General features: G+C 72.3%; 57 protein-coding genes (2 of these 57 only partly in view). 22 read left to right on the forward strand and 35 right to left on the reverse strand.

The annotated features are described in order from the left end of the window. The 4 genes from cysS to BSL84_RS15190 form a co-directional block, all read right to left on the reverse strand. Positions 1–1133: the 5' portion of a cysteine--tRNA ligase gene (gene cysS, locus BSL84_RS15175; protein WP_030028699.1), read on the reverse strand. 268 nt of this gene lie to the left of the window's left edge; only the first 1133 of its 1401 coding nucleotides appear in the window; its start codon is at positions 1131–1133; its stop codon lies beyond the left edge, outside the window. Positions 1134–1226: 93 nt separating this feature from the next. Further along, entirely contained in the window at positions 1227–1733 is a 507-nt protein-coding gene (gene ispF, locus BSL84_RS15180) for a 2-C-methyl-D-erythritol 2,4-cyclodiphosphate synthase (RefSeq protein WP_045323063.1), read from the reverse strand. After that, positions 1723–2469 carry a 2-C-methyl-D-erythritol 4-phosphate cytidylyltransferase gene (gene ispD, locus BSL84_RS15185; protein WP_075970541.1) on the reverse strand — a complete coding sequence of 249 codons (747 nt, stop codon included), beginning with the start codon at positions 2467–2469 and terminating at the stop codon, positions 1723–1725. Before ispD ends, ispF begins: the two co-directional genes overlap by 11 nt. Before the next feature lie 298 nt (positions 2470–2767). Then, complete coding sequence (locus BSL84_RS15190) at positions 2768–3250, reverse strand: CarD family transcriptional regulator (RefSeq protein WP_003953493.1); 483 nt, start codon at positions 3248–3250, stop codon at positions 2768–2770. Between the two features lie 628 nt (positions 3251–3878). Here BSL84_RS15190 and BSL84_RS15200 point away from each other — a divergent pair. After that, the gene (locus tag BSL84_RS15200; protein WP_045323062.1) at positions 3879–4565 is read left to right on the forward strand and encodes a hypothetical protein; all 687 of its coding nucleotides are present in this window, start codon (positions 3879–3881) and stop codon (positions 4563–4565) included. A gap of 162 nt (positions 4566–4727) precedes the next feature. On the opposite strand, the gene BSL84_RS15205 is transcribed toward BSL84_RS15200, so the two are convergent. Next, positions 4728–5408, reverse strand: a complete 681-nt coding sequence (locus tag BSL84_RS15205) for a response regulator transcription factor (RefSeq protein ID WP_030031421.1) — start codon at positions 5406–5408, stop codon at positions 4728–4730. A 42-nt stretch (positions 5409–5450) separates the two neighbouring features. Then, positions 5451–6653 (reverse strand): sensor histidine kinase, encoded by a 1203-nt coding sequence (locus tag BSL84_RS15210; RefSeq protein ID WP_045323061.1) that lies wholly within the window; start codon positions 6651–6653, stop codon positions 5451–5453. Positions 6654–6868: 215 nt separating this feature from the next. On the opposite strand from BSL84_RS15210, the gene phoU reads away from it, so the two are divergent. Together phoU and BSL84_RS36515 are read left to right on the forward strand one after the other, a co-directional pair. Beyond that, positions 6869–7546 carry a phosphate signaling complex protein PhoU gene (gene phoU / locus BSL84_RS15215; protein ID WP_030031419.1) on the forward strand — a complete coding sequence of 226 codons (678 nt, stop codon included), beginning with the start codon at positions 6869–6871 and terminating at the stop codon, positions 7544–7546. 231 nt (positions 7547–7777) lie between these two features. Further along, complete coding sequence (locus tag BSL84_RS36515) at positions 7778–7927, forward strand: hypothetical protein (protein WP_167350612.1); 150 nt, start codon at positions 7778–7780, stop codon at positions 7925–7927. A gap of 92 nt (positions 7928–8019) precedes the next feature. Here the strand turns inward: BSL84_RS36515 and BSL84_RS15220 are convergent, their stop codons facing one another. Next, positions 8020–8580 (reverse strand): TetR/AcrR family transcriptional regulator, encoded by a 561-nt coding sequence (locus tag BSL84_RS15220; RefSeq protein WP_030031091.1) that lies wholly within the window; start codon positions 8578–8580, stop codon positions 8020–8022. 92 nt (positions 8581–8672) lie between these two features. Between BSL84_RS15220 and BSL84_RS15225 the strand changes: the two genes are divergently transcribed. After that, positions 8673–9266, forward strand: a complete 594-nt coding sequence (locus tag BSL84_RS15225; RefSeq protein WP_075970542.1) for a DUF2867 domain-containing protein — start codon at positions 8673–8675, stop codon at positions 9264–9266. A gap of 99 nt (positions 9267–9365) precedes the next feature. On the opposite strand, the gene BSL84_RS15230 is transcribed toward BSL84_RS15225, so the two are convergent. Continuing rightward, positions 9366–10124, reverse strand: coding sequence for a phosphoglyceromutase (locus BSL84_RS15230; RefSeq protein ID WP_030031089.1), 759 nt, complete (start codon positions 10122–10124; stop codon positions 9366–9368). A 130-nt stretch (positions 10125–10254) separates the two neighbouring features. On the opposite strand from BSL84_RS15230, the gene BSL84_RS15235 reads away from it, so the two are divergent. Next, positions 10255–11640 carry an MDR family MFS transporter gene (locus BSL84_RS15235; RefSeq protein ID WP_079273205.1) on the forward strand — a complete coding sequence of 462 codons (1386 nt, stop codon included), beginning with the start codon at positions 10255–10257 and terminating at the stop codon, positions 11638–11640. Between the two features lie 30 nt (positions 11641–11670). Here the strand turns inward: BSL84_RS15235 and BSL84_RS15240 are convergent, their stop codons facing one another. Beyond that, positions 11671–12195 carry a YbjN domain-containing protein gene (locus BSL84_RS15240; protein WP_045323060.1) on the reverse strand — a complete coding sequence of 175 codons (525 nt, stop codon included), beginning with the start codon at positions 12193–12195 and terminating at the stop codon, positions 11671–11673. Next, complete coding sequence (mshA, locus tag BSL84_RS15245) at positions 12188–13573, reverse strand: D-inositol-3-phosphate glycosyltransferase (protein WP_030030772.1); 1386 nt, start codon at positions 13571–13573, stop codon at positions 12188–12190. The genes BSL84_RS15240 and mshA overlap by 8 nt, the downstream gene beginning before the upstream one ends. Before the next feature lie 250 nt (positions 13574–13823). Between mshA and BSL84_RS15250 the strand changes: the two genes are divergently transcribed. The 3 genes from BSL84_RS15250 to BSL84_RS15260 all read left to right on the forward strand — a co-directional run bounded on the left by BSL84_RS15250 (position 13824) and on the right by BSL84_RS15260 (position 18013). Then, positions 13824–14645: a class I SAM-dependent methyltransferase gene (locus BSL84_RS15250; RefSeq protein ID WP_199838725.1), complete on the forward strand. Its 822-nt coding sequence runs from the start codon at positions 13824–13826 to the stop codon at positions 14643–14645. A gap of 208 nt (positions 14646–14853) precedes the next feature. Continuing rightward, entirely contained in the window at positions 14854–15975 is a 1122-nt protein-coding gene (locus BSL84_RS15255; RefSeq protein WP_075970544.1) for a C40 family peptidase, read from the forward strand. 580 nt (positions 15976–16555) lie between these two features. Continuing rightward, positions 16556–18013: a fused response regulator/phosphatase gene (locus tag BSL84_RS15260; RefSeq protein ID WP_199838726.1), complete on the forward strand. Its 1458-nt coding sequence runs from the start codon at positions 16556–16558 to the stop codon at positions 18011–18013. Positions 18014–18038: 25 nt separating this feature from the next. Here the strand turns inward: BSL84_RS15260 and BSL84_RS15265 are convergent, their stop codons facing one another. The 6 genes from BSL84_RS15265 to BSL84_RS15290 all read right to left on the reverse strand — a co-directional run bounded on the left by BSL84_RS15265 (position 18039) and on the right by BSL84_RS15290 (position 22325). Beyond that, entirely contained in the window at positions 18039–18377 is a 339-nt protein-coding gene (locus BSL84_RS15265; protein WP_030037423.1) for a DUF2516 family protein, read from the reverse strand. 173 nt (positions 18378–18550) lie between these two features. Further along, positions 18551–19102, reverse strand: coding sequence for a hypothetical protein (locus tag BSL84_RS15270; RefSeq protein ID WP_075972105.1), 552 nt, complete (start codon positions 19100–19102; stop codon positions 18551–18553). Positions 19103–19125: 23 nt separating this feature from the next. Beyond that, positions 19126–19545, reverse strand: a complete 420-nt coding sequence (locus BSL84_RS15275) for a helix-turn-helix domain-containing protein (RefSeq protein ID WP_045324130.1) — start codon at positions 19543–19545, stop codon at positions 19126–19128. Positions 19546–19637: 92 nt separating this feature from the next. Continuing rightward, positions 19638–20399, reverse strand: a complete 762-nt coding sequence (locus tag BSL84_RS15280; protein ID WP_234308587.1) for a putative protein N(5)-glutamine methyltransferase — start codon at positions 20397–20399, stop codon at positions 19638–19640. 34 nt (positions 20400–20433) lie between these two features. Further along, the gene (locus BSL84_RS15285; protein WP_045324128.1) at positions 20434–21678 is read right to left on the reverse strand and encodes a GNAT family N-acetyltransferase; all 1245 of its coding nucleotides are present in this window, start codon (positions 21676–21678) and stop codon (positions 20434–20436) included. Between the two features lie 47 nt (positions 21679–21725). Continuing rightward, complete coding sequence (locus BSL84_RS15290) at positions 21726–22325, reverse strand: hypothetical protein (RefSeq protein ID WP_030031666.1); 600 nt, start codon at positions 22323–22325, stop codon at positions 21726–21728. A 136-nt stretch (positions 22326–22461) separates the two neighbouring features. Between BSL84_RS15290 and dtd the strand changes: the two genes are divergently transcribed. Beyond that, positions 22462–22887, forward strand: coding sequence for a D-aminoacyl-tRNA deacylase (dtd, locus tag BSL84_RS15295; protein ID WP_030031665.1), 426 nt, complete (start codon positions 22462–22464; stop codon positions 22885–22887). Positions 22888–23117: 230 nt separating this feature from the next. Here dtd and BSL84_RS15300 read toward each other — a convergent pair whose 3' ends face one another. The 13 genes from BSL84_RS15300 to BSL84_RS15355 form a co-directional block, all read right to left on the reverse strand. Further along, positions 23118–24086 carry a YgfZ/GcvT domain-containing protein gene (locus BSL84_RS15300; RefSeq protein ID WP_075970546.1) on the reverse strand — a complete coding sequence of 323 codons (969 nt, stop codon included), beginning with the start codon at positions 24084–24086 and terminating at the stop codon, positions 23118–23120. Positions 24087–24107: 21 nt separating this feature from the next. After that, positions 24108–24572, reverse strand: coding sequence for a Fur family transcriptional regulator (locus tag BSL84_RS15305; RefSeq protein ID WP_420711231.1), 465 nt, complete (start codon positions 24570–24572; stop codon positions 24108–24110). A 79-nt stretch (positions 24573–24651) separates the two neighbouring features. Then, a complete protein-coding gene (locus tag BSL84_RS15310) occupies positions 24652–25224 on the reverse strand; it encodes an FABP family protein (RefSeq protein ID WP_030032160.1) in 573 nt (190 codons plus the stop codon). A gap of 303 nt (positions 25225–25527) precedes the next feature. Continuing rightward, positions 25528–26592 carry a hypothetical protein gene (locus tag BSL84_RS15315; RefSeq protein WP_079273206.1) on the reverse strand — a complete coding sequence of 355 codons (1065 nt, stop codon included), beginning with the start codon at positions 26590–26592 and terminating at the stop codon, positions 25528–25530. Then, positions 26589–27470, reverse strand: a complete 882-nt coding sequence (locus BSL84_RS15320) for a hypothetical protein (RefSeq protein WP_107069738.1) — start codon at positions 27468–27470, stop codon at positions 26589–26591. The genes BSL84_RS15315 and BSL84_RS15320 overlap by 4 nt, the downstream gene beginning before the upstream one ends. Then, entirely contained in the window at positions 27467–28138 is a 672-nt protein-coding gene (locus BSL84_RS15325) for a hypothetical protein (protein WP_234308585.1), read from the reverse strand. The genes BSL84_RS15320 and BSL84_RS15325 overlap by 4 nt, the downstream gene beginning before the upstream one ends. A gap of 256 nt (positions 28139–28394) precedes the next feature. Beyond that, the gene (locus BSL84_RS15330; RefSeq protein WP_030030421.1) at positions 28395–28658 is read right to left on the reverse strand and encodes a DUF3099 domain-containing protein; all 264 of its coding nucleotides are present in this window, start codon (positions 28656–28658) and stop codon (positions 28395–28397) included. A 118-nt stretch (positions 28659–28776) separates the two neighbouring features. Further along, entirely contained in the window at positions 28777–29067 is a 291-nt protein-coding gene (locus BSL84_RS15335) for a DUF1416 domain-containing protein (RefSeq protein ID WP_030030422.1), read from the reverse strand. A 66-nt stretch (positions 29068–29133) separates the two neighbouring features. After that, entirely contained in the window at positions 29134–29979 is an 846-nt protein-coding gene (locus BSL84_RS15340; RefSeq protein ID WP_030030424.1) for a sulfurtransferase, read from the reverse strand. A gap of 178 nt (positions 29980–30157) precedes the next feature. After that, the gene (locus BSL84_RS37770) at positions 30158–30247 is read right to left on the reverse strand and encodes an Ms5788A family Cys-rich leader peptide (RefSeq protein ID WP_350875872.1); all 90 of its coding nucleotides are present in this window, start codon (positions 30245–30247) and stop codon (positions 30158–30160) included. A 156-nt stretch (positions 30248–30403) separates the two neighbouring features. Continuing rightward, positions 30404–31120: a DUF2993 domain-containing protein gene (locus BSL84_RS15345; RefSeq protein WP_030030425.1), complete on the reverse strand. Its 717-nt coding sequence runs from the start codon at positions 31118–31120 to the stop codon at positions 30404–30406. 64 nt (positions 31121–31184) lie between these two features. Further along, positions 31185–32882: a hypothetical protein gene (locus BSL84_RS15350; RefSeq protein ID WP_324616530.1), complete on the reverse strand. Its 1698-nt coding sequence runs from the start codon at positions 32880–32882 to the stop codon at positions 31185–31187. Positions 32883–32892: 10 nt separating this feature from the next. After that, positions 32893–33147, reverse strand: coding sequence for a MoaD/ThiS family protein (locus BSL84_RS15355; protein ID WP_030030863.1), 255 nt, complete (start codon positions 33145–33147; stop codon positions 32893–32895). A 471-nt stretch (positions 33148–33618) separates the two neighbouring features. Here BSL84_RS15355 and BSL84_RS15360 point away from each other — a divergent pair, with 471 nt between their 5' ends. Beyond that, the gene (locus tag BSL84_RS15360) at positions 33619–34401 is read left to right on the forward strand and encodes a response regulator transcription factor (RefSeq protein WP_030030864.1); all 783 of its coding nucleotides are present in this window, start codon (positions 33619–33621) and stop codon (positions 34399–34401) included. 69 nt (positions 34402–34470) lie between these two features. After that, positions 34471–35493: a LacI family DNA-binding transcriptional regulator gene (locus BSL84_RS15365; RefSeq protein WP_030030865.1), complete on the forward strand. Its 1023-nt coding sequence runs from the start codon at positions 34471–34473 to the stop codon at positions 35491–35493. 21 nt (positions 35494–35514) lie between these two features. On the opposite strand, the gene BSL84_RS15370 is transcribed toward BSL84_RS15365, so the two are convergent. Continuing rightward, on the reverse strand, positions 35515–35916 hold the full coding sequence (locus BSL84_RS15370; RefSeq protein WP_030030866.1) for a hypothetical protein: 402 nt from the start codon (positions 35914–35916) through the stop codon (positions 35515–35517). Positions 35917–36090: 174 nt separating this feature from the next. Between BSL84_RS15370 and BSL84_RS15375 the strand changes: the two genes are divergently transcribed. From BSL84_RS15375 to BSL84_RS15385, 3 genes are all read left to right on the forward strand, one after another. Next, positions 36091–37329 carry a S1C family serine protease gene (locus BSL84_RS15375; RefSeq protein ID WP_045323290.1) on the forward strand — a complete coding sequence of 413 codons (1239 nt, stop codon included), beginning with the start codon at positions 36091–36093 and terminating at the stop codon, positions 37327–37329. Between the two features lie 85 nt (positions 37330–37414). Continuing rightward, positions 37415–38146, forward strand: a complete 732-nt coding sequence (locus BSL84_RS15380) for a response regulator transcription factor (RefSeq protein WP_030031470.1) — start codon at positions 37415–37417, stop codon at positions 38144–38146. Next, complete coding sequence (locus BSL84_RS15385) at positions 38143–39621, forward strand: sensor histidine kinase (protein ID WP_045323291.1); 1479 nt, start codon at positions 38143–38145, stop codon at positions 39619–39621. Before BSL84_RS15380 ends, BSL84_RS15385 begins: the two co-directional genes overlap by 4 nt. Here BSL84_RS15385 and BSL84_RS15390 read toward each other — a convergent pair. Together BSL84_RS15390 and BSL84_RS15395 are read right to left on the reverse strand one after the other, a co-directional pair. Beyond that, the gene (locus BSL84_RS15390; protein WP_234363466.1) at positions 39601–40563 is read right to left on the reverse strand and encodes a phosphatidylinositol-specific phospholipase C; all 963 of its coding nucleotides are present in this window, start codon (positions 40561–40563) and stop codon (positions 39601–39603) included. The genes BSL84_RS15385 and BSL84_RS15390 overlap by 21 nt on opposite strands. A gap of 75 nt (positions 40564–40638) precedes the next feature. After that, the gene (locus BSL84_RS15395) at positions 40639–41208 is read right to left on the reverse strand and encodes a TetR/AcrR family transcriptional regulator (protein WP_075970547.1); all 570 of its coding nucleotides are present in this window, start codon (positions 41206–41208) and stop codon (positions 40639–40641) included. An 87-nt stretch (positions 41209–41295) separates the two neighbouring features. Between BSL84_RS15395 and BSL84_RS15400 the strand changes: the two genes are divergently transcribed. Then, entirely contained in the window at positions 41296–42114 is an 819-nt protein-coding gene (locus BSL84_RS15400; RefSeq protein WP_234363467.1) for an alpha/beta fold hydrolase, read from the forward strand. A 108-nt stretch (positions 42115–42222) separates the two neighbouring features. Here BSL84_RS15400 and BSL84_RS15405 read toward each other — a convergent pair whose 3' ends face one another. Further along, positions 42223–44040, reverse strand: a complete 1818-nt coding sequence (locus BSL84_RS15405; RefSeq protein WP_030028687.1) for a bifunctional metallophosphatase/5'-nucleotidase — start codon at positions 44038–44040, stop codon at positions 42223–42225. 169 nt (positions 44041–44209) lie between these two features. Between BSL84_RS15405 and mshD the strand changes: the two genes are divergently transcribed. The 7 genes from mshD (at position 44210) to pstB (ending at position 53163) form a co-directional block, all read left to right on the forward strand. Then, complete coding sequence (gene mshD / locus BSL84_RS15410; RefSeq protein WP_030028688.1) at positions 44210–45136, forward strand: mycothiol synthase; 927 nt, start codon at positions 44210–44212, stop codon at positions 45134–45136. 308 nt (positions 45137–45444) lie between these two features. After that, positions 45445–47775, forward strand: a complete 2331-nt coding sequence (locus tag BSL84_RS15415) for an RNA degradosome polyphosphate kinase (protein WP_234363468.1) — start codon at positions 45445–45447, stop codon at positions 47773–47775. Further along, a complete protein-coding gene (locus BSL84_RS15420; protein ID WP_420718782.1) occupies positions 47756–48757 on the forward strand; it encodes a CHAD domain-containing protein in 1002 nt (333 codons plus the stop codon). The genes BSL84_RS15415 and BSL84_RS15420 overlap by 20 nt, the downstream gene beginning before the upstream one ends. Positions 48758–49010: 253 nt before the next feature. Next, positions 49011–50144, forward strand: coding sequence for a phosphate ABC transporter substrate-binding protein PstS (pstS, locus tag BSL84_RS15425; protein WP_075970550.1), 1134 nt, complete (start codon positions 49011–49013; stop codon positions 50142–50144). A 142-nt stretch (positions 50145–50286) separates the two neighbouring features. Then, positions 50287–51276, forward strand: a complete 990-nt coding sequence (gene pstC / locus BSL84_RS15430; RefSeq protein WP_075970551.1) for a phosphate ABC transporter permease subunit PstC — start codon at positions 50287–50289, stop codon at positions 51274–51276. Further along, a complete protein-coding gene (gene pstA / locus BSL84_RS15435; RefSeq protein ID WP_030028393.1) occupies positions 51276–52358 on the forward strand; it encodes a phosphate ABC transporter permease PstA in 1083 nt (360 codons plus the stop codon). The genes pstC and pstA overlap by 1 nt, the downstream gene beginning before the upstream one ends. Before the next feature lie 28 nt (positions 52359–52386). Next, positions 52387–53163, forward strand: a complete 777-nt coding sequence (gene pstB / locus BSL84_RS15440; RefSeq protein WP_030028389.1) for a phosphate ABC transporter ATP-binding protein PstB — start codon at positions 52387–52389, stop codon at positions 53161–53163. 121 nt (positions 53164–53284) lie between these two features. Here the strand turns inward: pstB and BSL84_RS15445 are convergent, their stop codons facing one another. Both BSL84_RS15445 and BSL84_RS15450 read right to left on the reverse strand, forming a co-directional pair. Next, positions 53285–54283, reverse strand: a complete 999-nt coding sequence (locus tag BSL84_RS15445; protein WP_030028388.1) for an inorganic phosphate transporter — start codon at positions 54281–54283, stop codon at positions 53285–53287. A gap of 5 nt (positions 54284–54288) precedes the next feature. After that, a protein-coding gene (locus tag BSL84_RS15450) for a DUF47 domain-containing protein (protein ID WP_028797706.1) crosses the window boundary here: on the reverse strand, positions 54289–54707 show its 3' portion. The gene runs 202 nt beyond the window's last position; 419 of the gene's 621 nt are visible here — the last part of the coding sequence; its start codon lies beyond the right edge, outside the window; the stop codon is at positions 54289–54291.

A 54707-nucleotide genomic window follows, 5' to 3' on the forward strand; every position in this document is an offset into this window, starting at 1 on the left:
GCCGCGTCCTTGTCGTCGGCGGCGAGCGCGCTGTTGCCCTGACGGACGGTGGTGTGGACGATGGCGAGCGCCTGCGGGACGCCGAGGTCGTCGTCCATGGCCTCGGCGAAGGCGGGCGGGACCTCCTCCGCCGCCTCGACCGGGCCGCCGGCCTTCTCCACGACGCGCTGGATGAAGCCCTCGATGCGGGCGAAGGCCGACTCGGCCTCGCGCAGCGCCTCCTCGCTGTACTCGATCATCGACCGGTAGTGCGGGGTGCCGAGGTAGTAGCGCAGGACGATCGGGCGCCACTGCTTGACCATCTCGGAGACGAGCACCGAGTTCCCGAGGGACTTGGACATCTTCTCGCCGGACATGGTGACCCAGGCGTTGTGGACCCAGTAGTTCGCGAACTCGTCGCCGAAGGCCTTGGCCTGGGCGATCTCGTTCTCGTGGTGCGGGAAGATCAGGTCGAGGCCGCCGCCGTGGATGTCGAAGGCCTCGCCGAGGTACTTGTGCGCCATGGCTGAGCATTCGAGGTGCCAGCCGGGACGGCCGCGGCCCCACGGGGTCTCCCAGGAGGGCTCGCCCGGCTTGACGGACTTCCACATGGCGAAGTCGCGCGGGTCGCGCTTGCCCGTCTCGCCCTCGCCGGAGGGCTGGAGCAGGTTGTCGAGCTCCTGGTTGGACAGGCTCAGGTAGCCGGGGAAGGAGCGCACGTCGAAGTAGACGTTGCCGTCGGCCTCGTAGGCGTGGCCGCGCTCGATCAGCCCGCGCATCATCTCGATCATCTCGGGGACATGGCCCGTGGCGCGCGGCTCGTAGGTGGGCCGCAGGCAGCCGAGGGCGTCGTACCCGCTGTTGAAGGCCTGCTCGTTGTCGTAGCCGATGGACCACCAGGGGCGGCCCTGCTCGGCCGACTTCGCGATGATCTTGTCGTCGATGTCGGTGACGTTGCGGATGAAGGTGACGTCGTAGCCGCGGTACTCGAACCAGCGGCGCATCATGTCGAAGTTGAGGCCCGACCGGATGTGCCCGATGTGCGGGGCCGCCTGCACGGTGGCACCACAGAGGTAGATCGAGACGCAGCCCGGGACGAGCGGGGTGAAGTCGCGGATCTGCCGGGCGTTGGTGTCGTACAGGCGAATAGTCACGGCATCCAGGGTAGTGCGCCTGTAGCAGTGCCCCGCGACCTTTGGGGCCGCGGGGCCGCTTTGTTGCCGAAGATGTGCCGTCCCCGCGGGCGTTCAGGCCCGGTTCGTCCGGTACACGAGGGCGGTGGCGATGGCCGCGAGCCCTTCGGCCCGGCCGGTGAGGCCCAGTCCGTCGGTGGTGGTGCCCGACACGGAGACGGGGGCGCCCGCGGCGGCCGCGAGCGCCTTCTGCGCCTCTTCGCGCCGCTTGCCGATCTTCGGGCGTACGCCGATCACCTGGATGGCGATGTTGCCGATCTCGAAGCCCTCCGCGCGCACGATCCGGGCGGCCTCCGCCAGCAGGGTGGTGCCGGCGGCGCCGGACCACTCGGGGCGGGAGGTGCCGAAGTGCGCGCCCAGGTCGCCGACTCCGGCGGCCGAGAAGAGGGCGTCGCAGGCGGCGTGGGCGGCGACGTCGCCGTCGGAGTGCCCGGCGAGGCCGTCCTCCCCCTCCCACAGCAGGCCGGCGCACCACAGCTCGCGGCCGGTCTCGAAGGCGTGCACGTCGGTGCCGATCCCGACGAGCGGGATCAGCGGTGCGGCGGCGGGGTCAGAACCCATCGGTGGCCCTCCTGCGGGCGAGTACGGCCTCTGCGAGGACCAGGTCGAGCGGTCGGGTGACCTTGAAGGCCTCTTCGTGTCCGGGGATCACCACGACGGGGACGCCGAGGCGTTCCACCATGCCGGCGTCGTCGGTGGCGCCCTCGCCGTCCACGGCGATCGCGGCGTGCGCCCGCAGGAGCGTGGCGAGGTCGAAGCCCTGCGGGGTCTGCACGGCGCGCAGCCGGGCCCGCGCGGGCGTGGCGACGACCGGCTCGGGCTCGCCGGGCTTCCCGGGCTCGACCTCCTTCACGGTGTCGGCCAGCGGGAGCGCGGGCACCACGGCGCGCGCGCCGTCGCGCACGGCCTCGACGACGGCGTCCACGGTGTCCACGGGGACGAGCGGGCGGGCCGCGTCGTGGATCAGTACGGAGGTGACGTCCTGCGGCAGCGCCTCCAGGCCGGCCCGTACGGACTCCTGGCGGGTCTCGCCTCCGGGGACGACGCGGACCTCGGTCCGCTCGGGCAGCGCGTGCTCGCCCAGCAGCAGGCGCACCTCGGCCGTTTCGGCGGCGGGGGCGACGACCACCACGACGGACACCGCGCGGGAGCGGGCCATCGCGCGGACGGCGTGGACGAGCATCGGGGTGCCGCCGAGGGCCCTCAGCGCCTTCGGGGCGCCGGGACCGAGGCGTACGCCGCGGCCGGCGGCCGGGATCACCGCGGCCGTGCGGCGGGGGCGCGTTTCGTCAGACATCAGTAGCTCCGAGCCAGGTTTCCGAGCCAGGTTTGTGACTTCGGCCGACATGGGTATGGCCTGAAGGGTGCCGGGTGCGACGCCCCTCGCCCCTTCCGTGACGACCGGTCGAGCAGGCTGCCCGGACCCGGCGCGCCAGTGGGAAGTACGAGTACGGCCGGGGATGCAGAAGTACGAGTACGGCTGAGGGGTGGGGATACAGACATGCCGCAGCGCCCGGCAACAGGTCTCTCCTGGGGGAGAAGCCTTGTCATCGGGCACCGCGGCAAGCTGTGCACACCGTGCACGGGGCCTCGCGTCAGGACGCGAGCACCTCGTCGAGGAGGGCCTCGGCCTTGTCCTCGTTCGTGTTCTCAGCGAGCGCGAGCTCGCTGACCAGGATCTGGCGCGCCTTCGCGAGCATGCGCTTCTCGCCCGCGGAGAGCCCGCGCTCGCGCTCACGACGCCACAGGTCACGCACCACTTCGGCGACCTTGATGACATCGCCAGAAGCGAGCTTCTCCAGATTTGCCTTGTAGCGCCGGGACCAGTTCGTCGGCTCTTCTGCATACGGTGCACGAAGCACCTCGAAGACCCGGTCCAGCCCGTCCTGGCCGACTACGTCGCGAACGCCGACGAACTCCGCATTGTCCGCAGGCACACGAACCGTCAGGTCGCCCTGGGCGACCTTGAGCACCAAGTAGGTCTTGTCCACGCCTTTGATCTGGCGAGTCTCAATGGCCTCGATCAGCGCGGCCCCGTGATGGGGATAGACCACGGTGTCGCCAACCTTGAACGTCATGTGACAGGTACCCCTTCCGTGGCTATCCAGGGTAACACGAGAACTGACCGTTATGAATGGCGTTTTCGCAGGTCAGGGCACATCTCGGGGCTTGACAACAGCAACAGGAACGTGCTGCGGAAGGGTTCCGGAAGGGGGTATTCGCAGGTCGGGGGCGCTGCGCGGACCAGGCGAAAGCGCCGCGCCGCGCCCCTCGCGCACCCCCACCAGTGTGACGTACGTCCCGTTTTGCCGGGTTGGGCGTCGGGAAACCGAACTGCTCCGTTCGGCTGGCGGGGACGCGTGCGGCAGCGGGTTCCGGCCCAATCCGGAATTGATCACCGAGGGGTGTTCGAGGGAATCCCGGAATTGATCAACGGGCGGCGGCCGCACGATATGCGAGCCCCACATGATCGGCGAGGTGAACGGCAAGGGTGAACCGCGGCCGGAATGCAAGATCGTGGACCGCCCCCAGGGCGGCCGCCCCCCTGCGGAGGGTCGGGTGCGGGGGCGGGGCGGCGGCTCGGTAACCTAAGCGCGCTGACACACCCTTAGAGCGGCTTTACCTCGGCCGTTCCGGGGGTACCTCCCAGCGGTTGCCGGGAGAGCCCACCCTCCGTTTCCGTTCGTCCAAGGAGTTGCCGCCGCCGTGAGCCGCAGCCTTCGACGCGGCGCCCTCGCCGCCACCGCCGTCGTGTTCTCGATCGCCTCGCTGGCCGCATGCGGTGCGGGCAACGACGCGCAGACTCTCCAGATCAAGCCGGACAACGCCGCCGCAACCAAGGGCGACATCGAGATCCAGAACGCTCTGGTGATCACCCAGGGCGAGAAGGACAAGAAGGGCCCGGCCGTCGTCTCGGCGACCGTCTTCAACAACGGAACCAAGGCACAGACGCTTGACGGCATCACCCTTGCGGATGGCAAGGGCAAGGTCGCGCTGAAGCCGGCCGCGGGCGGCGACAAGATCACCGTGCCGGCCGGCGGCTCCGTGGTGCTCGGCGGCGCGGGCAACGCCTCCGCCGTGATCGAGAACGGCTCCGAGGCCGCCAAGAACGGCGACGTGCAGAAGGTCGTCTTCCAGCTGAGCAGCACCGGCGGCGTGGAGCTGCAGGCCTTCGTGGTCCCGGCCACCGGGATGTACGCGGGCTTCGGCCCGTCCGCCGCTCCCTCCGCCACCCCGGCGGCCACCGCGTCCGGCAGCCCGGCCGCCAGCCCGGCCGCCGGCGCCACCCCCTCCGGCAGCGCCTCGGGCGCGGCCTCCGGCGCCGCGTCGAAGTCGCCCTCGGGGGCGGCCGCTTCCCCGTCGGGCTCCGCCTCGCACGCCGCGGGCCACTGATCCGGGTCACGGCGTAGCTCCGTACGCCCACGGTCCGCACGCATACGCGAAGGGCCCCCGTCCGCACCAGCGGGCGGGGGCCCTTCGCGTCGCCGCGGCGCAGACCCCGCCCCGGACGCCTCCGGACTCCTAACGGTCCGCGGGAGCCCCGGGGGGGCCCGCTCACGGCTCGAACTTGTAGCCGAGGCCGCGGACGGTGACCAGGTAGCGCGGCGCGCCCGGGTCCGGCTCGATCTTCGCGCGCAGGCGCTTGACGTGGACGTCGAGGGTCTTGGTGTCGCCGACGTAGTCAGCGCCCCAGACCCGGTCGATCAGCTGCATACGGGTCAGCACGCGGCCCGCGTTGCGCAGCAGCATCTCCAGCAGGTCGAACTCCTTCAGCGGGAGGTCCACCTTGTCGCCGGCCACGGTGACCACGTGCCGGTCGACGTCCATCCGTACCGGGCCGGCCTCCAGGGCCGCCGGGGTCACCTCCTCGGGCTCTCCGCGACGGCGCAGGACCGCGCGGATGCGTGCGACCAGCTCGCGCGAGGAGAAGGGCTTGGTGACGTAGTCGTCCGCTCCTATCTCCAGCCCGACGACCTTGTCGATCTCGCTGTCCTTGGCGGTCACCATGATCACGGGGACGTTGGAGCGGCCGCGCAGCTGCCGGCAGACCTCGGTGCCGGGCAGACCGGGCAGCATCAGGTCGAGGAGGACGAGGTCGGCGCCGTTGCGCTCGAACTCGTCGAGACCGTCGGGGCCGGTCGCCGCGATGGCGACCTCGAACCCCTCCTTGCGGAGCATGTAGGACAGGGCGTCGCTGAAGGATTCCTCATCCTCGACGACGAGCACTCGGGTCACGGAAGGGACCTCCGGGGCAGGGATGGCTGGAGCTGTGGTGGTTCAGGCTGGGGTCGGGTGGGCGCTGGGGGCCGCAGGGGCGGGGGCGGAGGCGGCGGCCTCGGGCAGCCGCAGGGTGAAGGTGGAGCCCTGGCCCTCCGAGCTCCACACCGACACCTCGCCGCCGTGCGAGGCGGCCACGTGCTTGACGATCGCGAGGCCGAGGCCGGTTCCACCGGTGGCGCGGGAGCGGGCCGGGTCCACACGGTAGAAGCGTTCGAATATCCGCTCGCGGTCCTTCTCCGGGATGCCGATGCCCTGGTCGGTCACGGCGATCTCGATCAGGTCCCCGCCGGGAGCCGTCACCCTACGTGCGGCGATTCCGACGCGGGTGCGGGCGGGGCTGTAGTTGACGGCGTTCTCGACGAGGTTGCCGAGGGCGGCCGCGAGCTGTCCGCGGTTGCCCCATACGCGCAGGTCGGAGGTGCCGCCGACGGCCATGGTGATCTGCTTGGAGGTCGCCGCCTGGCGGCAGCGGTCGACGGCCTCGGCGACCAGCGTGTCCACGCGGACGGGCTCGGCGTCCTCCAGCGGGTCGTCGTTCTGCACCCGGGAGAGGTCGATGAGCTCCTGCACGAGGTTGATCAGCCGGGTGGACTCGATCTGCATGCGGCCGGCGAAGCGGCTGACCGCCTCGGGGTCGTCCGCGGCGTCCATGACGGCCTCGGACAGCAGGGAGATCGCCCCGACCGGGGTCTTCAGCTCGTGGGAGACGTTGGCGACGAAGTCGCGGCGTACCGCCTCGATGCGGCGGGCCTCGGTGAGGTCCTCGACCAGGAGGAGGACCAGCCGGGAGCCGAGCGGGGCGACGCGCGCGGAGACGGCGAGGGCCTCGCCCCGGCCGGTTCCGCGACGGGGCAGGTCCAGCTCGACCTGCCGTATCTCCCCGTCGCGGCGGGTCTCGCGGGCCATGTGGAGCATGGGTTCGACGGCCAGCTTGCCGCCGCGTACGAGCCCTAGGGCATAGGCGGCGGACGAGGCCTTGACGACGGCGTCGCCCTCGTCGAGGACCACGGCGGAGGAGCGGAGGACGGACAGCACGGTGTCCACGCCCGGCGGCAGTATGGCGTTGATGTCGGGCCGCATGGAGCTCCGGGTGGGGCGCGCCTGGTCGCGCTCGCTCCACCGGAACGCCAGCATGGCGATGACGCCGGTGCACAGACCGGCGATCGCCGCAGCTGCGGCGACCGCCGCGTTCACGTCCATGGATCCAGGTTAAGCAGGCACGACACCACTTCCACAGCGGTCCGGGGGGCACCTCGAACAGTCGTCGCCCAGAGTTCACCCCGGCGACGGGGTTGATTCACCTGCGGTGCCGGAGTCGGACGCGTTCGCGGCGCAGCGTGCGGACATGGGGCGGAAGGCCGCTCCGGACCGCCCGGGCACAGCCTCAGCAGTAGGCCGAGAGAGGGACACCAGACATGCGCGACGCGTACCACGAGGAACTGGACTCGATCGGAGAAAGCCTGGTCGAGATGGCCCGGCTCGTCGGTTCCGCGATCGGGCGGGCCACGACGTCCATGCTCGACGCCGACCTCAAGCTCGCCGAGAGCGTCATCGCCGCCGACCGGAAGGTCGACGACCTCCAGCACGACCTGGAGGCCCGTGCCATCGCCCTCCTGGCCCGCCAGCAGCCGGTCGCCACCGACCTGCGGATCGTGGTGACCTCGCTGCGCATGAGCGCCGACCTGGAGCGCGCCGGCGACCTGGCCCAGCACGTGGCGAAGCTCGCCCGGCTGCGCTTCCCCGACAGGGCCGTGCCGCAGGACCTGCACGCGACGATCCTGGAGATGGGGCAGCTGGCGCAGCGCCTGATGGCGAAGGCGGCCCAGGTCATCATCACGAAGGACGTCGACCTGGCGCTCCAGCTGGAGCAGGACGACGACGCGATGGACCTGCTGCACCGCACGCTGTTCCAGCACCTGATGGACGACCGCTGGAAGCACGGCATCGAGACGGCGGTGGACGTGACGCTGCTCGGGCGCTACTACGAGCGCTTCGCGGACCACGCGGTGTCGGTGGCCAAGCGCGTGGTCTACCTGGTGACGGGCGAGCACGCGGACGACCTCCAGCAGCCGACCCCGGCCGAGGGCGACTGACGCGGCCCGGCCGCGTCCCCGCCGTTCCGGGCGGCCGGGACCTGGCGACGGGCGACGGGCGGGGGGCCGGGCGGCGGTTGGCGAGCCGGGCGCGGTTGGCGGGCGGGGCGGGCGGCCCCGAGCTTCCGTGCGCCGTTGACGCGCCCGCGGAGCTGGGCATGAATGAGGGCGAGGCGGTCAGTCGCACGAAGTCCCGTATGCCGCGGGGCCCCGCCTCCTGGAGGAGGAACCATGCCCGATTCCCCCGTCCCCATCACCCCGGAGCAGGAGCAGCCGCCGAAGCCCGAGCCGCTGCGGCTCCCGCTGCTCGCGGCCTGCGGCTGCGGCTCCGGCTGCGGCTGCGGCTGCCAGTCCGGTGCCCCCTGCCAGTGCGGCGGCTGACCGGGCCCACCCGGCCGGCCACGCGAAGGGGCCTCCTGCCCGCGGACTCCCGCGGCGGGGGGCCTTTCGCGCGCCCGGCACACCTCCGGCGGTCAGCGCAGGAGCCACTTGCGGGTGAGCTCCATGACCTCCGCGCGGCTGCGGCCGCCGTGGTCCGCCGCGATGAAGTGGGAGCCGATCCGCAGGGAGAAGGTGATCAGGGAGCGGACCTCGACGTCGTCCTCGTCGGCGCAGAAGGCGCGGAACAGCGAGCGCAGGTACTCCATGCGCCGGCTGTCGGCGCGGCGCAGCCGCTCGGCGACGGACTCGTCCCGGCGCGCCCAGTCGCGGATCGCCAGGTCGGCGTCGACGCCGACCACCGGCCCTTCCTCGTACGAGGCGACGATCGTGAACAGCCGGTCCAGGCGCGCCCGGGCGTCTCCCCCGCCGCTCTCGACCAGCTCGATCACCGCCTCGGTGACCTCCCGCTCCCAGGTGTCGAGCATCTCGGTGAGCAGCGCGCCCCGGCTGCCGAAGTAGCCGTAGAAGCCGCCCTTGCTGACGCCGAGCGCCTGCGCGAGCGCCTCGACGCGGACGGCCTCCGGGCCGCCGGCCGCCAGTGCCCGCAGTCCCTCCTCGATCCATCTGCCGCGTGGCGTGCGGGTCGCGCCCATGGTCCGTCCTCTCACCCGACCCGTCTATACGGTGCCGTATAGATGGGTGCTAACCTCGGTCTATACGGCATCGTATAGATAGGGGCTTGCGCATGAGACTCCCCAGTTCCGCCCACACCTCGCGCCCGTGGCGCATCCACGAGATCGCCGGCGACTTCCGGCTTGAGGACGTGTGGGCCCTGCCGACCCCCGGCGGGCCCGACGACCTCGCCCGCCTGGTACGCCAGTTCGCGCGGGGCACGGGGGACCCCGTCCCCTCCTTCCTGGGACGGGCGCTCTTCGCGATCCGGTGGAAGCTCGGCGCCCTGCTCGGCTGGGACACGCCGTCCGGCGGCCTCCGCTCCCGGGTACCGACGCTCCGCGACCGGCTGCCGGCGGACCTCCGCGAGGGCGAGCGGGGCCCGGACCTCGTCGCGGCCCCGTTCACGTCCGTCTACCAGACGCACGACGAGTGGGCGGCGGAGATGGCCAACAAGACCATGCACGGCGTGATGCACATCGGCTGGGTACCGGACGGCGACGGCGGGTACCGCGGCCAGATGGCCGTCCTGGTGAAACCCAACGGCCTGATGGGCGCGGCCTACATGCTGGCCATCAAGCCCTTCCGCTACGTGGGCGTCTACCCGGCCCTGCTCCGCTCGATAGGCGAGGAGTGGCGCAGGAGCACCCCGGCCGCCGCGGACTGACCCGGAGGAACGCGGACCGACCCGGAGGAGCACCGAGAAGCCCCCGCCCGCTGCGAGAACAGCGGACGGGGGCTTCTGCGCGGCTCAGGAGGCCGGAGGCTACTTCTTGCCCTGGTTCTTGACGGCCTCGATGGCGGCCGCGGCCGCGGCCGGGTCGAGGTAGGTGCCGCCCGGGTTGAGGGGCTTGAAGTCGGCGTCGAGCTCGTAGACGAGCGGGATGCCGGTCGGGATGTTCAGGCCCGTGATGTCCTCGTCGGAGATGCTGTCGAGGTGCTTGACCAGACCGCGCAGCGAGTTGCCGTGCGCGGCCACCAGGACCGTGCGGCCCGCCAGCAGGTCGGGGACGATGCCGTCGTACCAGTACGGCAGCATGCGCTCGACGACGTCCTTCAGGCACTCGGTGCGCGGGCGCAGCTCGTTGGGGATCGACGCGTAGCGCGGGTCCTCGGACTGGGAGAACTCCGTACCGTCCTGGAGCACCGGCGGCGGGGTGTCGTAGGAGCGGCGCCACAGCATGAACTGCTCCTCGCCGAACTCCGCGAGGGTCTGCGCCTTGTCCTTGCCCTGCAGCGCGCCGTAGTGGCGCTCGTTCAGGCGCCAGGAGCGGTGCACCGGGATCCAGTGGCGGTCCGCGGACTCCAGCGCGAGCTGCGCGGTGCGGATGGCGCGCTTCTGGAGGGAGGTGTGCAGAACGTCGGGCAGCAGGCCGGCGTCCTTCAGCAGCTCACCGCCACGGACCGCCTCCTTCTCGCCCTTCTCGGTGAGGTTGACGTCCACCCAGCCGGTGAACAGGTTCTTCGCGTTCCATTCGCTCTCGCCGTGGCGGAGGAGGATCAGCTTGTACGGTGCGTCGGCCATGCGTACGAGCCTAATGGACGCGCGAGGGTGTCGATTGACGGCTCGGGTCAATTGGGTGGCGCCCCGAGCCCGCCCCCTCGTAATGTGCACAGCGCCAGAGCGGCACTTACACTCTCGGGGGGATTTCCGTATGTCCGCTGCCAGTCTGATCCGGGCTGCCCGGGAGAGCGTCTCGGGGCTGCCCCGGGCGTTCTGGTGGCTCTGGACGAGCACGCTCGTGAACCGGCTCGGGGCCTTCGTCGCCACCTTCATGACCTTGTACCTGACGCTGGACCGCGGCTACTCGGCCTCCTTCGCGGGACTCGTCGTCGCCCTCCACGGGCTGGGCGGTGTGGTGTCCTCCCTGGTCGCGGGGGTGATGACCGACCGCCTGGGGCGGCGCCCGACGCTGCTGGCGGCCCAGGCCTCGACCGCCCTCTCGGTGGCGCTGCTGGGCTTCATGGAGGACCCGGCGGCGATCGCGGCGGTGGCGCTGCTGGTCGGCATGACCTCGAACGCCTCCCGCCCGGCGGTCGCGGCGATGATGGCGGACATCGTCCGCCCCGAGGACCGGGTACGTGCCTTCGCGCTCAACTACTGGGCCATCAACCTCGGCTTCGCCGTCAGCGCGACCGCGGCGGGACTGATCGCCGAGCACAGCTACCTGGCCGGCTTCCTCGGCGAGGCAGCCCTCACGCTGGTCTGCGCGGTGCTGGTCTACGTCAAGCTGCCCGAGTCCCGCCCCGCGGGCGGCGCCGCCGCGGCCGGCGCCCCCGGCAAGACGGGCGCCGGTACGGAGATCGGGCTGGGGACGGTGCTGCGGGACGGGCGGTTCATGGGTGTGGTCGGCCTGTCGTTCCTGATCTCGCTGATCTTCACGCAGGGCTCTGTGGGCCTGCCGGTCGCGATGGGGTCCGCCGGGTTCTCACCCGGGGACTACGGCCTCGTCATCGCCGTGAACGGCCTGCTGATCGTGGTGCTGCAGATCCCCGTCACCCGCCTCATCGAGCACCGCGACCCGCAGCGGCTGCTGGTCGTCTCGGCGCTGCTGGCCGGCTACGGATTCGCGCTGACGGCATTCGCCGGGCCGCTGTGGGCGTACGCGCTGACGGTGTGCGTGTGGACGCTCGCCGAGATCGTCAACTCGCCGACCCAGATGAGCCTGGTGGTACGTCTCTCGCCGGTGCACGGGCGCGGGCGCTACCAGGGCGTCTACACGATGTCCTGGTCGGTGGCCGCGCTGGTGGCGCCCCTGATGGCGGGCTTCATGATCGACCGCTGGGGCGCGGGCCGGCTGTGGGCGGCCACGGGCGTACTGGGCACGGTGGCGGCGGCCGGCTACTGGCTGCTGATGCGCAACCTGCCCGACGGGGACCGGGATACGCGGCCGACAGCGGCCGGCGGCGGCGCCGCCGACCCGGAGGCGGTGGCGGTGGCGGTGGCGGAAGCACCGCACACCGGACCGGCGCCCGCGCCCGCCGGGCCCGCTGCCACCGGACCGGCTCCCACCGGCCCTGACCCGGTCCGGGCGGGCTGACCGGCGCCGGCGGTCGGGGGGCCGCCGGCGTCAGTCGGCCGGGCCGCCGCCGGGCGCGGCCGCCGACTCGTCCTGCGGGCGCGTCAGGTGCTTGAAGGCGTCGAGGTTGAAGGTCGGCTCGCCGCGCGAGACCCGCCACTCGTACTCGCGCCGGATCGCGCTCGCGAAGCCCAGCTCCAGCAGGGTGTTGAAGGAACCGTCCGCGGCCTCCAGCACCGTGCCGAGCAGCCGGTCCAGCTCCTCCGGGGTGACCACCGATAGGGGCAGGCGGGCCGTCAGGTAGATGTCGCCGAGGCGGTCCACCGCGTACGCCATCCCGTACAGCTTGAGGTTGCGCTCCAGCAGCCAGCGGTGGACGCCCGCCTCGTTCTCGTCGGGGTGGCGGATCACGAAGGCGTTGACCGACAGCGAGTGCCGGCCGACCCGGATCGAGCAGGTGGTGCTGAGCTTGCGCGTACCGGGGAGCTGGACGACGTAGGTGCCCGGCCGGGGGCTCTCCCAGCTCAGCTCCGCGCCGGTGAGCGCGCTCTCGATGATCTCGGCGGTGTCAGCCATGGTGGGAGCGTACGCGACGGCGGTGATCGTGCATCGCCGCCGTGTAGACGTCCGCCGTGCCGGCGGCGGCCGTGTCCCAGCCGAAGAACTGCGCGTGCCGCGCCGCCTCGGCCCCCATCCGGTCCGCGAGCCGGGGCTCGTCGACGAAGCGGCGCAGCTGCCGCGCGTAGTCCGCCGGGTCGTGTCCGGGTACGAGGATCCCCGTGACGCCGTCGTCGACGGCGACGGGCAGCCCGCCGACCTCGGCGGCCAGCACCGGGGTGCCGGCGGCCTGGGCCTCTATCGCGACGAGCCCGAAGGACTCGCTGTAGGACGGCATGACGAGCACGGACGCCGCCCGGAACCAGTCGGCGAGGCCGTCCTGGGCGACCGGCGGGTGGAAGTGCACGAGGTCGGCGATCCCCAGCTGCGCGGCGAGCTTCTGCAGGCCCTCGGGCTTGGCGAGGCCGCTGCCGCTCGGGCCGCCGACGACGGGGACGAAGAGGCGGCGGCGCAGCGAGGGGTCGCGGTCGACGAGGACGGCCACGGCGCGCAGCAGGATGTCCGGGGCCTTCAGCGGCTGGATGCGCCCGGCGAAGAGGGGTATGACGGCGTCCTGCGGGAGGCCGAGGCGGGCCCGGGCGGCGGCCCGGCCGTCGCCGACGGTGAAGCGGTCGAGGTTCACGCCGGGGTGTACGACGGCCACCTTGGCGGGGTCGGCCTCGTAGTGGCGGACGAGCTCGTCGGCTTCCTCGGCGGTGTTGGCGATGAGGCGGTCGGCGGCGGAGACGATCTGGGTCTCGCCGATGACGCGGGCGGCGGGCTCGGGGGTGTCGCCCTCGGCCAGCGCCGCGTTCTTGACCTTGGCCATGGTGTGCATGGCGTGGACGAGGGGCACGCCCCAGCGTTCGGCGGCGAGCCAGCCCACGTGCCCGGAGAGCCAGTAGTGGGAGTGGACGAGGTCGTAGTAGCCGGGGCGGTGGCCGGCCCAGGCCTGCATCACGCCGTGGGTGAAGGCGCACAGCTGGGCCGGGAGCTCCTCCTTGGCGAGGCCCTCGTAGGGGCCGGCGTCCACATGGCGTACGAGGACGCCGGGGGCCAGCTCCACCACGGGCGGGAGCCCGCCGGTGGTGGCGCGGGTGAAGATCTCGACGTCGATGTTGATCGCGGCGAGTCGGCGGGCCAGCTCCACGATGTAGACGTTCATCCCGCCGGCGTCTCCGGTGCCGGGCTGGTGCAGCGGTGAGGTGTGCACGCTGAGCATGGCCACGCGGCGCGGTTTGCGGTGGTGGCCGACGGCCGGCAGGCGCAGCCGGGGCGGTTCGTGGCGGGTGGCGGCGCGGGCGGCGGCGAGGCGCCCGCTGAGGCTGCCGCCGAGGCGGGACACGTACTGGCTCAAGGAAGCGCTTCCTCTCGGCTCGGACGGTGCGCGCTCGGACGCTCGGACGGCATGGCTGACGGCATGGCTGCGGGGGCGCGTGGGGCGCCCTGCAAGGAGTGCAACCCGGATGGCCGTCCCCCGCATTCCGGGGTGCCCGGTTTTCCTGCGCCTCCCCCCTGTTTCTTGGTGCTTTCTTGGGGCGCGGCGGGCTTTTGCGGGCGTGCGGGCGGTTTTCACCGCGCGGGGGCGCTCCGCTTACCCTCGGCTCATGGCCTCCCGCAGTACCCCGTCACCCAGCCGCGCCCCCGGCCGTCCTGTGGGTTCGGTGACGCGCGGGACGACGAACCCGAACCGGCTGCGCCGGATGGACCGCTGGATCGCGGCCGCCCACGGGGCGGCGCTGCGCCGTGCGGGGGACGCGGTGGCGGTGGACCTCGGCTACGGGGCCGCGCCGTGGACGGCGGTCGAGCTGCTGGCGCGGCTGCGCGACGCGGCGCCGCGGGTGCGGGTGGTCGGCATCGAGATCGAGCCGGCCCGGGTGGCCGGGGCGAAGCCGTACGAGCGGGAGGGGCTGAGCTTCCGGCACGGCGGCTTCGAGGTCCCGCTGGACGGCGGGGAGCGGGCGATGCTGATCCGCGCGGCGAACGTACTGCGCCAGTACGACGAGGAGCAGGTCGCCGAGGTCTGGGCACGGCTGTGCGCGCGGCTGGCGCCGGGCGGCCTGCTGGTGGAGGGGACCTGCGACGAGATCGGACGGCGGCACGTGTGGGTGGCGCTGGGGCCGGAGGGGCCGCGCACGGTGACGTTCGCGACCCGGCTCGGCTCCCTGGAGCGCCCCTCGGACCTCGCGGAGCGGCTGCCGAAGGCACTGATCCACCGGAACGTGCCGGGTGAGCCGGTTTACGCGTTCCTGCGGGACTTCGACCGGGCCTGGGCCGCGGCGGCGCCGTACGCCTCGTACGGGGCGCGGCAGCGCTGGATCCGGACGGCGCGGGCGCTGTCCGCGGACTGGCCGCTGGCGGACGGTCCGGGGCGGTGGCGGCAGGGGGAACTGACGCTGCGCTGGGAGGCGTTGCGCCCGGTGGGGTGAATGCGGTGCGGCGGGGAACCGGGGGCGCGGGTGCCCCGTTGATCCGTGAGGGGCAGGGCTCGGGGTCCGTTGGGGCAGACAAGATCGAAACGGTATCCACAAGGGTGTCGGAATTCATCGACTCGTGGCACCATCCCGATGGCAGTGCGAAGTTACTGATGAATAGTCAGATCTGAGTCCAGGTCTGGCTCGGGTGCCTGGGGGGACCATGGGGTCGGTAAGGCGACGGCGAGGCGCAAGCACGCTCGTGCTGCTGTGCGCGATGGCGGTGCTGGCGGCGCCGGACCTGGCGACGGGCACGGCATACGCGGCTCCGGCCGCACCGGGGGCTCCGGCCGCACCGGGGGCTCCGGCCGCACCGGGGGCTCCGGCCGCTCCCCTGCCGGGGCCGGGCGGCAAGTCCCTGGAGCAGGTCCGCAAGGACATCGACGAGCTGTACAGGCAGGCGGGCTCCGCCACGGACGCCTACAACCTCGCCGAGGCCGAGACCAAGGCCCAGTCGGACAAGATCGTCGAGATCGCCAACCTGGTCGTCGCGGGCAAGGAGCGGATCGCCACGCTCAAGAACCGCGCGGGCGCCGCGGCCCGCGCACAGTACCGCGCGGGCGGCCTGCCGCCGGGCGCGCGGCTGGCGTTGAGCGACGACCCGAACCAGTTCCTGGACGGGGCGGGCCGGTTGCGGCAGGGCGAGAAGGCCGCCTCGGACCTCCTGTCCGAACTGGACCGCACCCAGACCGACTTGCAGCGCTACGCGGAGGAGGCGAGCGAGCGCTGGAAGAAGCTGGAGGCGAACCGGGTCAAGCAGGAGGAGTCCAAGAAGCAGATCGAGGAGAAGATCAAGGCGGCGGAGGAGCTGGAGAGCAAGCTGGAGGCCGAGGAGAAGGCCCGGCTGATCCAGCTGGAGCAGGAAGCCCAGTACCGGGCGCAGACGGCATGGCTGTCCACGGGCGCGATGAAGGACGTCAACGGCAAGGCGACCGACGCCGGCAAGCGGGCCGTGCAGTTCGCCACCGCCCAGATGGGCAAGCCGTACAAGTGGGGCGCGGTGGGCCCGGACTCCTTCGACTGCTCCGGGCTGACCTCGCAGGCCTGGCGCGCGGCGGGGCGCGGCATCCCGCGCACCTCGCAGGAGCAGCTGCGGCTGCTGCCGAAGGTGGCGCTCAAGGACATGCGGCCCGGGGACCTGATCATCTACTTCGACGACGCGAGCCATGTCGGCATGTACGTGGGGGACGGTGCGATGGTGCACGCGCCGCGGCCCGGGCGCGATGTGACGCTGGCCGGAGCGGGCTCCATGCCGATCAAGGCGGTGGTCCGCCCGGACGCCTGACCCTTGCCCTGGCCGGGCGCTGCCCCTGCCCTCCGGCTGCGGGCCGGTGGCTGCGCCTCAATCGCCGGCGGGGCTGGGTCTGGTGCCCCTGATCGGGGTCGGTTGTGGGGGGTGGGGGTGCGGGGCCGCCGGGGGTGTCTCCTCGGCTCGCGCGGTGCCGCACCTCTCGGCCATACCCGGTGGTGCGCGCTCGTCCTGCGGGGACACCCCCCACCGTCCCCACACCCCCACCCCGGCCGCCCCGCCCGGCGTCCGGGCCGTGGGGTGGGGACACTCCGGGGGCTCCCCGCAGGCCGAGGCGCAACCACCGGGTAGGGCCGAGAAGTGCAGAACGCGCCGAGCCGAGGAGAGCCCCCGGAGGGGCACCACCCCACCCAAAACGCTCCCGGCCCGGGGGCACCACCCCCAAGCCCCGCCGGCGATTGAGGCGCGGCCACCGGGCCGCAGCCGGGCGCAGCCGGGCCGCAGCCGGCCGCAGCCGGAGGCAACCCCGTAGACGTGGGCAACGTCTCGTTGGACGGGACGGAAACGCGGCCCCGCCGTGACCTTTGTCATCCAGTGAGGCCGATTTTCCCCCGTGATGACGGCATATGACGGAGGCCCGCGCCAAGAACGGCATTCCGTTTGCGGGGCAGGGACCGCTAGGGTCTGCCGGACGAGCGCACCCTCGGGGGGAGGGAAGGAACCGGAAACGATGCCCGTACCCGTACCGCGGCAGAGGGAGACCCCTGCCACGGAGAGCGGTCAGGCCGTTCTGCACACCGCCGCACCGCCTGCCTCCACAGGTGCCGGCGCCGCACAGGCGACCCCTCAGACCACCGCCCTGACCCTCCTGGTCATCGAGGACGACCCCGCCGGCGGGCTCACCGTCCCCGAGATCCTCGACACCGACGGCCACCGCATCCGGCTCCGTACCGCCCGCAACCTCACCGAGGCCGAGCGGCTGCTCACCCCCGACGTGCACTGCATCCTGCTCGACCTGTCGCTGCCCGGCGCCCGTGTGCCGGCCGCCGTGGCCGCCGCACCCGCGCCCGCGCCGGCGCCGGTCACCGCCACCGCCGACCCGCAGCTCGCCGTCCTGCACCAGGTGCTGCGCCTGGCCCCCCGCCATGCCGTCCTCGTGCTCACCGACGAGGACGACGCCGAGCGCGCCGCCGAGGCCGTCCGCGTCGGCGCCCAGGACTTCCTCTTCCGCGACGAGCTGGACGGCCGGCTGCTGAGCCGCGCCATCCGCTACGCCGTGGAGAGAAAACGCGCCGACATCGCCCAGTACAAGCTTGCAGAATCGAAACTGCGCGCTCAGGAGAACGCCCGCCTGGAGCGCGGATTGCTCCCCACCCCCCTCCTGGAGGGTTCGGATCTGCGCTTCGCGGCCCGCTACCGCCCCGGCCGCAGCCGGGCCCTCCTGGGCGGCGACTTCTACGACGCCGTCCGCACCCCCGACGGCACCGTCCACGCCATGATCGGCGATGTGTGCGGCCACGGCCCCGACGAGGCCGCCCTCGGCGTCGAGCTCCGCATCGCCTGGCGCGCGCTGACCCTGGCGGGCCTGTGCGGCGACGACCTGCTGGCCACCCTGCAGGAGGTGCTGGAGGTGGAGCGGCCGTGCGAGGAGATCTTCGCGACGCTGTGCACCGTCGACATCGCCCCCGACGGCCGCCGCGCGGGCCTGTGCCTGGCCGGCCATCCGGCGCCGCTGATCTCCCGGCCGGGCCGCCGTGCGCAGCTCCTGCCGTACGAGAACAGCGGCCCGGCCCTCGGACTGCTGCCCCGGGCCCGCTGGCCGCGCCGGCAGGTCGAGCTCGGCGGCACCTGGAGCCTGATGCTCTACACCGACGGCCTGATCGAGGGGCGGATCGGCGAGGGCAGGGAACGCCTGGGCCAGGACGGCATGGTCGACATGATCAACCGCCACCTGGACGAGGGCCTGAGCGGCGAGGGGCTGCTGGAGGCGTCCGTCACCGAAGCCCGCCGCCTCAACGGCGGCGAGCTCACCGACGACGTCGCGGTGGTCCTGCTCTCCCGCTCCGAGGGCTGACCCCGCCGGGCCCCGGCCCGGGCGGCTACCGTCCGCCGTTGTAGGGGCCGTACGGGCCGTCGCTGCTGCTGCCACCGCTGCGACGTCCGCCACCGGAGACCTGCTTGAGGGCCGGCCGTACGTCCACGAGGAACACGATGGTCGCGACCAGGCCCGCGATCTGCAGGAAGAGCATCCCCAGGAAGGCGTCCACGACCACGGTGATGCCGAGGATGACCAGCCAGAAGGTCTTGCTCTGCTTGTCGGCCGCCCGGTAGGCGTCGTCCCGCGCCACCAGCGCGAGCACGAAGGCCACCACGGCGAGCGCCAGCATGGCGAGCCCGAGAAGCGGGATCACCCCTCGATCGAACCCGTCCATCAACATCGCTTCGACCGCCTTCTCCTGCTCGCACTCGGCACTTCCGGTGCCGCCTCACTCCACGCTACCGGCACACGCCCCGCCATCCACCACAACGGGCCGGGCCCTTGAAGGGTGCCCGGCCCGCGGTCGCCCATGCGGGCCCGCCCCCCGGGGGCACGGGCCCTGCGGGCGTAGGCTCAGCTCGCGTCGTCCGCCGAGACGGCGGCCTTCTTGGCCGTGGTCCTGCGCGCGGGCTTCTTGGCGGCGGGCTGCTCGTCGGCGTCGGCCGCCGCCTCCGCGGCCGGCTCGGCCTTCGCGTCGGGCTTCGACTCGGGCCGCGGCTCCACGACGACGGCGATGTCGACGATCTCCTCGGAGACCTCGCCGCGCCAGGCCCGTACGGCCTGCTCACCGTGCTCGGCGACCTTGTCGTAGGTCTCCTTGGCACGCACCGCGTACTCGGCGGCCACGCCGACACCGCGCAGCGCCAGGTCCTGGGCGCTCTCCCCGATCTTCTTCGGGTCGATCGCGCCGAGCACCTCGGCGACCTTGGCGGTGACCGCGTCCTGTACGGCCTTGGGGTCCGTGTTCTTCACGGCCTCGATGCGCGCGGGGGCCTCGGCGCGCAGCTGCTCGATGAGCTCCGGAACCTTCTTCGCCTGCTGGACGGCGAGATCGGCGGTGCCGGCGGCGAAGTAGAGGGGAGTGGGGTCGGTGAGGGTCTTCTTCAGGTCATCGGCGATGGCCATGTGCTGGTCCTCCCGGATCAACTTCAGTCGGTCTTCGGCGGCATCTCGTCAGCGAGGACGGCGGGGACGGCGGGAACCTCGGGAACGGCGGGCTCGTCGAGCGCGTTCTCCTTGCGGAACGACTCGTAGATCTGGAGCAGTACCTGCTTCTGCCGCTCGTTGATGGACGGGTCGGCGAGTATGGCGGCTCGCGTCTCCACCTCGTCGCGGTCCCGCTCGTCGAGGATCCCGGCCTGCACGTACAGCGTCTCCGCGGAGATCCGCAGCGCCTTGGCCAGCTGCTGCAGGATGTCCGCGCTCGGCTTGCGCAGCCCGCGCTCGATCTGGCTCAGGTACGGATTCGACACCCCTGCGGCGTCGGCCAGCTGCCGCAGCGAGAGCTGCGCCTGCCGCCGTTGCTCACGGAGGTATTCGCCGAGATGTCCGACGTTGAGCGATGCCATGCCGCAGATCCTGCCCCACGCCGCTAACTTTTGCAAGCAGATGCTTGCAACATCTCCCACCGTCACCGGCGGGGTGCGCCGCCGGCCCGGGCTCAGGACGTGCCGATCACCACCGTCGCGTGCAGCTCCTCCGAGGTGACCGCGCGGACCGCGAGGCCCGCGGAGGTCAGCGCCGAGGCCGTCGACGGGGCCTGCCGCGCGCTCGTCTCGATCAGCAGCCGGCCGCCCGGGGCCAGCCAGGGCAGGGCGCCCGCCGCGACCCGGCGGTGGACGTCCAGCCCGTCCGCCCCGCCGTCCAGCGAGACCAGCGGCTCGTGGTCGCGCGCCTCCGACGGCATCAGGCCGATCTCCTCCGTGGGCACATACGGGGCGTTGACCACCAGCACGTCCACCCGCCCCCGCAGCCCGTCCGGGAGGGCCGCGTACAGGTCGCCCTCCCACACCCGGCCGCCGTACGGGGCCACGTTGCGCCGCGCGTACGCCAGCGCCACCGGGTCGATGTCGGCCACGTGCAGCTCCACCCCGCCCGGGCACTGCGCCGCCACCGCCGCGCCCAGCGCCCCGACCCCGCAGCACAGGTCCAGCACGACCGCGCCCGGACGGGTCAGCGCCACCGCCTCCTCCACCAGGAACTCGGTACGCCTGCGCGGTACGAAGGCGCCCGCGCCCACCCGCACGCGCAGCCCGCAGAACTCCGCCCAGCCCACGACGTGTTCGAGCGGCTCACCGCCCACCCGGCGGGCCAGCAGGTCCGCCAGGTGTGCGTCGTCCCGGGCGGCGCCGCTCAGCAGCTCCGCCTCCTCCTCCGCGAAGACGCAGCCGGCCGCGCGCAGGGACTCCACAAGCGATGTCAACGAATTGAACGAACTCAACGAACTCAGTCCTCCGTCAGAAGATGTCAGGGCACCACGGGCTGCGCGCGGTACGGAACACCGCGTCGGCCAGAGCGGCCGCTCCGGGCCGCTCCTGCACCACCCGGCCCAGCGCGGCCAGCCGCACCGCCGAGGCGCCGCCCAGGTACAGGGAGCCCAGTTCGGCCACGCCGAGGCGCAGGTCCGCCGCCTCCTCGGTCCGCTCACACGCGCCGGTGCCGGCGTCCAGCCGGTAGCGGCCCGCCGCGGGACCGTTGTCGTCGGCGACCTCCAGCACGAGCACCCCGGGCACCTCGTACGTCCGCGCCCCCAGTGCCCGTACGACGTCGAGGATCCGCACCCACAGGAAGTCCGAGCTGGTGACCACCCGCGCCGACCGCGGGTCGGGCAGCACCTGCGGGGCGAGGTCGTCGGGGGCCCGGTAGCCGGTGCGGACCTTCACCACCCAGTCGATCGAGCACAGGAACCGCCACAGCGCCCGCTCCGCCTGCGGGGTGACCGCCAGCAGGTCCTTGACCTGCACGGTGTTCTGCGGAAGCTTCGCGTCCGTCCAGTGCTCGTCGGCGTTGTACACGGCGAGGCCGGCCACCTCCCCGTCAGCCGTCCGGTACACGGCGTGGAAGTTGTCCTTGTACGGGCGGTACGACCACGCCTCCAGGCCGGTCGCCAGGCTCCACCAGCGCTCGTCCCGGCTCACGGCGCCGGGCGTGCGCGCCCGCAGCCGCTCGTGCAGCCCCGGCCCCACCCGCCGCAGCTCCTCCACGTCCACCAGGTCGATGCGGCCGCCGTCGACGGGCGCCGGCAGCCTCCGGTCCAGCCCGCTGCGCGGTACGTCGATCTCCCACTCCACGAGGGAGGTCGCGGGCCCGAAGCCGAACCGCCCGTAGATCGGGTACTCGGCGGCGATCAGCGTCGCCAGCGCGTCGCCGCGCGCCTCGGCGGCGGCGAACTCGGCGGCCATCATCCGGGTCAACAGGCCCTGACGGCGGTGGGTGGGCAGCACGGCCACGTTCGAAACGGCGGTGGCGTGGACGGCAGCCCCGCCGGGAACGGTCAACTCCTGCGGGAAGGACCGCAGTGTCGCCACGCAGCGGCCGCTGTCGGGGTCGAACGCACCCTGCATCCGGGAGAAGTCGCTGTACTTGGCGCGTTGCGCGATGTCGGCCTCGGTCACCGGAGGACTGACCAGGAAACCGGTGTGTACGGCGCGCACCCAGTCGCGGAGTTCGGATTCGGCGATCGGCCGGACGTCAGCACTCATAGCGGCCCACGCTAATCGCCCGACCGGCGTGGGTCGTCCGAATTTCCCTACGCCAGCAGGTCGTCCACCTGCGCTTCTCCCTCCCGGTAGCGCCGGGTGATCTCCGCACTGCACTCGTCGACCGTGCGCTGGAGCTGCTGGCGGCGCCGCGAGACCTGCTGCTCGTAGCGGACCAGCCGTCCCATCCCCTCGTGCAGTTCGCCGTCCGTGCGGGCCTGAAGGTCCGACAGTTCGACGTCGGCGAGCATCTCCGCCGCCAGCACCCGGTACTCCTCGCTGTGCGGGGTGCCGAGCGTGACGTGCCGGGCGGAGGCGCTGCGGCTGGAGGGCGCGTCGGCGAGGATCACCGAGAGCCGGTCCACCACCGGCGCCTCGGGGTCGGTCCGGCGGGCCAGTTCCGCCCGCAGGATGTCGATGCGGCCTTGCAGCAGTCTGCGCACGTAGCTCAGGTCGGCCTCGTCGCGCTGGGCGTCGCGGCGCAGCGCCCGCAGCTCGGGCAGCCCGAGCGCGGTGGCCGGGGCCGCCGGCCCCGCCCCCGGCCCGAGCTCCTGCTCCTGCGTCTCGGCCGTGCGCTGCGCGGGCGGTCGTACCGCGGCAGCTGCGACGGAAGCGGGTGACGCAGGTACGGAGGTACCAGAAGTATTCATACGAACGAGTCCGTCCCCTCGACCGGTGCGGCGCACCCGCACCGCCTGCGTGCATCGTGCCACTCTCCGTGGCCCCGGTGCAGTCCCACTCCACCCGATCGGCCCCGGACGGGTGCACGGCTGGTACACAGGTGGTATGCGAGCTGTGGTGCAGAGGGTGGACGGCGCGAGCGTCGTCGTGGACGGCGAGACCGTGGGCGAGATCGTCGGCGAGGGACTGTGCGTGCTGGTGGGGGTGACCCACGACGACACGCCGGAGAAGGCGGCGGTCCTGGCCCGCAAGCTGTGGTCCGTGCGGATCCTGGAGGGCGAGAAGTCCTGTAGCGACAACGGGGCGCCGCTGCTGGTGATCTCCCAGTTCACGCTCTACGGCGACGCCCGCAAGGGGCGGCGCCCCACCTGGAACGCGGCGGCGCCCGGCCCGGTCGCCGAGCCGCTGGTGGACGAGGTCGTGTCGCAGCTGCGCGCGCTGGGAGCGACGGTGGCGACGGGCCGCTTCGGGGCGGACATGCGGGTGTCGCTGACCAACCACGGCCCGTTCACCATCGTCGTCGACGTCTAGGGCCTGTATCGAGTTGCCCCGCGGCGCAACTCGATACAGACCCTAGTGCCGTGGCCGGAAAGGTTGCCGGGGCGCGGTGTTCGGTGCGGTGCGTCGCAGGGCGGAGGGCCACGGCTCGTACCGGCCGTACGTGCGTGGTCCGACAACGCGGCGAGGTGCCGTACCGGGCGCCGTGACCCGGTGAACCTCTACGGTCGCAGCACCAGCCGTCCCGGCCGGGGTCCCGGGCGTCAGGGCGCCACGACGACCTCCTGGGCGGCGGCCGTGCCGCCGACCAGCAGCGGCGCGTCCACCGGGACGTTCCGCTTGACGAGCGCGAGCGCGATCGGGCCCAGCTCGTGGTGGCGGACGGCGGTGGTCACGAAGCCCAGCTGGCGGCCCTCCTCGCCGTCCGCGGCGAGCCGGACCGGGGCGCCGTGGGCCGGGAGGACCACCTCCGAGCCGTCCAGGTGCAGGAAGACCAGGCGGCGCGGGGGCTTGCCGAGGTTGTGGACGCGGGCGACCGTCTCCTGGCCGCGGTAGCAGCCCTTCTGCAGGTGCACGGCGGTGCCGATCCAGCCCAGCTCGTGCGGGATGGTGCGGTGGTCGGTCTCCAGGCCGACCCGCGGCCGGTGCCCCTCGACGCGCAGCGCCTCGTAGGCGAGCAGGCCGGCGGCCGGGCGGTGCGCCGCGGCGAAGGCCTCCAGCTCGGTGCGGGGCAGGAAGACGTCGCGGCCGTGGGCGGTCTCGCGGACGACGCGCTCCTTGCCGACCTCGGCGATCGAGCCGGCCGGCAGGTGCACGACCGCGAACTCCTCGGTGCGGTCGGCGACTTCCACGCGGTAGAAGAACTTCATCGACTCCAGGTAGGCGATCAGATCGCCCTGGGTGCCGGGTTCCACGTGCGCCCACGTCGTCTCGCCGTCGTCGACGAGGTACAGCGCGTGCTCGATGTGGCCGTTGGCGGAGAGGATCAGCGCCTCGGTGGCCTGACCCGCCGGGAGCTCGGTGACGTGCTGGGTGATCAGCAGGTGCAGCCAGCTCAGCCGCTCCGGTCCGGTGACGGAGACGACCCCGCGGTGCGAGAGGTCGACGAAGCCGCGGCCGTCCGCGAGCGCGCGCTGTTCGCCGTACAGCTCGCCGTAGTGGGCGGCGACGCCCTCGTCGCGGCCTTCGGCGGGGACGGCGCCGGGAAGATGGAGCAAGGGGCTGCTGGTCATGCGACCAAGCCTACGACCCGGTCAGGCGGACGCGGCACGCTGCTTCGCGGCGCACTTCCGGCACAGCCCGAAGATCGCGAAGTGCTTCATGTCGGTCTCGAAGCCGAAGGTCGTGCGGAGCTTCGCGGTGAACTCGGCGGCGATGTCGACGTCCGCCTCGATGACGTCGGCGCAGTCGCGGCAGACCAGGTGGATGTGGTGGTGCCGGTCGGCCAGGTGGTAGGTGGGGGCTCCGTGCCCGAGGTGGGCGTGCGAGACCAGGCCGAGCTCCTCCAGGAGCTCCAGCGTCCGGTAGACGGTGGAGATGTTGACCCCCGAGGCCGTCTTGCGCACCTCCGCGAGGATCTCGTCCGGCGTGGCGTGCTCCAGCGCGTCGACGGCTTCCAGTACGAGCTGGCGCTGCGGGGTCAGCCGGTAGCCGCGCTTGCGCAGGTCGGCCTTCCAGTCGGTGCCCGGGGTTCCTTCGGTGCTCTCGGTGCTCACCACCCGGTCAGTGTATGTGTGCGAAGGGGACCGCGGTCGAGCCCGCGGTCCCCTTTCACGCACAGCCTGTGGAGGTTTCCGCTCAGCGGAAGAAGGCGATGCCGTCGTCCGGCATGTCCGGGAGGTTGCGCGCCATCTCGGCGACCTCCTCCGGCGTGACGACCTTCTTGAGCTGGGCCGACATGTACGGGCGCAGCTCGACGTCGGGGGTGGCCTTCTCGCCGACCCACATCAGGTCGCTCTTGACGTAGCCGTAGAGCCGCTTGCCGCCGCTGTACGGTCCGGAGGCCGCGGTGCGGGCGACGGCGTCGGTGGCCAGGTCGATCTGGGGCTTCTGGTCGGCCAGCTCGCCGTACCAGACCTCGACGACGCCCTGGTCGCGGACCATGACGATCTCGACCTTGCGGTCCTTGTCGATGCGCCAGTAGCCGGCCTCGGACTCCAGCGGCCGCACCTTGTTGCCCTCGGCGTCGAGGACCCAGGTGTGGGAGGTGTACTGCAGGAAGTCCCGGCCGTCGTGGCTGAAGACGACTTCCTGGCCGAAGTTGCACTTCTCCTCACCGGGGAAGTCGAAGACTCCCGCACCCTCCCAGGTGCCGAGGAGGAAGGCGAGGGGGACGAGGCCCGGGTTCAGGTCGGACGGGATCTGGATCATGAATGGCTGCTCAGGCGATCTGTGGGAGGGGTTCCGGGGCGGTCAGCTGAGCCGCTGCTCAGCGCTGACCCTGGTACAGCTTCTTGACGGCCAGGCCGGTGAAGGCCATGACGCCGACGCAGACCAGGACCAGCAGGGAGGTGAAGACTGCCTCAAGCACGGGGTGCTCCTCGGAATCGTTTCGGGGCTGTACGGGGCCGGTCCCCAAGCCTACTGGCCCGGGGACCGGCGCACGGTGTGAGGTGGGCCGTACGGCGCCCGCCCGCCGGTCGGCGGCCGGTCGGGCCGCCGGTCGCCCGGCGGTCAGCTCAGCAGCTGGCTCTGCAGGATCACCGTCTGGTGGAAGGGGACGGGGGCCACCTCGCCCTTGCGGGTCTGGACGACCATGCCGAGGACGTCACCCGTCCGGAGGCAGCCGATCTTGGTCTGCTCCTCGCCGAGGACGGGCTTGACCTCCTGGTACACGCTCAGGTCGGTGCCGTCGAAGTTGGCGGCCCCGGGGAAGTCCAGCGCGGTGCTGTTCATCTGCGTGTTCTTGGCCTTGCTCCACAGGTCGTCCAGGTCCAGGGCCGAGACGCCGTTCAGCTGGGCGTTGACGTCGCAGCCCTTGAAGGCGTCGACGAAGCCCGACGAGTGGAAGCGCAGCAGGTAGACGTGCGTACGCGTGCCGTCCGGCGTGGTCCAGCCCCGGCCGGCGATCTGCCGCAGTCCGTCCCATTCCAGGGAGGCCTTGAGCTTCTCGCGGGCCTCGGGCGCGTACTCCTCCAGGAAGGAGTCGGCCGAGACCGCCCCGTCCTTGTCCGACTTGACCGCCTCGTCCGCCTTGGCGCCCTGGGGGGCGGGCAGGAGCAGGCCGGCGAGCGGCGCGTAGTGCGTGCCGTCCTTGTTGTCCGGGCCATCCGGCAGGGGGGCGCCCGCGGGCAGCGCCGGCCGGGAGAGCTCCGGGTACGTCCAGCGTCCGTCGCCGTCGGTGGACAGGCCGGGGACGTCGGTGCGCTCCATCGCCGTGATCCCGTACGCGGTGCCCGCACCGGCGGCGGCGAAGAAGGCGACGGCGGCGGTCCAGCGCAGGGCGGTGAAGAGCCGGCGACGGTTCCTGGCCGGGGCCGTCGGGGCGGCCCAGGGGCCGGCCCCGGCGACGTCCTGCGGCAGGGCTTCGGTGGCCGCCTCGCCGACGGGCGCCGGGGCGGGTGCCGGAGCGGGCGCCGGAGCGGGTGCCGGCTCGGCAGCCGGCTCGGTCTCGGCCCCGACGACGGGCGCCGGCACCTCTTCGGCCGCCGGCGCCGCCTCGGGCTCGGCCTCCGGCGCGGGCGCCGGCACCGCCTCGGGCTCGGCCTCGGGGCCGGTGGTGGTCTGCTCGCTGCTCACGCGGACTCTCCGGGGGACTTGAGGTGGTCGAGTTGCTGCTTGAAGAGGCTCGCGGCGTCCTTCGCCGCGAATCCCTTGCTCCCGTACATGCGGAAGGTCACGAGGACGTCGCCTTCGACGGCCACGCAGTCGACGGCGACGATCTTCTCCTTGCCGTCCTTCCCGCCCTTGAGCGAGTCGTCGAGACCGCACTTCGCCTGCGGGTAGCCCTCCACCTGGGGCGCCTCGCCGCCGCCGGCGGTGAACTCGATGAACTTCTTGGTGAACTCGGCGAACGCGGCCAGCTGTTGCGGGTCGGCCTGCGTGAGCCGGACCTCGGCGACGGCGGCGCCGCGGCCCTCGCCGCGGGCGTAGCTGCGCCCGGCCATGCCCTTGAGCTTCAGGTCCGCCAGCGCCTTGTCCCGTTCGGCCCGCTCGCTGCTGGAGAGGCCCGTCCGGGCACCCTTGAAGCCCTCCAAGGCCTTGTCACCGGCGAGGAACCAGTGGTTGCCCTCGGTGTCGAGGTCCGGGCCCGGCCAGTAGTCGGCGGGCAGCGGCATCAGCTTGCCCGTCAGCTCGTTGGGCGGCACGGACGGGACCGGGGCCGGCGTGCCGCCGGTCGTGTGGTCCTCGGCCACCCAGTACCGCGTCGGCGCGGTCCGGTCGGCGTCCGCGAGCGCGGCCGCGGCGGCGACACCGCCGCCCGCGAGTACGACGACGCCGACGGCCGCCGAGACCAGCGCGAGCGTCCTGCGGTTCGCCCTGCGCGCGGGCACAGCCTCAGGCGTGGCGGTCGCGGGCCGGTCGGCGACCTCGGCCGCCGGGGCGGAGGCGGGAGCGGGTACGGGGGCGGGTACGGGGGCCGCCTCGGGCCCGGTCGGGTTCTGCTGCTCGCTCACAGCCGCTCCATCTGTCGCTTGGCGATCTCGACCAGGGCCTTCTCGTCGACCTCGCCGCGGTTGTTCGTGTACTCGACGACCATCACGATGTCGCCGCGGCGGATCAGGGCCCGCGCCTGCCGGACCGGGTGGTAGCCGGGCTTCTCGTGCGCCTTGGAGTCGACCCACAGGTGCCCGAAGTCCGCAGGCACGCCCGGGAAGTCCTTGCCCGCGTTCCCGGCGTAGTCCTTCTCGGGCATGTAGCCGATCATTTCCGACTGGAAGCCCTCGGCTCCGCTGCGGTCGCGGTACTGGAGCAGGTTGACCTCGATGAAGTTCCGGTCGTTCTCGGCCCAACTCGCGGTGGCGACGCTCTTGATGCCGTCCCTGACGAGCCCGCCGACCGCGTCGGAGGGCTCCAGGTACCAGGAGGCGGCGAACGCGTCCGCGGAGACGGCGCCCGAGAAGCTGTCCTGGGCGCCGCCGGGGACGTCCACCAGCTTCTTGGCCAGCTCCTCGTCGGCCTTGTGCCAGCGGTTGGCGTTGATCGAGCGCCGGCTCGTCGCGTCGTTCATGGCGGCCGGCTTCGGCCCGTCCATCTCCTGCCGGCCCAGCGGCGGCAGCGGGGTGGGGTCGCGGTCGTACTGGACCGCGTACCCGGCGACCGTGCCCGCGAGGATGCCGAGCACGGCCGCGCCCGCGATCAGGAGGATCGTGCGGCCCGTCCGGCGGCGGGGGGCCGAAGCGCCCGCTTCCGATGCACTTTCCTCCCCTTTCCGCTGCTCAGGGATGGTCTGTTCGTGTTCCAACGGGGTCCCCCACAAAACCGGAAGCGCGGGCTGGTTACCCGCGCGTACCCCAAGACCCGCAGCGGAGGGGAGCAGTTGTACGAGGGAAGATCACGGTCTCGTCTCGCGCTCGATCCCGCGCCCCATCTCGCCGGGCTCAGTCCTCGCGTCGCCGCTTTCCGTCCAGTTCGTCCCACCACTCGTCGGACGTGGGATCGCCCGAGGGGTCGTCCCACCAGCGGTCGTCCGGGCCTCGCCGGTTCGCGATCATCGCGGCGACCGGCGGGATCACCATGGCGACGACGCACATGGCCACGGCCGCCTCGACCGACCACAGGCGCACGAAGGCCCAGGCGGAGACGAAGAGGACGAGGCATCCGCCCATCAGCAGGAAATAGGCGCGCCGGCGCCGGGCGTACATGCCTCCAGCGTAGAACCGCGCACGCACGGCACGAAGGGCCGCACCCCGTTCCAGTGGCGTCCAACCCCCGGGGGTGCGGCCCTTCGGCCGTTCGATCAGGCGATCACATGCGCGGTGCTCAGACCGCGATCGCCACGTCCGTCACGCCGCCGGCCTCGGCGACCACGACGGCACGGTCCGCCTGGGCACCCGGGACGAGCGCGCGCAGCGTCCAGGAGCCGGTGGCGGCGTAGAAGCGGAACTGGCCGGTGGCCGAGGTCGGGACCTCGGCGGTGAACTCGCCGGTCGAGTCCAGCAGCCGCACGTAACCGCTGACGGGCTCGCCGTCCTTGGTCACCTGGCCCTGGATCGCGGTCTCACCGGGCTTGAGGGTCGCGAGGTCGGGCCCGCCGATCTGTGCTCCACACATGTTCTCTGTCCTGTCCTGGAGGGGTCGTGCTACGAGGCGTACTACGAGGGCGTCGCGTGCCCGGGATTACTTGTTGGGGCCGAGCTCGATCGGCACGCCGACCAGCGAGCCGTACTCGGTCCACGAGCCGTCGTAGTTCTTGACGTTCTCCTGGCCCAGGAGCTCGTGCAGCACGAACCACGTGAGCGCGGAGCGCTCACCGATGCGGCAGTAGGCGATGGTGTCCTTCGCCAGATCGACCTGCTCGGCCTCGTAGAGGGCCTTGAGCTCGTCGTCCGACTTGAAGGTGCCGTCGTCGTTGGCGTTCTTCGACCACGGGATGTTGCGGGCGCTCGGCACGTGGCCGGGGCGCTGCGACTGCTCCTGCGGAAGGTGCGCCGGGGCGAGCAGCTTGCCCGAGAACTCGTCGGGGGAGCGGACGTCGACCAGGTTCAGGGAGCCGATCGCGGCCACGACGTCGTCGCGGAAGGCGCGGATCGAGGTGTCCTGGGCCTTGGCCTTGTACTGGGTGGCCGGGCGGTTGGGGACGTCCTTGCCGTCGACCAGGTCGCGGGAGTCGAGCTCCCACTTCTTGCGGCCGCCGTCGAGGAGCTTGACGTCCTGGTGGCCGTAGAGCTTGAAGTACCAGTAGGCGTAGGAGGCGAACCAGTTGTTGTTGCCGCCGTAGAGGACGACGGTGTCGTCGTTGGAGATGCCCTTGGCGGAGAGGAGCTTCTCGAAGCCCTCCTGGTCCACGAAGTCGCGGCGGACCGGGTCCTGGAGGTCGCTCTTCCAGTCGATCCGGACGGCGTTGGTGATGTGGTTCTTGTCGTAGGCGGACGTGTCCTCGTCCACCTCGACGATGACGACGTCGGCGTCGTTCAGGTGGGCCTCGACCCAGTCGGCGTCTACGAGGACGTCGCTGCGGCTCATGGTGTTCTCCTCCGGGGCAGTGTGCGGCGGGGCGGTGCGGGTTGCGCTGTGCTGCGTGCCTGCGGGTGCGCTCGGTCTCCTGCGCGGGGAGGCGTCAGGGGTCAGGAGGCAGGTGCGGTCACGCGGGGAAGGGCCGGTGGGGCCGTCGTCCGGCTGATGGAGCGGTTGCGCTCACACGTCACATGGATCGACAGAGCATGGCGGCGACGCGACACAGGTCTACTGCCCGTCGCTTCGTGAGGTCCGCCTGCTGATGCTTCATAGCCATGGATCGTAGGGACGAATCAGCCGCCCTGTCACCGGTGTGTCATATTCCGAGACAGGATCGTCCGGATACTGGGATGCGATGGCCGGTGCCGGGCGCCCCGGCGCCCCTCCGACCCCTGTGCGCGGCCCGTCCTTCTGCGGATCGGACCGCTCTGTCTCACGATCCGGCCATCACCACGTTCGAGCCGCCCAGGGTGAGGTGCACACCGGCCTCGTCCGAGGTCAGCGCCGAGAGCTGGAGCCCGGCGGGAAGGCCGGTTCCGAGGTCGCGGTCGAAGTCGGTCCGCTTGCGCACCTGGCGCTCCAGGCCGGGCACGCCCTCGCCCGGCACCTCCTCGGCGTGCACCCGGACGATCTTCCCGCCCTTGGAGTCCGGCGCGTCCACGAGCGTGATCGTCGAGATCACACTGCGCGACAGGGTCCGGCCGAGGATGTCCACCGACGCGGTGACCTTCACCTTCCCCGGCGCACCGCCGTAGGAGAGGGTCGCGCCGGTCTGCGAGGCCGCGGTCAGGTCGGCGTAGGTGATGAGCGCGCTGCCGGTGGCCCGCTCGGCCGTACCGCCGCTGTAGTCACCGTTCAGCTTCACGCCGCGGAAGCTGGCGTCGAGCTCGGCGAGCCGCGTCTTGCGGCCGTCCGCCATGACCTCGACGCCCCGGAGGGCGAGGTCGACCCGGTCCAGATCGTGGCTGAGCGCCTGGGTGAGGAAGGGGAACCCGTGGATCTCCACCTCGGCGCTGCCGGCCAGCCCCTGCCGGGCCTGTATCCGCTCGGCCAGCCGGTTCTCGGCATAGCCGACGGCCCACCGGTCCACCCCGGCGAACAGGGCCGCCAGCACCACTCCGACGATCACAACGACACGCAGGAACCGCACGCGCCCTCCCCCCTACTAATCGGTACGTGCGTTCTAGTTGACCATGCTCCGCGTCGGACGGGTATCAGCCCACCACCCGCCCGATCAGGTAGACGGCGGGAGCGGCGGCCGCGAGCGGCATCGCGACACCGGCCGTCATGTGCACGAACTTCGACGGATAGTCGTACGCCGCCACGCGCAGCCCGACCAGCGCGCACACCCCGGCGGCCAGGCCGAGCAGCGCCCCGCCCACCCCGACGGAGGTGAGCCCGCCGACCGCGATGCCCGCGCCGGCGGCCGAGGCCAGCGAGACGCCGACCGAGGGCGCGGTCGGGAGCGGCAGCGCGCGGACGAAGACGGCGACCGCGACGGCGGCGGCGCCGACCGTGACGGCGGCGGTGTCGGCGGCCAGGTAGCCGGCGCAGATGATGGCGAGGGCGGCCGAGGCCACCGAGGCCATCAGCCCGTACATCCGCTCGTCGGGGTCCGCGTGGCTGCGCAGCTGGAGGACGAGCGTGAGCAGTACCCAGGCGCCGAGGGTGCCGACGATCGCACCGGCCCCGTACGCGTCCGCCACCGCGAGCACGGCCGCGTCCGCGACCAGCGCTCCGGCGAAGGCGAGGGCGATGCCCTGCCGGGCCGGCCACATGCCGTTGAGGCGGAACCAGCCGGCCGCGGTGAGCCCCTGGAGAACGATCAGCGGCAGGAGCAGGGCGAACTGTCCGAGGACGGCGGCCAGCGAGAGCAGCAGACCGAGCGCGGCGGTCAGGATGGCCGACTGCGGGCCGGGGTCGATGATCGGCGACCGGCCCTCGGCACGGGCCTGGGCCGGATCCACGGCGCGCAGGGTGTTCCCGCCGACGGTGGGCGGGGACCAGTCGGCGGCGGCCGGCGGTGCCTCGGCGGCGCTCCCGGCCGGAGCCGCGTCCGGAGCCGGAGCCGCAGCCGCAGCCGGGGCCGGGTCGGCGGCGGCCTGCGGCGGGAGGTAGGCGGTCTGCTCGGCGGCGGAGCCCTGCTCCTGCCCGGGACCCGGGTACGGCGGCAGGTACGCCGTCTCGGCGGCCGAGACGGCCGTCCCGGCCTCCTGCGACCAGTCCTGCACCGGGGCGGGCGCGGCCGGAGCCAGGGCCTCGTCCCGGAACCAGCTGTCCGGAGCCACGGCCTGCTGCTCGGGGCCGGGGTAGGGCGGCAGGTAGGCGGTCTGCTCGGCGGCGGCCCCCTGCTCCTGCCCGGGACCCGGGTACGGGGGCAGGTACGCGGTCTCGGCAGCGGACGCGGGCCCACCCGCACCCGCACCGCCCTGGCCGCCCTGCGACCAGTCCTGGGCCGGGGCCGGCGCGTGGGCCGGGGCCGGCGCGTGGGCCGGGGCCGGCGCGTGGGCCGGGGCCTCGTCCCGGAACCAGCCCTCCGGAGCCAGCGCCTGCGGCTCCTGGCCTGTGCCCGGACCCTGCGCGAGCGGCGCACCCCAGGCCGGCCCCCCCGCCTGGCCCTGGACCTGACCCTGGTACGACGGGTAGGCGTCGGCCTGACCCTGCACCTGGCCCTGGCCCTGGTCCTGCACCTGGCCCTCGTCCCGGAACCAGCCCTCGGGTGCGGCGGCCTGCCCCGGCACCGCTCCCAGCGGCGGGTGCACCGGCTGGTACCCGGTGTCCCAGGTGTCGGCCTGCCAGGTCTGGGTTCCGTACGGATCCTGCTGCTGCGGCGGCTGCTCCTGCTGTGACTGCTGTGCTTGGTGCTGCTGCTGCGCGTACTGCCGGCGCTGCTGTTCCTCAGGCGTGCTCATCGGCTCCCGCTCACCCGCCCGCGAACGGCGGGAGCACCTCTACGGTGCCTCCCTCGGTCAGCGGTACGCAATCGTGCGGGCGCTTGCCCACAGGTTCTTCGTTCACGAGGAAGGAGCAGCGCAGCAGGACCCGGGTCAGCTCCCCGGGGTGGCGTTCCCGCACGCCGTCGAGCGCCTCGGCGAGTGTCCGCGCCGAGTACGGCTCCTCCGCAGTCCCGGCCGCGGCCTTGGCCGCCGCCCAGTAGCGGATGGTTCCGGTTGCCACTGCAGCTCCTATCGTCGGCTCTCTACCGTCGGCCTCCATGATGGCCCCTCCCGCCGCCGCCCCCGGCGTGCCCCGACGCGCCGGGTGTGCGCCCGGCCGGGCGGGCACCCCCGCCGCCCGCGCCCCCGAACCGGTGAAACCGGTGCATACGCAGGGCGGAAACGTGGCAGGAGGGTGGCAGGAACCACAGAAGACGAAGCGGAAGAGCCTCGGCCGCGAAAGGGCGGGTGGGCTATTCTGCTGGCGAGAGGATCCGGGCAATGTGGCCCCCGGGTCCTTTTGTGCTTTCAGCACGTTGAACGAACCGAGAACATCGGTGACCGAGCGGAGCCCCCGGGGCGCGGGGCCGCGCGGGCACCAGGCGACACGTACGAAGCAGTACCGCGCACGTCCTCGACGGGACCGAGGAGGAACCGACGTGATGGACCAGCGAACCGTGCACCACCGTCCGGCCCGGGCAGGTGGTCGGTCATGAGCTCGCTCCTGCTGCTCACCAACGCGCTGCAGCCGTCCACCGAAGTGCTGCCCGCACTCGGCCTGCTGCTGCACAACGTCCGGGTGGCGCCGGCCGAGGGCCCGGCCCTCGTGGACACCCCCGGCGCCGACGTCATCCTCGTCGACGGCCGCCGCGACCTGCCCCAGGTCCGGTCGCTGTGCCAGCTGCTGCGCTCCACCGGCCCCGGCTGTCCGCTGATCCTCGTCGTCACCGAGGGCGGCCTGGCGGCCGTCACCGCCGACTGGGGCATCGACGACGTCCTCCTGGACACCGCCGGCCCCGCAGAGGTCGAGGCGCGCCTGCGGCTGGCGACCGGCCGCCAGCAGCTCGGCTCGGACGACTCCCCGATGGAGATCCGCAACGGCGATCTGTCGGTGGACGAGGCGACGTACTCCGCCAAGCTCAAGGGGCGGGTGCTGGACCTCACGTTCAAGGAGTTCGAGCTGCTCAAGTACCTCGCGCAGCACCCGGGCCGGGTCTTCACCCGTGCGCAGCTGCTGCAGGAGGTCTGGGGGTACGACTACTTCGGCGGCACCCGGACGGTCGACGTGCACGTACGGCGCCTCCGGGCGAAACTCGGCCCCGAGCACGAGTCGCTGATCGGTACGGTCCGCAACGTCGGCTACCGCTTCGTCACGCCGGAGAAGGTCGAGCGGGCGGCGGCGGAGGCCGCGGCGCAGGAGGCGGCCAAGGTCGCCGCGGAGGCGGCCTCGGAGGGCTCCGCCCGGGCGTCGGGGGCGACCACCCGGTCGGCCTAGGAGCCGATGATCGTCCGGTCTTCAGGACGCCCTGCCCAGAGGTAGGTCACCCCGCGTAGACTGCGGCGCGTGGCCAAGGTGACGCGGGATGACGTAGCGCGACTTGCGGGTACTTCTACCGCCGTCGTGAGCTACGTCATCAACAACGGACCCCGGCCGGTCGCCCCGGCCACGCGCGAGCGTGTCCTCGCCGCGATCAAGGACCTGGGCTACCGCCCGGACCGGGTCGCCCAGGCGATGGCGTCGCGGCGCACCGACCTCATAGGCATGATCGTCCCCGACGCCCGCCAGCCGTTCTTCGCGGAGATGGCGCACGCGGTCGAGCAGGCCGCCGCCGAGCGCGGAAAGATGGTCCTGGTCGGCAACAGCGACTACCGCACCGAGCGCGAGGTCCACTACCTGCGGGCCTTCCTCGGGATGCGGGTCTCGGGCCTGATCCTGGTCAGCCAGGGCATGAGCGAGCAGGCCGCCGGCGAGATCGAGGCCTGGGACGCCCGCGTGGTGCTGCTGCACGAGCGCCCGGAGGCGATCGACGACGTGGCGGTCGTCACGGACGACATCGGCGGCGCCCAGCTCGCCACCCGGCACCTGCTGGAGCACGGGCACGAGTACGTCGCCTGTATCGGCGGCATCGAGAACACCCCGTCGGTCGGCGACCCGGTCGCCGACCACGTCGAGGGCTGGCGCAGGGCCATGCTGGAGGCTGGCCGCTCGGTCGAGGGCCGGCTCATCGAGGCCCCCTACAACCGCTACGACGCCTACACGGTCGCCCTGGAGTTCCTGGCGCGGCCGGACCGGCCGACGGCCGTCTTCTGCGCCACGGACGACCAGGCGATCGGTGTGCTGCGCGCCGCGCGCGAGCTGCGCATCGACGTGCCCGGGGAGCTGGCGGTGGCGGGCTTCGACGACGTCAAGGAGGCGGCCCTCACGGACCCGCCGCTGACGACGATCGCCTCGGACCGCCCGGCGATGGCCCGCGCGGCGGTGGACCTCGTCCTGGACGACGGGCTGCGGGTGGCCGGCTCGCGCCGTGAACGCCTCAAGCAGTTCCCGTCGGCCCTGGTGATCCGCCGCTCCTGCGGCTGCCGGTAGCCGGTACGGAGACGGGCCTTCTCAGTAGGACAGGAGGAAGGCCAGCAGGAAGAACACCGGGGGCAGCGCCGCGGCGAGTGCCACCGAGCAGCCGCTCGGGGGGTTGCGGGGATCGGCGGCCGACGCGGCCAGCAGCATGAGCGACGCCGCGGCAACCGGCCAGAGCCCGAACGGGGCCCCGATCAGCGACACCCACAGCAGGATCATCCCGGTGAGCAGGCCGGCGCGGGTGAAGGCCCCGGGCGCCGTGCGCGCGAGGAGCGGCAACGCTGCGACGACGAGGAGCACCACGTACACGCGGGGCAGGAGGTACCCCGTTCCCGCCGTCGCCGCCCACACCGTCGCGGCGGCCGTCACCGCGGCCGCCGCCACCGCCAGCCGCCAGGGCTTGCGGGACACCTTCTGCCGCACGACCTCGGCCATGGCGAACCCCCGATCCGCATTTGAACATGTTCATTTGAACATGCTCAAGGTAGCGGATGGCGAGGACGGCGGAAAGGGCGGCGGGAAGCGTCCTTACATCGGGCATACGCGGTTCTGTCGGGCTTCTCAGGCCGGACTCAGGAAGCTCTCATCAACGGCGGGGAGAGTCGTGTCATGACCGAGAGCTTCCGCCGCGAAGGCGAGTACCCGCAGGAACACCGCCCCCAGCACGCGCCGTTCGGCGAGGACTGGCAGCGCGGACGCGACCGGCTGGCGCACGAAGCCGGGGCCGGGACCTGGGCCGGGGCGTATCCGCCGCCGCCCTCCTACCCGCCGGCCGCGCCCGGTTGGCACGAGGCGCACCAGCCGCCGGTCATCCGCGGCGAGACGGTCCCGGCGGCGGCCGGCGGCGAAGGCGGCGGCGCGGAGGGCGCCGGCCTCCCGCAGGGTCCGGCCCACGCCGCCCCCGACCGGCGTGCGAAGAAGCCGGTCGCCCTGCTGGCCGCCGTGGCCCTCGTCGCCGCCCTGGTCGGCGGCGGCACCGCGGCCGCCGTGCAGCAGCTGCTGGACCGGCAGGGCGGCACCGCCGGCGGGGTCAGCGGTACGAACGTCTCGCAGTCCAGCACCGGCACCGTCGCCGGCATCGCCGAACAGGTCAGCCCCTCGGTCGTCCGCATCGACACCCGTACCGGCTCCGGCCAGGGCACCGGCTCCGGCTTCGTGCTCACCGCCGACGGCGAGATCGCCACCAACAACCACGTCGTGGACGGCGCCACCGAGATCCAGGTGACGACGAGCGACGGCAGGAAGTACCAGGCCAGGATCGTCGGCACCGACCCCGACAAGGACCTGGCGCTGATCAAACTCCAGGACGCGTCCGGCCTCAAGCCCGCCAGGCTCGGCGACTCCGGCAGCGTCAAGGTCGGCGACCAGGTCGTCGCCATCGGCTCGCCCGACGGTCTCACCGGTACCGTGACCAGCGGCATCGTCTCGGCCCTGGAGCGCGAGGTGAAGGTCCCCAAGTCGGAGCAGAGCTCCCCGCAGAGCCGACAGCGGGGCGGTGACAGCTGGCCCTTCTCCTTCGGCGGCCGGCAGTTCAACGGCGACACCGGCTCGAACACCACCTCGTACAAGGCGCTCCAGACCGACGCCTCCCTCAACCCCGGCAACTCCGGAGGCGCCCTGCTCAACATGAACGGCGAGGTCGTGGGCATGCCCTCCGCGATCTACTCCCCCGCCTCGGCCGGTTCCGCCGCGGGCAGCGTGGGCCTCGGCTTCGCCATCCCCGTCGACACGATCAAGGCCGACCTGGACTCGCTCCGCAAGGGCGGCCCCGGCGGCAAGGGCTCCGGCGGAGACTCCCGCACCTCCGGCGGCGACTCCTTCGCCAACGGCTTCGGCACCTCCTTCTGAGGGGCGTCCGGCCCGTGCGACGCTGGAAGCTCCGTCGTCACCCGTCGGACCCCGCGGCCGGCCAGCACACCTGGGAGACCCATCCATGAACCCCGCCGAAGGCGAAGCCCGGATCCTCGTCGTCGACGACGAGCCGGCCGTACGCGAGGCCCTGCGCCGCAGCCTCGCCTTCGAGGGGTACGCCGTGCAGACCGCCGTGGACGGACTCGACGCCCTCGACAAGGCGGCCTCCTACGCCCCCGGCCTCATCGTGCTGGACATCCAGATGCCCCGGATGGACGGGCTCACGGCCGCCCGCCGGCTGCGCGCCTCGGGCAGCACCACCCCGATCCTGATGCTCACCGCCCGCGACACCGTCGGCGACCGCGTCACCGGCCTCGACGCGGGCGCCGACGACTACCTCGTCAAGCCCTTCGAGCTGGACGAGCTCTTCGCCCGCGTCCGCGCCCTGCTGCGCCGCAGCTCCTACGCCGCCCGGCAGGCCGGCCCCGACGCGCACGAGGACGCCCTGTCCTTCGGCGACCTGCGCATGGACCTCACGACGCGCGAGGTCACCCGGGCCGGGCGGCCGGTGGAGCTGACCCGGACCGAGTTCACGCTGCTGGAGATGTTCCTCGCGCACCCGCGCCAGGTCCTGACCCGCGAGCAGATCCTCAAGACGGTGTGGGGCTTCGACTTCGAACCCAGCTCCAACTCCCTGGACGTGTACGTGATGTACCTGCGCCGCAAGACCGAGGCGGGCGGCGAGCCGCGCCTGGTCCACACCGTGCGCGGGGTGGGCTACGTCCTGCGCTCCGGCGACGGCGGGCCCGAGTGAGCCCGCTCGCCCGCTTCCGCGCGCTGCCGCTGCGCTCCCGGCTGGCCCTGCTGGTCACGGTGGCGGTGGCGCTGGCCGTGGCCACCGTGGCCGGGGTGTCCTGGGTGGTGGTACGGGCCCAGCTCGACAACCAGCTGAACCAGTCCCTGATGGCCACCAACCCGACCAGCCAGGTGCTGGACCGGCTGCGCAGCGGCTGCCCGGCCCGCCCGCCGGCCCAGCCCCAGCAGGACATCGCCGAAAAACTGAACGCGACCGTCCAGATCGTCACGGCGGACGGCAACCACTGCTGGGTGAGCGGCCAGACCGACCTCCCGGTCCTCGCCCTGGACAGGGAGGTCGCGACGGGCCGCAAGAACAAGGCCCTGCACGACGCGACCACCGACAACGGCGTGCGGATGCGCGTCTACACCTTCGCCGCGCAGACCACCCCCGGTGCGCCGATCTTCGCGGTCTCGGTGGCCCGGCCGCTCTCCGACATCGACAAGCCGCTGTCCACCCTGGCCTGGGTGCTGCTGCTGGTCTCCGCCCTCGGCATCGCCGGCGCCGGCGCGGCCGGCCTGTGGGTGGCCCGTACGGGGCTGCGGCCCGTGGACGAGCTGACCGAGGCCGTCGAGCACATCGCCCGCACCGAGGACCTGACGGTGCGCATCCCCGACGAGGGCGACGACGAGATCGCCCGCCTGTCGCGGTCCTTCAACTCCATGACGGCGGCCGTGGCCTCCTCCCAGGAGCGGCAGGCCCAGCTGATCGCGGACGCCGGGCACGAGCTGCGCACCCCGCTGACCTCGCTGCGCACCAACATCGAGCTCCTCGCACGCAGCGAGGAGACCGGCCGGGCCATCCCGCCCGACGACCGGCGGGAGCTGCTGGCCTCGGTCAAGGCGCAGATGACGGAGCTGGCGTCGCTGATCGGGGACCTGCAGGAGCTGTCCCGGCCGGACGCGGCCGCCCCGGGCCGGCTGGGTGTCGTCGCCCTGCACGAGATCGCCGAAGCCGCGCTGTCGCGGGCCCGGCTGCGCGGCCCGGAGCTGGTCTTCACATCGGACCTGCGGCCCTGGTACGTACGGGGCGAGGCGGCGGCGCTGGAGCGGGCCGTGGTCAACGTCCTGGACAACGCGGTGAAGTTCAGCCCGCCGGGCGGCTCGGTCGAGGTGGCGCTGCGGGCGGGCGAGCTGACCGTACGGGACCACGGGCCCGGCATCCCGGCGGAGGACCTGCCGCACGTGTTCGAGCGGTTCTGGCGGTCCCCCTCGGCCCGCGCCCTGCCCGGCAGCGGCCTGGGCCTGTCGATCGTGGCCCGTACGGCGGCCCGCGCGGGCGGCAGTGCCGAGCTGCGGGCGGCGGGGGACGGCGGCCCGGGCACGGAGGCGGTGCTCCGCATCCCGGGCGCGCCGACGCCGCCGCCGTCGGAGCCGCCGTCGGAGCGCCCGCCGGAGCCGCCGTCGGATCGGTCAGTTGTGCCCGATCAGTGAGGCGACCAGGCCGGAGCGGGTGTTGGGGAAGTCCATGGGGACGATGCCCAGCCCGGTCCGGCCGGCCATCTCCCCGCCGTCGACGAAGGAGTGCGCCTGCGGGTTGAGGCGGTCGGAGTTCCAGCGCGGCGGCAGGTAGGCCGAGGTGCTGACGTAGTTGACGAAGAGCCTGCCGGGCTGCTGGACGGCCTTGCGGAAGTGGTTCTCGATCTTCCCGCGCTTGGCGAAGGGTTCGGCGTTCCAGTCGTCCTGGATGTCGAAGACGCCGCCGTCGCCGTAGCGCAGGCCCGGCAGGCCCCCGTTGTCCGCGAGCAGGACCACCTTGCCGCGGGCCTGCCCGAGGGTGGGCAGGGTGTCGGCGATCCGGAACAGCGGGCGCCAGCCGCGGCGGTCGAGGTAGTCGTCGAAGACGGCTCGGAAGGCGGCGTCGCTCTCGCCGGAGTACTCCTGCTTGACCCGCATCAGGACGGTCTCGCCCGGGTGGGCGGCGAGGAAGTTCCAGCAGGCGACCAGGACGTCGCCGAACATCAGGTCCTGGAAGAAGGACCCGTGGTGGATCGCGAAGGATCCGCCGGTGACCCGGCAGCGGACGTCGAGGAAGCGGATGCCGGAGTCGAGCTGCTGGGCGATCGAGGTGTTCGGGCAGGCGACGTACAGCCCGCCCCTGGTCGCGCCGGAGTCGTGGGTGCCGGGGATGGTCATCCGCTGGAGGGCGGTGGAGTCGCCGAGGCCGGACATCCAGTCCTGGGTGCCGAGCGCCGCGGCGGCGGCGGGAGCGGCTGCGGCCCCCAGCCCGGCGGCCGCTCCCGCGGCCAGTGCACCGGCGAGGAACGCCCTCCGGCCGATGCCCGTGCCCGGGCGCGTGTCCGTGCGCGCGCCCGCGCCCCTACCGGTGGCCTCGCCCGTGCCGGCGCCCGTACCGATGCCCGCCATGCCCGCCATGCCCGCCCCTTCGCCGACCCGATGACGGCCGGATTATGGCGTGCACACGTCACGGTTGCCACCCGTCGGCAGCGGTCAGTCTTCGAGCAGACCGACCATCTCGCGCAGCCCCCGCAGCAGCTCCCGCCCGTCCGGCGCCTCCTCGGGGTCGGTCAGGGCCTGCACCATCACCCCGCTCAGCAGCGCGATGTGCATCGACCCCAGGGCGCGTACGTCCGCCTCCGACACCTCCGACTCCGGCACCCCGCGCAGCGCCGCGGCCACCATCCGGCGGTTGCGGCGCTGCCCCTCGGCCAGGATCACGAGCAGTTCCGGTGAGGACTGCGCGTGCACGAAGGCCTCGACCGAGGCCAGCCACAGCCAGCGCATCTCGCCGAAGTCCCGGATCTTGCGGTCCCAGGTGTCGGCGTAGCGCTCCCCCGCGGTCTCGCCCTCGCCGGCGAGCCGGCCGGAGCCCGCCGCCCACTCCTCCATCGCGGCGAACAGCGCCTGGTTGAGCAGCGCCTCGCGCGAGCCGAAGTGGTAGCCGATCGCGGCCATGCTCACCTGGGCGGCCGTGGCGATGTCGCGCACGGTCGTGCGCAGATAGCCCTTCTCCTCCAGGCAGCGCCGGGCGCCGGCCAGCAGGTCCTCGCGATTTCCCATGCCGGGATCGTATCCAGCGCCTCCGCTTGGGCGAGCGCCCAAGACAAGCGTATTGCGCGCTTGCCCAAACACTGGCAGGGTGAGGTCATGGCAGAGATCCACGGCCCCACGGAAGGCAGGAACATGCGCCACGAGCTGAAGATCGACGACCGGACCCTCTCCTACCTGGACTTCGGCGGCACCGGCCGGCCGCTCCTCGCCCTGCACGGCGGCATGTCCGAAGCCCTCGCCTTCACCGGCCTCGCCGCCGCACTCGGCGACGACTGGCGGGTCATCGCCCCCGACCAGCGCGGCCACGGCGACTCGGACCGGGCGGCCCACTACCGCCGCGAAGGCTACGTGTCCGACGCCGTCGCCCTCCTGGACCACCTGGGCCTGGACACCCCCGTCGCCCTCCTCGGCTACTCACTCGGCGGACTCAACGCCTACCACCTGGCCGCCGCCCACCCGGACCGGATCTCCGCGCTCGTCGGCGTCGACGCCACCGTCGACATCCGCATCCCCGACGGACCGCAGTGGTTCGACTTCCTCGACGGCCTCCCCTACACCGCCCCCACCCGCGAGGAGCTCCTCGCCGCCGCCGGACCCGCCGCCCCCTTCGTCGCCGACGGACTGCGCCCCCTCCCCGACGGCACCGGCTGGCGCCTGGCCTACCACCCGCAGGACATGCTCGACTCCATCCACGCCTGCGCCGGCGACCACTGGGACACCTGGCTCGCCGGCAACTGCCCGGCCCTGCTGGTCCACGGCACCCACAGCCAGGCGCTCACGCAGCCCGTCGCCGACGCGATGACCACCCGCCGCCCGAAGACGTCGTACGCGCCCCTCGACGGAGACCACTTCGTACCGTTCACCGACCCGGACGGCTTCCACCGCACCGTCGCAACCTTCCTGGCGGCCCTCTGAACCGCCCCGTTCCCCGCGCCACGGGGGTGCACGGGGAAACGCCGGAGGGGCGGCGGGCCGACTGGCAGGCCCACCGCCCCTCCGGGCGCGCGCTGTGGTGCGGGGGTACTACTTGACGACGGTGATCCGGTTCGCCGCCGGCGGGGCGATCGGCGAGGACGCCGAGGAGTTCTTCGTCAGGTAGGCGTTGAAGCAGTCCAGGTCGGACGCGCCGACCAGCTTGTTCTTGTGCTCCTTCAGGACGGTGAAGCCGTCACCGCCACCCGCGAGGAACTCGTTCATCGCGACCCGGTAGGTCTTGGCGGGGTCGATCGGGGCACCGTTCAGCCTGACCGAGTCCACGACGATGCGGTCCGCGCCCGCCTTCGTCATGTCGAGGGTGTAGGTGAAGCCCTTCGACACCTGCAGGATCTTCGGGTTCGCCCCGTTGACCGGCCCGCTGACCTGCTGCTGGAGCGCGGTGATCAGCTGCGCGCCGGTCAGGTCCACGATGTTCATCATGTTGGTGAACGGCTGGACCGTGAAGGACTCGCCGTACGTCACGACGCCGTCGCCCTCGGAGCCCGAGGCCTTGTAGGCGAGGTCGGAGCGGATGCCGCCCGGGTTCATCAGGGCCAGCTGCGCGCCGCCCTTGTCCGCCGGGGCGAGCGCCTCCAGCTGCGCGTCGGCGATCAGGTCGCCGAGCGGCTTCTCGGGCTCCGCCGAGCCGCGGCCCGGGATGTCCGCCGAGATGAAGCCCTGCGGGCGGTTGGCGATCGGGGCCGCCAGGGCGTTCCAGCGACCGAGCAGCTCGGTCATGTCCGCGGCCTTGGGCTGGTCGCGGTGGACGACCTTGTTGACCGGCTTGGGCGCGCTGACCGGCGTACGGACGATGTCCTTGGTCTGCCGGTCGTAGGTGAGCGTGGTGTCCGTGAACAGACGGCCGATGGAGGCCGCCGAGGTCACCGCGCGCGGGTTGCCCGCCGGGTCGGGGATGTTGCAGGCGTAGGCCTGGTGGGTGTGGCCCGTGACCAGCGCGTCGACCTTGGCGTCGACGTTCTTGGCGATGTCCACGATCGCACCCGAGATGCCGGCGCCGGCGCCCGGGACGTCGCAGTCGTAGTTGTACGCGCCGTTCGCGGGCAGACCGCCCTCGTGGATCAGCGCGACGATCGACTTCACGCCCTGCTTGTTCAGCTCGGCGGCGTACTTGTTGATCGTCTCGATCTCGTCGCCGAACTTGAGGCCCTTGACGCCCTCGGCCGTCACGACGTCCGGGGTGCCCTCCAGGGTGACGCCGATGAAGCCGATCTTCACGTCGCCCTTCTTCCACACGTAGGTGGGCGACATCAGGGGGCGCTTGGTCTTCTCGTCGGTGACGTTCGCGGCGAGGTACTGGAAGGTGGAGCCCGTGAACTCCTTGCCGAACTCGTAGCAGCCCTCGACCGGGTGGCAGCCGCCGTACGCCATGCGGCGCAGCTCTGCCTTGCCCTCGTCGAACTCGTGGTTGCCGACGCTGCTGACGTTCAGCCCCAGCTTGTTCAGCGCCTCGATGCTCGGCTCGTCGTGGAAGAGACCGGACAGCATCGGGCTGCCGCCGATCATGTCGCCGGCCGCCGCGGTGACGGAGTACTCGTGGCCCTTGCGGGCCTCGCGCAGGCTGGTCGCGAGGTACTCGACCCCGCCCGCGGGTATGGCCTTGGTGGTGCCGTCGGCCTGACGCTCCGTCACGGTGCCGGAGGAGCCCTGCGGGGGCTCCAGGGTGCCGTGGAAGTCGTTGATCGACAGCATCTGCACTTCGACGGTCCGGCTCTTGGCCTTACCGCCACCACTCGCGGCACCGGCCGGCAGTGCGGCCGCGACCATCGCTCCGGCTCCGGCCGTGACGGCGAGGGCGGCGAAGGTCAACCGGCGGTTTCGACGGTGCCGTTGTGGCGTCGCTGACATTTAGTCCCCTTTGCGGACAGCGGTACTGCATGGGAGGTCCGCCGAAGCCTAAGGTCAACGCGCGTAGCTCTACCAGGGGGTAACCGGTATCGCGTTGGTTACGCGCAAAGAAGGACCGACCCCGCGCCCGTACTCCACCCGGCGGCCGGGACGGTCGTAGGCTCGTTCCATGACTGACGCAAGCGCGGGCCCGGAGCCGGGACGGCAGATCAAGACCCTCGACGAGCTGACGGGGGAACAGGCCGACGCCGTCCTCGACCTGATCGAGGACGCGGCGCGTACGGACGGCACCACCGCCGTCTCCGAACAGGGAAGGCTCCAGCTGCGCGGAGGACCCCGCGCGGGTGTCCGGCACTTCCTGCTCACCGACGGCGGCCGACTCGCCGCGTACGGGCAGCTGGAGGACACCGACCCGGTGGAGGCACCGGCCGCCGAACTCGTCGTACACCCCGCCCTGCGCGGCCGCGGCCACGGACGGGCCATGGGGATGGCCCTGCTGGCCGCCTCCGGCAAGCGCCTCCGGGTCTGGGCCCACGGCGGCAAGTCCGCCGCCCGGCACCTCGCCCAGGTACTGGGCCTGACCCTCTTCCGCGAGCTGCGCCAGCTGCGCAGGCCGCTGGCCGAGGGGGCCCCGCTGCCGGACCCGGTCCTCCCGCCGGGCGTGACCGTACGGGCCTTCCAGCCCGGCAGCGACGACGCGGCCTGGCTCGCGGCTAACGCGGCCGCCTTCGCCCACCACCCCGAGCAGGGGTCGCTCACGCAGCGCGACCTGGACGACCGGATCGCGCAGCCGTGGTTCGACGCCAAGGGGTTCTTCCTCGCCGAGCGCGACGGCGAGCTGGTCGGCTTCCACTGGACGAAGGTCCACGCGGCGGAGCAGCTGGGCGAGGTCTACGTGGTCGGCGTCCTGCCCGGCGCCCAGGGCGGGGGCCTCGGCAAGGCCCTCACCGCGATCGGCCTCCAGCACCTGGCGGCCCAGGGCCTGCCGACGGCCATGCTCTACGTCGACGCCGACAACCCGGCGGCGCTGGCCGTCTACGAAGGCCTCGGCTTCACCACCCACGAGGTGGACCTGATGTACCGCACGGAAAGCTGACCCCAAGCCCCGCCGGCGTTCGAGGCGCGGGGGCCCGGGGGCAGCGCCGCCGCACCGGCACACCCCACGCCCCCGCCGCCTCGTCCAACCCCGCCGGCACCCCATCCAGCCCCGCCGGCGTTCGAGGCGCGGGGGCCCGGGGCCGCGCCGCCGGCAACGCCGCCGCACCGGCACACCCCCGAACGCCACACGCCATTCACCGGGCATTCAGAACCGCTTGCGACCCTCCCCGAATGCAGCCCCGCCTCCGGCCGACAGCCAACCCCTCCGACGCGCCTGTCCCGCCGCTCGCGCGGAAGAATGGAGACATGAGCCACAAGCCCAGCGCCGGCCCCACCGAGGTCCCCGCCCAGCACCCGTCTCACACGTCCGCGTCCGCGTCCGCCGCCGCCAAGCCCGGGGCCGGCAGGGCCACCGCCAAGGACACCGGCAAAGCCGCCGGCCAGGGCCCCGGCACCGGCGCCGCCGCGCACGCCCGCATAGGCTCCATCGCCGCGCACCGCCCGCACGTCGGTTTCGACCCCGACCTCGACGCCGACCTGGACGCCTACGACGACAAGGACGGCGGGGAACTCCCCCCGAACCGCTTCCTCGACCGGGAGCGCAGCTGGCTCGCCTTCAACGAGCGGGTGCTGGAGCTCGCCGAGGACCCGACGACCCCGCTCCTGGAGCGCGCCAACTTCCTGGCGATCTTCGCGAGCAACCTCGACGAGTTCTTCATGGTGCGGGTGGCCGGCCTCAAGCGGCGCATCGCGACCGGTGTCGCCACCCGGTCGGCCTCAGGCCTGCAGCCCCGCGAGGTGCTGGACCTCATCTGGACGCGCTCGCGTGAACTCATGGCCCGCCACGCCGCCTGCTTCCAGCAGGACATCTCCCCGGCGCTGGCCGAGGAGGGCATCCACCTGATCCGCTGGCCCGACCTCACCGAGAAGGAGCAGGCCCGCCTCTTCACGCTGTTCCGGAACCAGATCTACCCGGTGCTGACCCCGCTGGCCGTGGACCCCGCGCACCCCTTCCCGTACATCTCCGGCCTCTCCCTCAACCTGGCCGTGGTCGTACGCAACCCCGTCAGCGGCCACCGCCACTTCGCCCGCGTCAAGGTGCCGCCGATCCTCTCCCGCTTCCTGGAGGCCTCCCCGCAGCGCTACGTCCCGCTGGAGGACGTCATCGCCGCGCACCTGGAGGAGCTGTTCCCCGGCATGGAGGTGCTCGCGCACCACATGTTCCGCGTGACCCGCAACGAGGACCTGGAGGTGGAGGAGGACGACGCCGAGAACCTGCTCCAGGCCCTGGAGAAGGAACTCATGCGGCGCCGCTTCGGCCCGCCCGTGCGCCTGGAGGTGGAGGAGTCCATCGACCCCGGCGTCCTGGACCTCCTCGTGCAGGAACTGAACGTCAACGCCTCCGAGGTGTACCCGCTGCCCGGGCCCCTGGACCTGACCGCCCTCTTCGGGATCGCCTCCCTGGACCGGCCCGAGCTCAAGTACCAGAAGTTCGTCGCCGGCACCCACCGGGACCTCGCCGAGGTCGAGTCCGCGCTCGCCCCCGACATCTTCGCCGCCCTGCGCGAGCGCGACGTCCTGCTGCACCACCCCTACGACTCCTTCTCCACCTCCGTGCAGAGGTTCCTGGAGCAGGCCGCCGCCGATCCGGACGTCCTCGCCATCAAGCAGACGCTCTACCGCACCTCCGGCGACTCCCCGATCGTCGACGCCCTGATCGACGCCGCCGAATCCGGCAAGCAGGTCCTCGTACTCGTCGAGATCAAGGCCCGCTTCGACGAGCAGGCCAACATCAAGTGGGCGCGCAAGCTGGAAGAGGCCGGCTGCCACGTCGTCTACGGGCTCGTCGGCCTCAAGACCCACTGCAAGCTGTCCCTCGTCGTCCGCCAGGAAGGCGACCAGTTGCGCCGCTACGCCCACGTCGGCACCGGCAACTACCACCCCAAGACCGCCCGCCTGTACGAGGACCTCGGCCTGCTCACCGCCGACCCGCAGGTCGGCGCGGACCTCTCCGACCTGTTCAACCGGCTGTCCGGCTACTCGCGCCGCGAGACCTACCGACGGCTGATGGTCGCGCCCCGCTCGCTGCGGGACGGCCTGATCGCCCGGATCGACAAGGAGGCCGCCCACCACAAGGCCGGCCGCCCCGCGTACGTGCGCCTCAAGATGAACTCGATCGTCGACGAAGCCCTCATCGATTCGCTCTACCGGGCCTCCCAGGCGGGAGTGCCCGTCGACATCTGGGTGCGCGGCATCTGCGCCGTCCGCCCAGGGGTACCGGGACTGTCGGACAACATCCGGGTCCGTTCGATCCTCGGCCGCTTCCTGGAGCACTCCCGGGTCTTCGCCTTCGGCAACGGCGGCGAGCCGGAGGTGTGGATCGGCAGCGCCGACATGATGCACCGCAACCTCGACCGCCGTATCGAGGCACTGGTCAGGGTCGCCGACCCGGCCCACCGCGCGGCACTGGACCGGATGCTGGAGACCGGCATGTCCGACGCCACCTCCTCCTGGCACCTGGGCCCTGACGGCGAATGGACGCGGCACAGCACGGACGCCGACGGCCAGCCGCTGCGGCACGTACAGGAGACGCTCATCGACGCCCGGAGGCGCCGGCGTGGCTCGGCCAAACCCTGACCCGGCGGCGGCCCGGGCCGTGGCCAGGCCGCTGGCCAGGTCCGGGGCCGGGGATGCGGGCGACGTGCTCGGCGCGTACCTGCGCTCCCAGGCCACGGCCTTCCTGCGCGGCCTGCGCCTGCACCAGGAGGGCGGGGCCGGCGCCGCGGGGAGCGGCGACGCGGTGCGCGGCCTGCGCGGGGCCGCGCACCGCATCAGCGGAACACTGGCCACGTTCCGGGCGGTGACCGAGCCCTCCTGGGCCGACGGGCTGCGCACCGAGCTGGTGTGGCTCTCCTGCGCCCTGGCCGACGAGCACGCCTGCACCGCCCGCCTGGTCCGGCTCGTCGACGCACTGCACCGGCTGTCGGGGCCCGCCGGGCTCCCCGCGCCACGCGGTACGGCCGGCGCCCCGGCCACGGGCTCGGCGCGCGCGGCCGCGCTGCTGGAGCGCCGGCTGACCGCGGCCCGTACCCAGGCCCGCACCGCCACCCTCCAGGCCCTCGGCTCGTCCCGCTTCCACGCGCTGGCGGACGCGGTGGCGGTGCTGGCCTCCGAGGTCCCGCTCGACCCCGCCGCGGCCCGCGGACGGGCCGAAGCGGTCCTCGCGCCCCTCGCCGCCGCGGCCGAAACCCGACTGTCTGCCGCGGTCGCCTCACTGCCCCCGGCCGCCGGCGGCGAGGCGGCACCGAGCCCGTACGACGCGGGCCACGACAGCCGCTGGCACGAGGTGCACCGCCTCCTGCGGCTCCACCGGTACGCGCGGGAGGCCCTGGGCGGGAACGTCGCCCGGACGGCGGCCGCCGGCGAGGCCCTGGACCGGCAGCGGGACGCCGTCGAGGCCGCCGCAGCGGCCACCGCCGCCGCCCGCACCCCCCGGATCGCCCCCGCGACGGCGTACGCCCTGGGCGTCCTGCACGCCGACCAGCGCCACCAGGCCGAGGCGGCGAGGGGTGACTTCCGGCACCTCTGGCTCCGGGAACCGGCGGCCGCCCCACGGTAACGGCGGGACAACGGATGATGGCAGGCGTGTACGGACGCCCCGGAACGCACCGGGTCGCCCGCCACGGTTCACCGTCCGTTCACTCGGGCCGGTCGGCCGCTTCACCTGTTCAGCCTACTTTCGGTCGTGCAAGGAGTCGGCGGCCCACGGAGCGGGGCGGCCGCCCCGCGCGACCCGACGCAGCAGTCCTCTTCGCACGCCGCCCGGTACGAACGGAAAAGCGGCCGGCGGCTTCTGGAAGGAACACCCGAAAGTGAAGCTTCAGCGCAAGAACATGCTTCGTGCCTGCACCCTCGGTGCCGTTGTCGTGTCCGGCGCCCTGGTCCTCACGGCGTGCGGCTCGGACGACAACACCAAGAGCGGTGACGGCACCGCCAAGGCCGCTCCGGCCGCCGGCGAGATCAAGTGCGACGGAGCCAAGGGCAAGCTGCTCGCCTCCGGCTCCTCCGCGCAGAAGAACGCGGTCGACCTGTGGGTGAAGAACTACATGGCCGCCTGCTCCGGCGTCGAGGTCAACTACAAGTCCTCGTCCTCCGGCGAGGGCATCGTCGCCTTCAACCAGGGCACCGTCGGCTTCGCCGGCTCCGACTCGGCGCTGAAGCCCGATCAGGTCGAGGAGTCGAAGAAGATCTGCACCGGCGGCCAGGGCATCAACCTGCCCATGGTCGGCGGCCCCGTCGCCCTCGGCTTCAACGTCGCCGGCGTGGACAAGCTGAACCTCGACGCCGCCACGATCGCCAACATCTTCAACGACAAGATCAAGAAGTGGGACGACGAGGCGATCAAGAAGCTGAACCCCGGCGTCACGCTTCCCTCCACCGCCATCCAGGCCTTCCACCGCTCCGACGACTCGGGTACCACCGAGAACATCACCAAGTACCTCAAGGCCGCCGCCCCCGACACCTGGCCGCACGAGGCCGCGAAGAAGTGGGCCGCCCCCGGTGGCCAGGCCGCCTCCGGCTCCGCCGGTGTCGCCGCGCAGGTCAAGCAGGTGGACGGCGCCATCGGATACTTCGAGCTCTCCTTCGCCAGCGCCCAGGGCATCAAGACCGTCGACCTGAACACGGGCGCCGCCGCCCCGGTCAAGGCCACCGGTGAGAACGCCTCCAAGGCCATCGCCGCCGCCAAGATCTCCGGCACCGGCTCCGACCTGGCCCTGAAGCTCGACTACACCACCAAGGCCGAGGGCGCCTACCCGCTCGTCCTGGTGACCTACGAGGTCGTCTGCGACAAGGGCAACAAGGCGGAGACCCTGCCGACCGTGAAGTCCTTCCTGAACTACGCCGCCTCGGACGCGGGCCAGAAGGTCCTCCTCGAAAACGGCTACGCGCCGATCCCGGCCGAGATCAACGCCAAGGTCCGCGAGGTCGTCAACTCGCTGGGCTAGTCCTGAGCTCCGAGGCCCGGTTCGCCCCCTCCCCCCGTGCGGGGACCGGGCGGGCCGGCCCGGAGACACTCCCCCTCCACCCCGGGGGGAATCCGGTGCACCGCCGCCAGGGGGCTCGCCCCCCACACAGACCGGAAAGACCATGGCTTCCACCACACCAACTCACATGGACAAGGCTCCGCCTGTCACCAGGAGCGCAGGGTCCACCGGCCGCGCCGGTGACAAGGTCTTCGCCGGGCTCTCCAAGGGATCCGGCATCCTGCTCCTGGTGATCATGGCGTCGATCGCCGCCTTCCTCACCTACCGCGCCACGATCGCCCTGTCGGAGAACGAGGGGAACTTCCTCACCACCTTCGACTGGAACGCGTCGGCCAACCCGCCCGTCTTCGGCATCGCCGTCCTGCTCTTCGGCACCGTCGTCAGCTCGATCATCGCGATGGCCATCGCAGTTCCGATCGCTGTCGGCATCGCCCTCTTCATCTCGCACTACGCCCCGCGCAAGCTGGCCGCGCCCCTCGCGTACGTGGTCGACCTGCTGGCCGCCGTGCCGTCGATCATCTACGGCATCTGGGGCGCCCTCTTCCTCGTTCCGCAACTGAACGGCCTGAACCTCTGGCTGGACGAGTACCTCGGCTGGACGTACGTGTTCGACAAGACCGAGATCGGCGTCGCCCGCTCGCTCTTCACCGTCGGCATCCTGCTCGCGATCATGATCCTGCCGATCGTGACCAGCGTCAGCCGTGAGGTCTTCCTCCAGGTCCCGCGCATGAACGAGGAGGCCGCCCTGGCCCTCGGCGCGACCCGCTGGGAGGTCATCCGGATGTCGGTGCTGCCCTTCGGCCGCTCCGGCGTCATCTCCGCCTCGATGCTCGGCCTGGGCCGCGCACTCGGCGAGACCATGGCCGTCGCGACCGTCCTCTCCCCGAGTTTCCTGATCTCCGGCCACATCCTGAACCCGGGTGGCGGCACCTTCGCGCAGAACATCGCCGCGAAGTTCGACGAGGCCAACGAGTTCGGCCGCGACGCGCTGATCGCCTCCGGTCTGGTCCTCTTCCTGCTCACCCTGCTGGTCAACGGTGCAGCTCGCCTGATCATCGCGCGCCGCAAGGACTTCTCGGGGGCGAACGCCTGATGAGCCACGCAATCCAGGACAGGCGGCCCGCCCGGGCCCCCCGGTCCGCCGCTCCCACCAGCCTCACCCGAGGCGGCCTGCCCCGCTGGGCCCCGGCCGGCATCGCGGTCCTCGCGATCGCCCTCGGCAGCGGCATCGGCCTCGTCCTCGACCTCGCGAGCAAGATCCAGTGGGGTCTGACCGCGGCCCTCCTGTTCGTCGCGATCACGTACACCGCCAGCGCGGTGATCGAGAACCGCCGCCAGGCCAAGGACCGCGTCGCGACCTCCCTCGTCTGGGTCTGCTTCGTCCTCGCGGTCATCCCGCTGCTCTCGCTGGTGTGGACCACGGTCAGCCGCGGCCTGAAGATGCTGAGCGGCGACTTCCTCAGCCACTCCATGAACGGCGTGACCAGCTTCGACGAGGGCGGCGGCGTCTACCACGCCCTGCTCGGCACCATCGAGCAGATCGCCCTGGCCACCCTGATCGCGGCCCCGATCGGCCTGCTGACCGCCGTCTACCTGGTCGAGTACGGCAAGGGCACGCTCGCCAGGGCCGTGACCTTCTTCGTCGACGTCATGACCGGCATCCCCTCCATCGTCGCGGGTCTGTTCATCCTCACGACCTGGAACCTGATGCTCGGCTTCGGCCCCTCCGGCTTCGCCGGCGCGATGGCCCTGTCGATCCTGATGATGCCGGTCGTGGTCCGCTCCACCGAGGAGATGCTCAAGCTCGTCCCGAACGAGCTGCGCGAAGCCGCCCTGGCCCTCGGTGTGCCGAAGTGGCGCGTGATCCTCAAGGTCGTGCTCCCCACCGCCATCGGCGGCATCTCCACCGGCCTGATGCTGGCCGTCGCCCGCATCGCCGGCGAGACCGCCCCGATCATGCTGCTGGTCTTCGGCTCCCAGCTGATCAACGGCAACCCCTTCGAAGGCGCCCAGTCCTCACTCCCCCTCTACATCTGGGAGCAGTACAAGGTCGGCAGCGACGCCTCCTACGACCGGGCATGGGCCGCGGCCCTCGTACTGATCGCCTTCGTCATGATCCTCAACCTGGCGGCCCGCGGCATCGCCCGCTGGAAGGCCCCCAAGACCGGTCGCTGACACGACCACCGAAAGCGAAGTGACCCCCATGGCCAAGCGAATCGACGTCAGCGGCCTCTCCGCCTTCTACGGCACCCACAAGGCCATCGACGACATCTCGATGACCGTCGAGCCCTGCTCGGTGACGGCCTTCATCGGCCCCTCCGGCTGCGGCAAGTCCACCTTCCTGCGCACCCTCAACCGCATGCACGAGGTCACCCCCGGCGGCCGCGTCGAGGGCAAGGTCATGCTGGACGACGAGAACCTCTACGGGGCCGGCGTGGACCCCGTCGCGGTCCGCCGCACGGTCGGCATGGTCTTCCAGCGCCCGAACCCCTTCCCCACCATGTCGATCTTCGACAACGTGGCGGCGGGCCTGCGGCTGAACGGCAGCTTCAAGAAGTCCGAGCTGACCGACACAGTGGAGCGCTCCCTCCAGGGCGCCAACCTCTGGAACGAGGTCAAGGACCGCCTGAACAAGCCCGGCTCCGGCCTCTCCGGTGGTCAGCAGCAGCGCCTGTGCATCGCCCGCGCCATCGCGGTCGAGCCGCAGGTCCTGCTGATGGACGAGCCCTGCTCGGCCCTCGACCCGATCTCCACCCTGGCGATCGAGGACCTGATCAGCGAGCTCAAGGAGCGCTTCACGATCGTCATCGTGACGCACAACATGCAGCAGGCCGCCCGCGTATCCGACCGGACCGCGTTCTTCAACCTCGCGGCGGTCGGCCGGCCCGGCAAGCTGGTCGAGATCGACGACACGGACCGGATCTTCTCCAACCCGTCCGTGCAGGCGACCGAGGACTACATCTCGGGCCGCTTCGGCTGAGGCGAGATGTGAGAGCGCCCCGCGGTGCTGCATGGCGGTGCCACCGCGGGACGGAGGAAAGAAGGCGGGCCGGCTCCCCCCGGGTGGGGGTGCCGGCCCGCTCTCGTGTCGTACGCCGTGCCTAGCCGAAGGCCAGGTTCACGATCCAGAAGCTGATCGCCGCGACCAGAGCCGCGGCCGGCATCGTGATGAACCAGCCCAGGATGATGTTCTTGGCGACGCCCCAGCGCACCGCGTTCACCCGCTTCGTCGCACCCACACCCATGATCGCCGAGGTGATCACGTGCGTGGTGGAGATCGGCGCGTGGAAGAGGTAGGCGGAGCCGAACATGATCGAGGCGCCGGTGGTCTCCGCCGCGAAGCCCTGCGGCGGGTCCAGCTCGATGATCTTGCGGCCGAGCGTACGCATGATGCGCCAGCCACCCGCGTACGTACCCAGCGACAGCATCACGGCACACACGACCTTCACCCAGACCGGGATCGGGTCCTCGGCGCTCTGGACGTCGGCGATGACCAGGGCCATCACGACGATGCCCATCGTCTTCTGCGCGTCCTGGAGACCGTGGCCGAGCGCCATGGCCGCGGCCGAGACGGTCTGCGCGATACGGAAGCCGTGCTTGGCCTTGTGCGGGTTGGCGCGGCGGAACAGCCACAGGATGACCACCATCACCAGGAAACCGGCGACCAGGCCGACCACCGGCGAGGCGAACATCGGGATGACGACCTTGTCGACCACGCCCGACCAGATGACCTCCGTACCGCCGGCCAGCGCCGCGCCCACCATGCCGCCGAACAGGGCGTGCGAGGAGGACGAGGGAAGGCCGAAGTACCAGGTGATCAGGTTCCAGACGATCGCGCCGACCAGCGCCGCGAAGAGGATCCACATTCCCGTGGACCCGGTGGGCGTCTCGATCAGGCCGCTGCTGACCGTCTTGGCCACCCCGCTGCCCAGGAAGGCGCCGGCGAGGTTCATCACGGCCGCCATCGCGAGCGCCGCCCGCGGGGTCAGGGCCCGCGTGGACACGGACGTCGCGATGGCGTTCGCGGAGTCGTGAAAACCGTTCGTGTAGGTGAAACCGAGCGCGACACCGATGGTCACGACCAGAGCGAAGGTGTCCACGTGGTTCAGGACTCCTTGACCGCGATGGTCTCCACCGTGTTCGCGACGTGCTCGAACGCGTCGGCCGCCTCTTCGAGCACGTCGACGATCTGCTTGAGCTTCAGCACCTCGATGGCGTCGTACTTGCCGTTGAACAGGTGCGCGAGCAGCTTGCGGTGGATCTGGTCGGCCTGGTTCTCAAGGCGGTTGACCTCGATCCAGTACTCGGTGAGGTTGTCCATCGTCCGCAGGTGCGGCATCGCCTCGGCGGTCAGCTCCGCCGCCCGCGCCAGCACCTCGATCTGCTGCTCGACGCCCTTGGGAAGCTCCTCCACGTTGTAGAGGACGACGAGGTCGACGGCCTCCTCCATGAAGTCCATGATGTCGTCGAGCGACGACGCGAGGGAGTAGATGTCCTCGCGGTCGAACGGCGTGATGAAGGAGG

Origin of the sequence: Streptomyces sp. TN58, from assembly GCF_001941845.1 — a bacterium.
Lineage (GTDB): Bacteria > Actinomycetota > Actinomycetes > Streptomycetales > Streptomycetaceae > Streptomyces.

Excerpts from the sequence above, each read along its gene's own strand:
- pstA (WP_030028393.1), top strand. The coding sequence starts at position 51,276 with ATGAGCCACGCAATCCAGGACAGGCGGCCCGCCCGGGCCCCCCGGTCC.
- BSL84_RS15340 (WP_030030424.1), bottom strand. The coding sequence starts at position 29,979 with ATGAGCCGCAGCGACGTCCTCGTAGACGCCGACTGGGTCGAGGCCCAC.
- BSL84_RS15415 (WP_234363468.1), top strand. The coding sequence starts at position 45,445 with ATGAGCCACAAGCCCAGCGCCGGCCCCACCGAGGTCCCCGCCCAGCAC.
- BSL84_RS15405 (WP_030028687.1), bottom strand. The coding sequence starts at position 44,040 with ATGTCAGCGACGCCACAACGGCACCGTCGAAACCGCCGGTTGACCTTC.
- dtd (WP_030031665.1), top strand. The coding sequence starts at position 22,462 with ATGCGAGCTGTGGTGCAGAGGGTGGACGGCGCGAGCGTCGTCGTGGAC.
- BSL84_RS15360 (WP_030030864.1), top strand. The coding sequence starts at position 33,619 with ATGAGCTCGCTCCTGCTGCTCACCAACGCGCTGCAGCCGTCCACCGAA.
- BSL84_RS15235 (WP_079273205.1), top strand. The coding sequence starts at position 10,255 with ATGTCCGCTGCCAGTCTGATCCGGGCTGCCCGGGAGAGCGTCTCGGGG.
- BSL84_RS15310 (WP_030032160.1), bottom strand. The coding sequence starts at position 25,224 with ATGATCCAGATCCCGTCCGACCTGAACCCGGGCCTCGTCCCCCTCGCC.
- mshD (WP_030028688.1), top strand. The coding sequence starts at position 44,210 with ATGACTGACGCAAGCGCGGGCCCGGAGCCGGGACGGCAGATCAAGACC.
- BSL84_RS15225 (WP_075970542.1), top strand. The coding sequence starts at position 8,673 with ATGAGACTCCCCAGTTCCGCCCACACCTCGCGCCCGTGGCGCATCCAC.
- BSL84_RS36515 (WP_167350612.1), top strand. The coding sequence starts at position 7,778 with ATGCCCGATTCCCCCGTCCCCATCACCCCGGAGCAGGAGCAGCCGCCG.
- BSL84_RS15220 (WP_030031091.1), bottom strand. The coding sequence starts at position 8,580 with ATGGGCGCGACCCGCACGCCACGCGGCAGATGGATCGAGGAGGGACTG.
- BSL84_RS37770 (WP_350875872.1), bottom strand. The coding sequence starts at position 30,247 with ATGGCTATGAAGCATCAGCAGGCGGACCTCACGAAGCGACGGGCAGTA.
- ispF (WP_045323063.1), bottom strand. The coding sequence starts at position 1,733 with ATGGGTTCTGACCCCGCCGCCGCACCGCTGATCCCGCTCGTCGGGATC.
- BSL84_RS15390 (WP_234363466.1), bottom strand. The coding sequence starts at position 40,563 with ATGGCGGGCATGGCGGGCATCGGTACGGGCGCCGGCACGGGCGAGGCC.
- BSL84_RS15265 (WP_030037423.1), bottom strand. The coding sequence starts at position 18,377 with ATGTTGATGGACGGGTTCGATCGAGGGGTGATCCCGCTTCTCGGGCTC.
- BSL84_RS15335 (WP_030030422.1), bottom strand. The coding sequence starts at position 29,067 with ATGTGTGGAGCACAGATCGGCGGGCCCGACCTCGCGACCCTCAAGCCC.
- BSL84_RS15250 (WP_199838725.1), top strand. The coding sequence starts at position 13,824 with ATGGCCTCCCGCAGTACCCCGTCACCCAGCCGCGCCCCCGGCCGTCCT.
- BSL84_RS15380 (WP_030031470.1), top strand. The coding sequence starts at position 37,415 with ATGAACCCCGCCGAAGGCGAAGCCCGGATCCTCGTCGTCGACGACGAG.
- BSL84_RS15210 (WP_045323061.1), bottom strand. The coding sequence starts at position 6,653 with ATGGACGTGAACGCGGCGGTCGCCGCAGCTGCGGCGATCGCCGGTCTG.
- BSL84_RS15240 (WP_045323060.1), bottom strand. The coding sequence starts at position 12,195 with ATGGCTGACACCGCCGAGATCATCGAGAGCGCGCTCACCGGCGCGGAG.
- BSL84_RS15270 (WP_075972105.1), bottom strand. The coding sequence starts at position 19,102 with ATGGCCATCGCCGATGACCTGAAGAAGACCCTCACCGACCCCACTCCC.
- BSL84_RS15375 (WP_045323290.1), top strand. The coding sequence starts at position 36,091 with ATGACCGAGAGCTTCCGCCGCGAAGGCGAGTACCCGCAGGAACACCGC.
- BSL84_RS15300 (WP_075970546.1), bottom strand. The coding sequence starts at position 24,086 with ATGACCAGCAGCCCCTTGCTCCATCTTCCCGGCGCCGTCCCCGCCGAA.
- BSL84_RS15285 (WP_045324128.1), bottom strand. The coding sequence starts at position 21,678 with ATGAGTGCTGACGTCCGGCCGATCGCCGAATCCGAACTCCGCGACTGG.
- BSL84_RS15400 (WP_234363467.1), top strand. The coding sequence starts at position 41,296 with ATGGCAGAGATCCACGGCCCCACGGAAGGCAGGAACATGCGCCACGAG.
- BSL84_RS15190 (WP_003953493.1), bottom strand. The coding sequence starts at position 3,250 with ATGACGTTCAAGGTTGGCGACACCGTGGTCTATCCCCATCACGGGGCC.
- BSL84_RS15230 (WP_030031089.1), bottom strand. The coding sequence starts at position 10,124 with ATGGCCGACGCACCGTACAAGCTGATCCTCCTCCGCCACGGCGAGAGC.
- pstC (WP_075970551.1), top strand. The coding sequence starts at position 50,287 with ATGGCTTCCACCACACCAACTCACATGGACAAGGCTCCGCCTGTCACC.
- BSL84_RS15260 (WP_199838726.1), top strand. The coding sequence starts at position 16,556 with ATGACGGCATATGACGGAGGCCCGCGCCAAGAACGGCATTCCGTTTGC.
- BSL84_RS15290 (WP_030031666.1), bottom strand. The coding sequence starts at position 22,325 with ATGAATACTTCTGGTACCTCCGTACCTGCGTCACCCGCTTCCGTCGCA.
- BSL84_RS15330 (WP_030030421.1), bottom strand. The coding sequence starts at position 28,658 with ATGTACGCCCGGCGCCGGCGCGCCTATTTCCTGCTGATGGGCGGATGC.
- BSL84_RS15370 (WP_030030866.1), bottom strand. The coding sequence starts at position 35,916 with ATGGCCGAGGTCGTGCGGCAGAAGGTGTCCCGCAAGCCCTGGCGGCTG.
- BSL84_RS15395 (WP_075970547.1), bottom strand. The coding sequence starts at position 41,208 with ATGGGAAATCGCGAGGACCTGCTGGCCGGCGCCCGGCGCTGCCTGGAG.
- BSL84_RS15255 (WP_075970544.1), top strand. The coding sequence starts at position 14,854 with ATGGGGTCGGTAAGGCGACGGCGAGGCGCAAGCACGCTCGTGCTGCTG.
- BSL84_RS15275 (WP_045324130.1), bottom strand. The coding sequence starts at position 19,545 with ATGGCATCGCTCAACGTCGGACATCTCGGCGAATACCTCCGTGAGCAA.
- BSL84_RS15350 (WP_324616530.1), bottom strand. The coding sequence starts at position 32,882 with ATGAGCACGCCTGAGGAACAGCAGCGCCGGCAGTACGCGCAGCAGCAG.
- phoU (WP_030031419.1), top strand. The coding sequence starts at position 6,869 with ATGCGCGACGCGTACCACGAGGAACTGGACTCGATCGGAGAAAGCCTG.
- ispD (WP_075970541.1), bottom strand. The coding sequence starts at position 2,469 with ATGTCTGACGAAACGCGCCCCCGCCGCACGGCCGCGGTGATCCCGGCC.
- pstB (WP_030028389.1), top strand. The coding sequence starts at position 52,387 with ATGGCCAAGCGAATCGACGTCAGCGGCCTCTCCGCCTTCTACGGCACC.